We start from the raw sequence: 55,176 nt of genomic DNA on the forward strand, positions 1-55,176 counted from the left end.
TGCCCCGAGACTTCCGGCTCCTGCCCTGAGACGCCCCGTACCTGCCCCGAGACGTCCAGCTCCTGCCCTGAGACATCCAGCTCCCGCACTGAGAGGCCCACGATGGAGATCGTCTTCCGTGCGCTGGTGATGTTCGGCTTCCTCTGGCTGATCACCCGCACGGTCGGCCGCGCGACGCTCGGCGAGCTGAGCACGTTCGAGCTGCTGCTCTACGTCACGATGGGCGACCTGATCCAGCAGGCGGTCACCCAGCAGGACTACTCGGTGACGTCCGGGATCCTCGCGGTCAGCGTGTTCGCGCTGCTCACGATCGGTCTGGGATGGATCCAGCGTCGGTACCGCCGGGCCCGGCCGATCGTGCACGGCGTCCCGTACGTCGTGGTCGAGAACGGTGAACCGGTGCTGGAGACGATGCGGATGGAACGTCTCGCGATCGACGACCTGATCGCGGCCGCCCGCCAGGAGGGGTTCGAGAAGTTCGCCGACATCAAACTTGCGGTCATGGAGACGAACGGCCGGATCTCGTTCTTCGCCCGAGCCGGCAGCGGCAGCGGCAAGAGCGGCGCGGAGGACCAGCCTCCGGTCGGCTGACCCTCCTTTATGTGATGATTCCCGACACAGTGGCCACGCTGACGTGGGCGATACTCGCACCCCGCTGTATGGTTGAGTCGAGCAACTATCAAGGAGGCGGCAATGGCGTCGCAGGAGGCATGTGCCCAGCTGCTCGACCAATTGCCCGCGATCGGGGAGATCAAGCGCCAGTTCCACCGGGTCGCCCCGCCGGTCGGGAGCAACAACGTGGGTGCGGCCGGCGCCATCCCCATGCTGGGGATCCTCGCCACGGACGGTGAGCAGCGGGCCAGCGATCTGGCCGAGCGGCTCCGGGTCGACCTTTCGGTGATCAGCCGCCAGGTCGCGGCGCTGATCGAGGCGGGCATGGTGGCGCGGGCCACCGACCCGGCCGACCGTCGCGTCCATCGGCTCGCGATCACCGACACGGGCCTGCGGACGCTGCGCGCGCACCGCGAGCGGATGGTCGAACTGATTTCCCGGGGGCTCGAGGACTGGTCGGACGACGACGTCGTGACGTTCGCGGGCTCCCTGCGCCGGTTCGCCGACTCCGTCGCCGCCTCCTACCGTCCCGGCCCGCAGATCGCCGTCGTCCCCCAACCCGGAGCGCCGGTCGCGGTGTGAGTGTGCCTGTACCCCGGTGCGGGGTACAGGCAGAGCATGCTCCTCGACGAGTGGTTCCTGTCGGCGGACGAGCGCGGCAACCCGGCTACCCGGCTCGACTCCCGGCACCCCGACGGGTCGGCCTGGACGACCGGGAACGACGTCCGGCCGCTCATCCACGGTGCGGCGTACTTCGCCGACCTGCTCGAAGCGGTGGACGCCGCCCAGAAGGGCGACATCCTCTTCTTCACCGACTGGCGCGGCGACCCCGATCAGCTTCTCGCCGCCGAGCCCGACCGGACCGTCCGCGACGTACTCTCCGACGCGGCCCGGCGCGGCGTCGTCGTCAAGGGTCTGGTCTGGCGCTCCCACCTGGACAAGCTGCAGTTCAGCGCGGAGGAGAACCGGCACCTCGGGGTCGAGATCGAGGAAGCGGGCGGCGAGGTGCTCCTCGACATGCGCGTGCGCACCGGCGGCTCGCACCACCAGAAGTTCGTCGTGATCCGCCACCCCGCCGAGCCACGCAGCGACATCGCCTACGTGGGCGGCATCGACCTCGGGCACAGCCGCCGTGACGACGCCGACCACGCCGGCGACCCGCAGGCCCAGCCGATGCCCGACGTCTACGGCGAGCGGCCGCCGTGGCACGACGTCCAGGTGAGGATCCAGGGACCGGCGGTGGGCGACGTCGACACGGTCTTCCGGGAGCGCTGGGAGGATCCGAGCCCGCTCTCGAACAACCCCGCCCGGGTCGCCCGCGACCGGCTGTCCCACCGCGACATCACGCCGGACCCGCTGCCCGAACAGCCACCGGACCCCGGAACCGCCGGCTCCCACAACGTCCAGATCCTGCGTACGTACCCGCACCGGCGGCGCAACAGTTACCCGTTCGCGCCGGACGGCGAGCGCAGCATCGCGCGCGCCTACCTGAAGGCGCTCAAACGGGCGCGCCGGCTGATCTACCTGGAGGATCAGTACCTCTGGTCGCAAGACGTGGCCGCGTGCTTCGCCGAGGCCCTGAAAGAAAATCCCGACCTGCACCTGATCGCGGTCGTCCCGTCCTATCCCGACCAGACCGGGCTGTCGACGACGGGGGAGAACCTCGGCCGGAACCGGGCGCTGGACAAGCTGCGCGCGGTCGCGCCCGACCGGATCGCGGTCTACGGGCCGGAGAACCGCGAGGGCACCCCGGTCTACGTGCACGCGAAAGTCTGCGTGATCGACGACATCTGGGCCGTGGTCGGCTCCGACAACCTCAACCGCCGGTCCTGGACCTACGACTCCGAGCTCTCCTGCGCGGTGATCGACGACGAGCGTGACCCGCGCGCACCCGTCGATCCGGCCGGTCTGGGTGACGGCGCGCGGGCCTACGCCCGCAACCTGCGGTTGTCGCTGGCCTCCGAGCACCTGGAGCTCACCGGCCACGATCTGGACGCTCTGGCCGACCCGGAAACGGCCTACGAGACGTTCGCGAACTCGGCCAGGGCACTGGACGAGTGGCACCGGAACGGAAAGCAGGGAACCCGGCCGAGCGGGCGGCTGCGGCCGTACGCTCCGGCGAAGCTGGCGAAGTTCGCCGGAGTGTGGGCGGACCCGCTCTACCAGTACCTCCTCGACCCCGACGGCCGTCCGCGCCGCCTGCGCCGCGCGGACGATTTCTGACCGCTGGGGGCGGCCCGGTAGCCTGGCGCGGTGCGCTGGCTGGCTTTCGGCACTTATGACGTGCATCGGCACCCCCGGGTGGCGGTGCTGATCGACGGGCTGCGCGAGTCCGGTGACGAGGTCGTGGAGGTCAACGACCCGCTGCCGTTGGACACCGCCGGTCGGGTGCAGATGCTCAGGCAGCCGTGGCGGCTGCCGGTGCTCGCCTGGCAGCTGGGCCGGTGCTGGTCCCGGCTGATCGCCGGTGCCCGGCGAGCCCGTAAGAACGGCCAGGTGGACGCCGTCCTGGTCGGCTATCTCGGGCATTTCGACGTCCGGCTGGCGCGGTTCCTGTTCCGCAAGACGCCGATCGTGCTCGACCATCTCGTCTCGGCCGCGGGCACCGCGACCGACCGGGGCCTCGCCGGGTCGGGCGGGGCGAAGCAGAAGCTGCTGCGCTGGATCGACCGCAAGGCGCTCGACAGCGCCGACGTCGTGGTCGTCGACACGCCCGAGCACCGGGAAGCGCTGCCCGCCGACGTGGTGACCAGGGCGGTCGTCACCCCGGTCGGCGCGACCAGGGCCTGGTTCGTCGCGCAGACGCCCGACCGGCCGGCCACCGACCCGCTGCGGGTCGTGTTCGTCGGGCTGTTCACGCCACTGCACGGCACCGCCTACCTCGGTGACGCGCTGGCGATGCTGGCCGACGAGCCCGGTATCGCGGTGACGATGGTGGGCAAGGGCCAGGACCACGCCGACTGCCGGGAACGGGCCGCGGCGAACAGCCACGTCGAGTGGATCGAGTGGGTCGCCGGGCCGGAACTGCCGGAGCTGGTCGCGTCCCACGACGTCAGCCTCGGCATTTTCGGTACCACCGCGAAGGCGCAGAACGTCGTCCCGACGAAGGTCTACCAGGGTGCCGCCGCGGGCTGCGCGGTCGTCACGTCCGACACCCCGCCGCAGCGCGAGATGGTCGGCGACGCCGCGCTCTACGTCCCGGCCGGCGACGCGGGGGCCCTGGCCGAGACGCTGCGGAACCTGGCCGCTGATCGGGGCGAGCTGAAGCAGGCCAAGGTCACCGCTCGGCAGCACGCCGAAGAGCACTTCTACCCGGCCCGAGTCGTGGCGGCGCTGCGCGACCGAGTAAACACCCCAGTTTCGACGCGAGGTTGACCGACATGTCTTCACCGATCACCCCTCCGCTGACCGCACGGGCCAACCTGCGCTGGGCGGTGGTCCGGCCGACGCTGGAGCGTCTGGCGCCGACGAGCATCCTCGAGCTCGGCTGCGGCCAGGGCGCGGTCGGGGCCCGCCTGGCGCAGTACGCGACCTACACCGGCGTCGAGCCCGACGAGTCGTCGTGGCAGACCGCCTCTTCGCGGATCTCGGGCACCGTGCTGCACGGCGACCACCACAAGGTGCCCGAGGGCGCCGAGTACGGCCTGGTGTGCGCGTTCGAGGTGCTGGAGCACATCGCGGACGACCGCGGCACGCTCGCCGAGTGGGTCCAGTTCATCCAGCCCGGCGGCAAGCTCATGGTGTCGGTGCCGGCCGACCAGCACCGATTCGGTCCGTCCGACGAGCTGGTCGGGCACTACCGGCGCTACAGCGCGGACGACCTCGAGGCGCTGCTGACGTCGGTGGGCTGCACCGACGTGGCGATCCGCCGGTACGGCTGGCCGGTCGGGTACGCGCTGGAGGCGGTCAGCAACCGGGTCTCGGCGAAGAAGCTCGCGGAGCCTGCTGCGCCGGTGTCGGAAGTGATCGAGGAGCGCGGTGCGACCTCCGGACGATTCCTGCAGCCGAAGAAGGCCGCCGGCCAGGTGCTGAAGCTCGGCATGGCTCCGTTCACGCTGATCCAGGAGCTGGCCCCGTCGAAGGGCATCGGCCTCCTCGCGGTGGCGACCGGCCCGAAGGGCTGAGCAACGAATTCGGGGCTACCGGCGGTGCCGGTAGCCCCGAATTCGTGTCGTCACGACTTCGCCTTGACCCGCCGCGACAACGCGAGGAAGCCGGACGCCAGCGTGATGTCGATCACGGTCAACGCGACCCGCGAGAGCACCACCACGACCGCCGCCTGTGGCCCGCTCACCACGGTCGCGAACGTGGCCAGCAACACCCCGTCACGGACGCCGAGGCCGGCCGGCAGCGGAATCGCCAGCAAGCCGAGCGCGTAAGCCAGCGCGTACCCACCGATCGCGGCCAGCAGCGACGATCCGATCGGCGCGCCGAGGCCCACCAGCAGGATCGCCGCGTGGACGCCGAAGCAGACCGACACCAGCACCTGCCACCCGGCGGCCTTGCTGATCCCCGGCAGCGACGGCAGCTTCGGCAGCTTCGGCTGGCGGATCAGCTTGAACCCGAAGTTGGCCAGCGGACCGAGCACCCGCGGGTGCAGGAACGCCAGCAGGAACGGGATGGCCAGCATCCCCCACCAGTACTTGCCGAGCACGTCCGGTGCCGCGAGCGGCAGCGTCACGACCGCGACCGGCAGCCCCACCGCCGCGGTGAGCAGCAGCGCCAGCACGCCGACCGCGAATCCGACCCGGCGGGGGACCTTGTACTGCCGTCCGAGCTCCATCTGGGTGGCGATCGACCACACCGAGCCGGGCAGGTACTTGCCGAGCTGGCTGATGAAGAAGATCCGGGCGGCCGCCCAGGCCGGGATCGGTGCCCCGAGGTCGGAGAGCAGCGTCCGCCAGACCTGGGCCGCGCAGAACATCGCCAGCGCGACCGGCGGCAGCGACACGACCGCGACCCACGGGTTCAGCTCGCGCAGCGCCTCGGTGAACCGGCCCCAGTTCTTGGCCAGCGCGTACCCGGCGAACGCCACCATCAGGACGAGCAGCAGCACCTTCGCGGCCGTGAGAAGGATCGCGCGGGCCCGGCGGGCCGGTTTCGCCGGGGTGCCGGGGGCGTGGTCCGGCGGATGCCCGCCCGACGCGACCTCCGCCGACTCCACCGCAGCGAGTTCACCGGCGCCCGCGGCGTCTGCGGCACCACTGGCGGCACCAGGACCAGGATCGGCGCTCCCGGCCGCAGCCTCGCCCACGGCCGCGCGCGGGTCGTCGTCCGCAGAAGACCGGAAAGCCGACGACGCGTCGTTCACCGGCTTACCTGTGGTGATCGGCGCGTCGTTCGGCAAAGCAGTGGAACCACCCGGATTGGGCAACTCAGTCGGCCCGGGACCGGACGATCAGGTCTGCGAGCAACGCCACCGACGCGATCAGCAGGCCGGTGACGATCAGCAGCAGCGAGTTCGTCGTGATGCGGAAGAAGTAGATGACGACGTCGACGATCGCCTTCACGAACCCGACCCCGAGCAAGATCAGCGCCAGCGGCATCAGGACCTTGATCGGGTTGAAGTACATCACCATCCGCAGCACCTGCAGGATGTACCGATAGGCGTCGCGGACGAAGTGGAACTTCGACGTGCCCGCGCGCTTCGCGTAGTCGATCGGCAGGTAGTCGACCGTGTGCTGGTTGCTCAGGAACGAGAGCGTGATCGTCGTCACGCAGCTGAAGCCGGGGGGCAGCAGGCGCAGGTAGGGCAGCGAGACGTCGCGGCGGAACGCGCGGAGGCCCGAGTTGAGGTCGGGGATCTTCGTGCCGGCCAGCGTCTCGGCGACCTTCCGGATGACCCACTTGGCCGGCACCCGCAGGAACTTGTGCGTCCCCTGCTCGGTGGTGCGGGCGCCGACGACCTGGTCGGTCTCGGGGTGGTCGATCAGGTACTGGATGAACTCGGGGATGCGCTCGTTCGGGTACGTCATGTCGGAGTCGGTCCACACCACGATGCGCCCGTAGGCCTCGGCGCTGCCGATCCGCCGCGCGGTGCCCGAGCCGCCGTTGCGCTGGAACGGCATCAGCCGCATGCGCGGGAACCGGGGCAGCGCCTCCTGCAGGACCTCGAGCGTGTTGTCGGTCGACTTGTCGTCGATCACGAGCAACTCGTAGCGGAAGCCGCTCGCGTCCATCGCCTGGGTGATGCGCTCGAGCTCGAGCAGGACGTGTGGGCCCTCGTTGTAGCAGGGCAGCACGATCGTCGCGTCGAGCGTGTTCGGCCCGTGGTCGAGCTCGTTGAGCGCGCCCTGCGGCTGTGCCGGGTCACCACCGCTGACGCTGGCGTGACGGGCGTGCGGGGTAGCGGCCTCGGTGAGAGTGGTCGTCGGGTCGGCGTTCATGGCCTCTCGCGGGGGTTCGATGCGGCTGCCGGGCGTCGCGGCTCCGGACGAGCGTCAGGGTAGTCCGAGCGAGCGACAGCTTAGCCCGAGACCGTGTGCCGCCAGAAAAACGCTGGAGAAAACGGCCGTTAGGTGGATCAGGCGGCGTGCTTGCGGGCGAGCGGACGCCGGAGCCCGGTACCGCCGCAGGACGGGCAGTCGACCTCTTCGTCGCAGTCGGGCCGCTCGTCGCGCAGGTCGGACGGGACCTCGTCGCAGCGGGCGAACCAGGCTTCCCACGGTTCCGCACCGACCAGGCCGCCACGGCAGTCGGGGCAACGCTCATCCGAGTGACGCAGGGCTCGCATGTCCACCTCCGGGGCTCAGTGCTTACTTACATCGATGTAAGCACTACCCCCTGACAAAACCTACGACCCCAACACCTGTTCGAGATAGGCGTTGCCGAAGCGGCGGGCCGGGTCGACACGCTCCCGGACGGCGAGGAAATCGGTATACCGCGGGTAGCGACCGGCCAGCGCCGAAGCGTCCAGATAATGCATTTTGCCCCAGTGGGGGCGGCCGTCGAGGCCGACCATGATGTCTTGAACGGCGCGGAAGTAGTCTTCGTACGGGGTCCGGTGGTACTGGTGCACCGCGATGTACGCGGAGTCGCGCCCGTGCGCGGTCGACATCCACAGGTCGTCGGCGGCCGCGACCCGGACCTCGATCGGAAACGAGATCCGCCACCCGCGCTGATCGATGACGTTCTCGATCGACCGGATCGCCTCCCGCAGCGCCGCCCGCGGGATCGACCATTCGGACTCCCGGAAGCGCACCCGGCGCTGGGTCGTGAAGACGGCGGGGGAGTGGTCGGTGTACTCCCGCGCACCCAGTGCCCGGGCCGAGACGGCGGCCAGCGGAGGGATCGCCCGGGGGGCCGCGCGCCCGAGCTCGCACGCCCAGGCGAAGACCGTGTTCGACAGGAACTCGTCGTCCCACCAGGCCCGGCCCCGCGACAACGGCTGGCGCTCGGAATGGCCGGGCAGGCGGTTGTTCTGCTTGTAGAGCGTGCCGGTGGTGTGCGGGAACCAGTAGAACTCGACGTGGTCGTGGGCGCCGCAGTGGTCGTCGAACTCCTCCAGCATCGCGCCGAGCGGCATCGGCCGTTCGACCGCGTGCAGCAGGAAGGCGGGCTCGCACTGCAGCGTCACGGCCGCGATCACGCCGATCGCGCCCAGCCCGAGCCGGGCCGCCTCGAACAGCTCCGGCTCCTCGGACGGGGAGCAGTCGACGACCGAGCCGTCGGCCAGCACGAGCGTGAGGCCGTGCACCTGGGTCGCGAGGCCACCGAACGAGGCTCCGGTGCCGTGCGTTCCGGTCGAGATCGCGCCGGAGATCGACTGCGAGTCGATGTCGCCGAGGTTCGTCATCGCCAGCCGGTAGGGCGCGAGCAGCCTCGGAATGTCTCGCAGCCGGGTGCCGCCGCGCAGCGTGACCAGCCCCGACGCCGCGTCGGCCGAGACCACGCCGGAGAGCGCGTCCAGGCTGATCTGCACGCCGTCGGTGGCGGCGATCGACGTGAACGAGTGCCCGGCGCCGATCGGCTTGACCCGGAGGCCGCGGTCGGCGGCGTCCAGCACCGTGGCGGCCAGGTCGTCCACGCTGGCCGGTGTCGCCACCGCGGCCGGCGTCCAGCGCTGGTTGCGACCCCAGTTGACCCAGCTGGTAGCGGGTGGGGACACGACCGTCATCGGCTACTCCTCAGAACGCTTTGCCTTCGCCCCGGTAGGTCGGAACGACGTCCACCACCCGGTCTCCGTCGACGACGTGCAGCACGTCCACGTGTTCACACAGCTCGCCCGCTTTGGCGTGCCGGAACCACACGCGGTCGCCGAGCTTGAGCGAATCCGCCGCGTCGCCGTGCAGCGGAGTCTGCACCTCGCCGGCCATCTCCGTGGGGGCCATCTCGAGATCCGGGGGAAAAACCGGCGTCGGCAGCCGGTCGGGACCGGGTGGGCCGGACGCTATCCAGCCGCCGCCCGCCGCGGTGACCCAGCCCCTGGCCGGGCGGCGCACGACCGGCACCGCGAACATCGCGGCCGGGCGGGGGGTGAACGAGCGATAGGCGTCGAACAGCGTCGGGCCGTAGAGCCCGGACCCGGCCGCGACCTCGGTGACGGCCGGGTCGGTGGAAGTCTTCTCGACGCTGCCGGTGCCGCCGCCGTTCACGAATCGCAGCGGTGCCGCGCCGACCTGCTGCAGCGCGTTCTGCACCGCGTCGACCACCGCGGCCCGGCGCTCCAGCAACTCGCGCCACGACCGGCGCTGCATCCAGCGGACCGCCAGCCCGCGGAAGAACCGCCCCGGCGGCGCGTCGCCGACCCCGGCGATCTGGGCCTCGTACGACATCACGCCGGTGATCCGGAAGCCCGGCCGGAGCGCGACCCGCCGCGCCAGCACCGCGGCGTCGGCCGGTGTATGCACCGGAGACCGCCGTACACCGATGTGCACACGGGACCCCAGTTTCAGCGAGGAGTCGAGGTCGAGGCAGACCTGGATCGTGGCCCGGCGGCCGGGCGGGGCGACCTCGTCGATCAGGTCGAGCTGGTCGACCGAGTCGATCATCAGCGTGACCCGGCTCGCGAGGTTCTCGTCCGCGGCGAGCTGTTTCAGCGCGGCCCGGTTCGCACTCGGGTAGCCGACGACCACGTCGCTGAACGCGCTCGCTCCGTCGCCGCCGGCCAGCCAGAGCGCCTCCGGCAGCGCGTACCCGAGCACGCCGGCGAACCCGTCCAGCGACAGCGCCTCGATCAGCGCGGTGCGGCAGCGCAGCGACTTGCTGGCGATCCGGAGCGGCGTCCCGGCGGCGCGCCGGGTGAGCGCGACCGCGTTCGCGCGGAACGCGCTCCGGTCGAGGACCGCGAACGGTGGCTCGAGGTGCGCGGTCGCCGCTTCGAGCCGGGCGAAAACCGCCTCCGGCGCGAGGTGGTTCGCGAGGGGGTGCCGGTTCTCGCCGTCACCGTCTTCCGTCCTTTTTTCTACGCCGCCCGGCGAACCACCGTGGGCGAGGGCCCGACCGGGTGCCGGACGGGAGGGCAGAGGCTCTGTTTCGGCGGCGGACGAGGCCGGCTGCAGGGGCATCGTCGGCGAGTCGTCCGGCGCGCCTTCGGAGCCAGGGAAACCCGCGTGGCCAGGTGAATTGCCGGGCCGTGCCATCCGGCGCCTCCAGTCGTCGTTTCCCCAGGTCCGGATCGGGCCGGTCCTGAGCGTAAGTCCGGCCATGCACCTCTGATGCGACTTCACAAGGAATACTCGGACCGTGACCACAGTCCGACAGACGGCGCAGATCCCCGGAAAGCCGTCACGGCCGCTCAGCGGTCGTGCTGGATCCCGTCCGGGCACGAGACGGGCGCCGGGTAACGGCCCGGGACGTGAGCCCGACGGGTGGCTTCCCGAGCACTCGTCCGCTGAGCCGTTGCGCAGGATGCCCAGCCAGCAGCGAAGTCGCCAGCGCGTCGAACGCATCCTCGACGCGGCCGGTGAACTGGTGGCCGAACGCGGCTACGAAGCGACGACAACGAGCCTCATCGCCCGCCGCGCCCGGGTCTCACCGGGGTCCTTCTACCAGTTCTTCGCCGACAAGCGGGCGGCCGTGAAGGCGCTCTCGGCCCGGAACATGGCGGTCTTCGCCGCGCGGCTCGACGCGATCCTGCTCGAGGGCGGTTACGAGAACTGGTGGGCGACCGTCGACAGCGCGTTCGACGTGTACGTGGAGCTGTGCCGTCACCACCCCGGCTTCCGCGCCGTGCGCTTCGGCGACATCGTCGACACGTACCTGCTCGACCCGACCCAGGACAACGACTCGGTACTGGCCGGCCAGGTCGCCGGGCTGCTGCACACCCGGTTCGGCGTCGTCGACACGCCGGCGCTGCGGCTCGCGCTGTTGACCACGACGAAGGTCGCGGACGCGCTGATCAAGTTCGCGTTCGGCCGGGACCCGCAGGGTGACGAGGAAGTGCTCAGCCAGGGCCGGCGGATGCTGCGGATCCACCTCGAGGGGTACGTGCAGGTGCCCGAGGCCTCCGCGCCGTAGCCGCGGGGAGCACGGGCCGCGGGGAGCACGGGCGCTCCCCGCGGCGGCCGGTCGTCAGCGAGGCAGTTCCCGGGACTCGCCGACGGCGAGGTCCCACAGGTCCTCCCGCGGACGCCCGGCTTCGGCCCAGGCCAGCAGCGCCCGCTCGCGCGGCTCGGTGAGCGGCTCGCCGGTGAGCACGAACGTGCCCCAGTGCATCGTCGCCATCCGGGCCGCGCGCAGGTCGCCGCACGCGCGGACGGCCTCCTCCGGATCCAGGTGGACCGGCTGCATGAACCACCGCGGGTGGTAGGCGCCGATCGGCAGCAGCGCGAGGTCGATGCCGGAGAAGCGGCCACCGATCTCGTTGAACCAGTGCCCGTAGCCGGTGTCACCCGCGAAGTACACGCGCTGGCCGGCGTCGTCGGTGAGGACCCAGCCGCCCCAGAGCGTCTTGCAGGTGTCGGTCAGCGACCGGCGGCTCCAGTGGTGGGCCGGGACGAAGTCGAACGTCACCCCGGCCAGCGTCACCGACTCCCACCAGTCGAACTCGCTGACCTCGGTGAAGCCGCGGCGGGTGAACCACTCGCCGAGCGCCGCGGGTACCAGGATCGGGGTGTCGCGGGGAAGCCGCCGGATCGTCTGCGCGTCCAGGTGGTCGTAGTGGTTGTGGCTGATCACGACCGCGTCGATCGGGGGCAGGTCGGACCAGGCGATGCCGGGCGGGGTGACTCGCTTGCTGACGCCGGGCATCGCGTCGGACCAGATCGGGTCGGTCAGCACGGTGAGCCCACCGATCTGGATGACGTAACCGGCGTGCCCGACCCAGGTGACGATCAACTGCTCCTGGGCGGTGGCCCGGACGAAACCGGAGCGGTCGACCGGGATGTGGGCGGCGTCGGCCCGGTCGACTTTCGGACGGCCGTTGCGCAACAGCTGGAACTGTTCGCGTGGCCCGGGAAGTGGGCTGGTCAGACGGTCGGCGAAGGATTCGGGCCAGGTCCGCTCGCCGCGACGGCGACGATCGGCGTTCAAACGGGTTCGACGAGCACGGGCAAGCCGCTCAGCGTCCAACATGAGCCACCCCTCTGCGCGAAAAGCTGATTCCCAGGCTAACCGCGCCCCGCGAGTGGCTCAGGGCATAAATTCTCCGGTTGTGAACGCGGTTAGGGTTCTGCGGCTGTTCGGCCTGTACGTCGTCATCACGCTCGTCGTGGTGGCCTGCCTCGTGTCCGGGACCGTCTACTTCACGTTCCACAAGTCGCTGCCCGACTACACCGGCACGATCCGGGTCCCGGGGCTCGACTCGTCGGTGCGCGTCTACCGCGACACGTACGGCGTTCCGCAGGTCTACGCGGACAACGCCGACGACCTGTTCCGGGCCGAGGGTTACCTGCACGCCACCGACCGGTTCTGGGAGATGGACTTCCGGCGTCACGTCACCGCGGGCCGGCTCTCCGAGCTGTTCGGGAAGTCGCAGGTCGACACCGACAAGTACATCCGGACGATGGGCTGGCGACGGGTCGCGGCGCAGGAGCTCCCGCTGCTGTCCCCGCAGACGCGCAGCTGGCTCGAGTCGTACGCGGCCGGGGTCAACGCCTGGATCGACGAACACCGGGGATCGTCGGCGGGCGTCGAGTACGCGGTGCTGAAGCTGCAGAACTCCGGGTACCGGATCGAGAAGTGGTCGCCGGTCGACAGCCTGGCCTGGCTCAAGGCGATGGCGTGGGACCTGCGCAGCAACATGTCCGAGGAGCTCGAACGGGCCCGGCTGCTCGCCGCCGGTTTCAGCTGGGAACAGATCAACCAGCTCTTCCCGGCCTACCCGTACCAGACGCATGCGCCGATCCTGAAGGCGGGCGCGATCGTCGACGGGAAGTTCACGCCGACCGCACCGGCGCCGACGTCACCGAGCCGCACGTCCGGCGCGTCCCGCCCCGGGACCGCGGGCGGTGGCGGCTCACCCGAGACGGCCGACCAGGCCGCCGTGCGGGCCGCGGTGACCGTCCTGGGCGGCTCGCTCGGTTCGCTGGGCGAGGGCCTGAACCGCATCCCGCAGCTGCTCGGCATCGGCGACGGCCTGGGCTCGAACTCGTGGGTCGTCTCCGGCAGCCACACCACGACCGGCAAGCCGCTGCTGGCCAACGACCCGCACCTGGGGCCGGTCATGCCGTCGATCTGGTACCAGGTCGGCCTGCACTGCACCACGACGAGCGCGGCCTGCCCGATCGACGTCGCCGGGTTCGGGTTCTCCGGAGTGCCGGGCATCGTGATCGGGCACAACGCGCGGGTCGCCTGGGGTTTCACGAACCTCGGGCCGGACGTCGCCGACCTCTACCTCGAACGGGTGCAGGGTTCGACCTACGAGCGCGACGGCGACCAGGTCCCGCTGGCCGTCCGCAAGGAGACGATCAAGGTCGCCGGCGGGGACGACGTCCAGTTGACGATCCGCAGCACGGTGCACGGCCCGCTGCTGTCCGACCAGGACTCCGACCTGCGCGAGGTCGGCGCGAAACCCGGCGTGGACGCGGCCGGGGTGCCGACGCAGAAGGCGACACCGGCGAATCCCGCCTACGCGGTCGCGCTGAGCTGGACCGCGCTGACGCCGGGCCGGACCGCCGACGCGCTGTTCGGGCTGAACACCGCGCAGAACTTCGACCAGTTCCGGGCGGCCGCGCGGAACTTCGCGGTGCCGGCGCAGAACATGATCTACGCGGACGTCGACGGCAACATCGGCTACCAGGCGCCGGGCACGATCCCGGTGCGCGGGAGCGGTGACGGGCTGTTCCCGGTGCCGGGCTGGAACCCCAGTTACGACTGGGCCGGCACGGTGCCGTTCGAGCAGATGCCGTACGTCTACAACCCGCCCGGCGGATACGTCGTCACCGCGAACCAGGCGCCGGTCGTCGAGGGCGCCGGGCCGATGCTCGGCTACGACTGGGACTACGGCTACCGCAGCTCCCGGATCGAGGCCCGGCTGCAGGCGAAGTTCGCGACCGGCAAAGTCGACGCCGCGGACCTGAGCCAGATCCAGCTGGACACCCAGAGTGGCATCGCCAAGGTGCTGGTGCCGCTGCTGACGTCGATCAGCGGTGCGCCACCGGCCGCGCGGCTGCTGGCGAACTGGGACTACACGCAGCCGGCGGGATCGGCCCCGGCGGCGTACTTCAACGCGGTCTGGCGTGCCGTCCTGAAGCGGACGTTCGACGAACTGCCGGACGATCTGCCCGCCGACGGTGGCAGCCGCTGGTTCGCGGTGGTGAGCTCGCTGCTGACGACGCCGGACTCGCCGTGGTGGGACGAGAAGGGGACCTCGGTCACCGAGAAGCGGGACGACGTCCTGCGGCTGGCGCTCACCGACGCGTCGGAGGAGCTGACCGACCGGCTCGGCGACGACCCGTCGAAGTGGCGCTGGGGTGACCTGCACACGCTCACGATCCGGAACCAGTCGTTCGGGGAATCCGGTATCGGGCTCATCGAGGCGATCTTCAACCGCGGGCCGTACCCGCTGGCCGGAGGGAGCAGCCTGGTCGACGCGACCGGGTCGTACGCGCCGGACGGGTACGAGGTCGACTGGGTGCCGTCGATGCGGATGGTGGTGGACCTCGCCGACCTCGACCGGTCACGCTGGGTGAACCTGACCGGGGAGTCCGGGCACCCGTTCTCCGACCACTACGCGGATCAGGTTGAACTTTGGCAGAACGGTGGGACAACGCCGATGAGGTGGCGCCCGGAAACGATCCGGTCCGAGGCTCGCTATGTCCAGAATCTGACGCCCTGAGCGGGATCCGGGAGTGTCGCGGGCCGGTTAGGGTTGGGGTCAGGAACATCCGCGCCGCGGGTTCGCGGCGGGCACGGGAGGACGGCGAGCATGGTGTCGGACGATGACCGCGAGGTCCCGATGATCGACGACACGGACCTCATCGTTCTGCCTGATCAGACGGCCGACGACGTCGACGCCGACTGGCGCGACGCCGCCGCCCGCAAGCTGCGTGACCTGGAGTTGCTGGAAGACCGCCCGCCCCACTGGGACGCGTGATTGCACGGCCCGCCCAGAACGGCGCTGCTGCGCGAGCGCGCCTCCTTGTGACGGGCCCCTGAATGTCACGGCGTCGGTGCGCTCGAGCGGCAGCGCCGTTCTGAGCGGGCTCCACGTCAGAACTGGGTTTGTTGCACCTCGGAACTGGGTTTACTCAGCCTCGTTTACTCAGCCTCGCCGGCGGAGTTCGTCGCGGATCTCGGTGAGGAGCACGACCTCCTCGGACGGCGGGGCCGGGTCGGGCTCCTGGCCGCGGCGGCGGAGCTCGGCCATCCGGTTCATCGGCGCCACCACGACGTAGTACAGCGCGGCGGCGGTCACCAGGAACACGATCAGCGCGGTGAGGAACGCTCCGTAGTCGAACGTCGCCTCGCGGATCGAGAACGTGCCGCTCACCTTCTTGCCGCCGCTCACCAGCTGGATCAGCGGCTTCAGGAACGAGTTGCCGAACTGGGTGACCAGCGTGGTGAAGGCGGCGCCGATCACGACGCCGATCGCGAGGTCGATGACGTTGCCGCGCCGGATGAAGTCGCGGAATCCACTGAACATGTGGGCTGTCCTCGGGGTTCTCGGGGTGGTCAGCTGGGCGACCGCACTGTAGCCGAGACCCTGCTACCCGATATGCCGAGACCCGAAGACCCCCGGACCCGCGCCGGGCGGGACGTCGCCCGGTCGAACGCCGGCGGCCGGAGGACGGGCGTACTGCTAGACCGCGGCCTTGGTCGACGACGACCCGGACGACGACCCTGAGGACGAGGACCCCGAAGACGAGGACGACGAAGACGAGGACGACGAAGACGAGGACGAAGACCCGGAGGACGAGCTCGAGGAAGACGACGAGTCGGACGACTTCGAGCCGCCGGACGACGAGCTGTCGGACTTGCCGGACGAGGAGCCCGACTCCGACCCGGCCGGGGTCTTGGCCGGCTCCGAGCCGGACGAGCCCGACCGCGAGTCGGTGCGGTAGAAGCCCGACCCCTTGAACACGACTCCCACGGACGAGAACAGCTTGCGGAGCTCACCCTCACAGTTCGGGCACACGGTCAGCGGAGCGTCGGAGAACGACTGGACCGCGTCGAGCCGGTGGCCGCAGGCCGTGCACTTGTACTGGTAGGTCGGCACGGCCGCCTCCTCCGCTGGAACTTCATTTGGCACTAAGGCTTGACGCTCAGGCCTGGCACTCAGGCCGAACGAGTGCTAAGTGTGCGATATTCCGGCGCCGGGCGCTAGTTGACCACCATTGTCGCTCTGCTCACAGGAGCGCGAGCCAGCCACCCCGGGGCGTCACCACGTCGCTGACCGGCCGGTCGTGGGGCTCGGTCGGTACCGAGTCGAGCAATTCGTCGTCGTAGACGAGCGCGATCAGGGCTGTGTTCCGCGTCACACACTCGAGTGCGCGGTCGTAGTACCCGGCTCCCCGCCCGAGCCGCGACCCGTCCCGGCCGACCGCGAGGGCGGGCACGACGATCGCGTCGACCGTCGTCAGGGCCTCCGGGCCGAGAACCGCCTCGGACGGCGGCTCCCAGAGACCGTGCGGCCCGCGGACGAGTTCCTGGCGGTGCTCGTACCCGCCCCAGTCGAGCGTGCGATCCGGACGGCTGATCGGCAGCAGGACGCCGAGCCCGGCCTCCCGCAGCGCGTCGGGCAGACCGACCCGAGGTGCGCCGAACAGGTCGGGCGGGCCGGGGATGACGCCCGGCTCGGAACCGACCGGAACGTATGCCGCGACCGACCACACCCCGCGGTCGTTGAGCCCGGCGAGAAGATGCGCCACCAGGCGGCGGCTCTCGGTGGCCATCTCGGCCGCGGAGAGCCGCGCGAGACGCTCCGTGCGGGCGTTCCGCCGGGTGACGCGAAGCGCCGCCTTCGCCGCCGTCGGGCTCATCGCTGCTCCTCTCGCGGCCCAGAGACTCGCGGCCCAGAGACCTGGGAGGTCGATGTGACCCTACGCAGACGCTTGGCGGCGTCGCTGCTCGCGGTCGTGCTCGGGCCGTTGCTGCTGGGCGCGGTGGCGGTGGGCGTCGGAGCGAGCCGGCTCGCCGAGGAGCGGGCCACCGAGCGGCTGGACGCGGCCGCAGCCGTCGTCGGTACCGCGGTGCAGAGCGTGTGCCAGCGGGCCCGGGCGGCGTCCGAGGCACTGGCGGCGACGATCTCGCGGGGCGACCGGCCGCTGTCGGCAGCGAACTTCGTCGTCACGCGGGGGCTGGCCGACGCGGCCCGGGTGCGGAACACGAACGGCACGGTCGTCGCCGAGGCCGGTCCGCGCGGCTCCGGCTGGGGCGACTGCACCCGGGGAACCGCGCCCGCGGGAGGGTCCACGGTCATCGCCGCGAGCGTCCCGCTGCACCGGTCCGACGGCGCCTCCGCCGGTCAGGTCAGCGCCGCGCTCACGGTGTCGGCCGAGGACCTCTCCGGGCTGGTCCCGATCCCGGACGTCGACGTCACCACCCGCGCCGCCGATACGCCGGCCACCCGAGCCGCGGCAGCGGGCCGCACCCGGATCGACCTCGGTGCGCACGCGCTGCGCCTCCGCGTGCTCGCCCCGGCACCCGGCCGTCCGATCGAGACCGTCCTGTCCACACCGGCCCCCGACACCACCGCGCTCTACGGCGCACTCATGCTCGTCGTCCTCACCGCGGCGGGTGCGTCCCTGGTCGCGGCCAACGTGCTGGCCCGTGCGCTCACCAAGCCACTGCAGGAGGTCGCGACCGCCGCCGAGTCGGTCGCCGACGGGGATCTGGACGCCCGCGTGCCGGTGCGGGCGTGCGACGAGATCGGACACCTGGCCGGCACGTTCAACCGGATGACCCGCAGCATGCAGGCCTACGTCGCCGCGCTCACCGCGGGCCGGGACCAGCTCCGCAGAACCCTGGCGCTGCTCGGCGACACGATGTCCAGCACGAACGACGTCGACCGGATCCTCGACGTCGTGCTGGAGAGCGTGGTCGCGACGACCGCGGCCGAGGGCGGGATCGTCCTGCTCACCGCGGACACGCAGCTGGTCGGGCGCCGGGCACTCGGGCTGGCCGCCCGCGGCGTCCGGCCGGACGGCGTCCGCCTGAAAATAGGGGACGGGCTGCTCGGCGGAGTGGCCGCCACGACCGAAGGTCGTCTGGGCCGGGTGAGCGCGGACGTGCACCTGAGCACCGGGGAACCGGACTGCCGCACGTTCATCGCGGTACCGATCGTGGGGCCGCCGCACCCACCGGCGCTGCCCGGCGGTCGGCTGCTCGGCGTGCTGGCGCTCTACGACCGGCTCGGGGGCGACGATTTCGACGACGGGGACCTGCTCACCGTGCGTTCGTTCGCCGGGCAGGCGGCGGTCGCGCTCGAGAACGCACTGCTGCACCGGGTGGCCCCGGTGACGGTCAGCCACAATCCCTGGCGAATCTCCCTGCCGGCCACCCGCCCGTCGTTCCATCGTTAACCTCGGCCGACACCCGTCAGCCGACGGAGACGTGCCCGGGTTTGTTGGCTAGTCTCCCGTCATGGTCGAGACTTCTGCCGCCAACAAGCCCCGATCCACACGCAAGGCCGTGATTCCGGCCGCCGGGCAGGGAACACGGTTCCTCCCGGCGACCAAGGCGGTGCCGAAAGAGCTGCTGCCGGTCGTCGACAAGCCCGCCCTGGAGTACATCGTCGAGGAGTCCGCCGCGGCCGGGCTCGACGACGTCCTGCTCGTCACCGGGCGGGGCAAGAGCGCGATGGTCGACCACTTCGACCGCCGTCCCGACCTGGAGCAGTCGCTCGAGGAAAAGGGCAAGACGAAGGAGCTCAACGCGGTCCGCCGGTCGTCCGAGATCGCGTCGATCAGCACCTGCCGCCAGGGTGAGCCGAAGGGCCTCGGGCACGCGGTGCTCTGCGGGGCGACCCACGTCGGCAACGAGCCGTTCGCGGTCATGCTCGGCGACGACCTGATCGACGCGCGTGACCCGATCCTGCCGACGATGCTCGACATCCAGGCCGAGCACGGCGGCATCGTGCTCGCACTGCTCGAGGTGCCGCGTGAGCACATCAACCGCTACGGGATCGTCGCGGTCGAGTCGACCGGCCGGACCGGCGACGGCGCCCACCTCGGCGACATCGTGCGCGTGGCCAGCATGGTCGAGAAGCCCGAGCCGGACGACGCGCCGAGCAACCTGGCGATCATCGGCCGCTACGTGCTCCCGCCGGAGATCTTCGACGCGATCCGCGAGACGAAGCCCGGCGCGGGTGGCGAGATCCAGCTGACCGACGCGATGGCCTCCCTGCTCGCCGACGGCACCCCGGTGCACGGCGTCGTGTTCCAGGGCCGCCGCTACGACACCGGCGCGAAGATCGACTACCTCAAGGCCACCGTCCTGCTCGGCGTCGACCACGAGGACCTGGGCTCGGAGTTCAAGGAGTGGCTCGTGGACTACGTGCGGAACGACCTGGCGTGACCATCTCGGGGGGGATGACCGCGGAGTTGCTGGGGGCGGGGCCCCAGCGGTTCGTCGATGCGGCGCTGGCCGATCTGGAGCCACTGCGTCCGCTGCCGATGGCGTTGCTGGAATCGCTCGGCGTCCTCCTCGCGGAGGATGTCGTCGCGCCCTCGTCGGTGCCCGCGTTCGACGTCGCCGCCGTCGACGGCTACGCCGTCCGGTCGCACGACACTCTGGGCGACGCGCAGTGGTCCGACGACCCGTTCACGCATCCGGGTGACGTCCGGCTGCACGTGATCGGCGACCTCACGGCGGGGTCCTGGGAGCCCGCCACGGTGTCGGCCGGTGCCAGCTACACGGTGACCGTCGGCACCCCGGTTCCCTCCGGTGCGGACGCGATCGTGCCCGGCGAGGCCACGGACGGCGGGCTGGCCAGCGTCCGCATAGGAAGGGTGCCGAGCCCGGGCGAGGGGATCCGGCGACGGGGCAGCACGGTCGCGGCGGGTGCCGTGCTGGCGCCGGCCGGCACCCGGGTGACCGCGGCCACGATCGCGTTGCTGGCGTCGGTCGGAATCGATTCGGTGCTGGTCTCGCCACCGCCGCGGGTGCTGGTGGCAGCCACCGGGGACGAGGTGGTCGATCCGTCGCGGCCGGGTGCGCAGCCGTCGGTGCCGGGGCGGGTCGTCGACGTGGACTCGCTGGGGCTGGCCGCGGCGGCCCGGGAGGCCGGTGCGCACGCGCACCGCGTCGGCATCGTCCCGGACGAGGACGAGGCGCTCCGGGCGCTGGTCGAGAACCACGCGCACCGCACCGACCTGCTGGTGACCACCGGCGGTACCGGCGGTGGTCACACCGACGTGCTGCGGCGGCTCTTCGGTCACGACGACGTGGTCCACTTCGAGACGTTGCCGATGCAACCGCCGCTGGTCGTCGGGTACGGACGGGTGGGTCCGACGCGGTTGCCGGTGCTGTGCCTGCCGGGGGACCCGGCCGGGGCGTTGCTGGGGTTCGAACTCCTGCTGCGGCCGATGCTGCGGCGGCTCGCCGGCGCGGAGACGCTGTTCCGGGACGCCGTGCTGGTCCGGCTGACGTCGCCGCTGACGTCGCCGCCGGGTGTGCGGGAGTTCCGGCCCGCCCGGGTCGACGACGACCTCGCGGCGGAACCGCTCGGCGGGGGTGACGCATTTCTCACCGGGTACGCGACGGCGAACGCGTTGCTGGCGATCCCGGAGGCAGCGGCGGATGTCCCGGTGGGGACGGAGGTACCCGCGCTGCTGTTGGTGAACTCCGGCTGAACCGAAAGTCGCGCGGATCCTCGACCGCCCGTGCGCGCGGGTGTCGGAGGTGTCTAAGCTCGCGGAACCAGTTACCGCCGCGAGGACGCCGATGACCGCATTGCCCGGCTGGCCGGCCACCCTGGCGGAGGGCCCGGTAGGCCTCCGCCCCCACCGGATCCGTGACGCGCGTGCGTGGTCGGACGTGCGCCTGGCCAACGAGGAATGGCTGGCCCGCTGGGAGCCGACCTCGATGCGGCCGTGGGCCGACCGCCACCGGGTCAGCGACTACTACGAGCTGTACAGATCTCTGCGCCGCGGTGTCCGGCTCGGCCAGATCATGCCGTTCGTGGTGACGTACGAGGACGCGTTCGTCGGGCAGCTGACGCTGGGGAACATCGTCCGGGGCGCGTTCTGCTCCGCGTATGCCGGTTACTGGGTCGACAGCCGGGTCGCCGGCCGGGGTGTCATCCCGACCGCGCTGGCGATGGCGGTGGACTTCGCGTTCGCGCACGCGGCGCTGCACCGGATCGAGGTCAACATCCGGCCGGAGAACACGTCGAGCCGTCGGGTGGTGGAGAAACTCGGGTTCCGGCAGGAGGGTTTCCACCCTCGGTACCTGCACATCGACGGTGGCTGGCGAGACCACGTCGGCTACGCGCTGACGGTGGAAGACGTGGCGCCGGCGGGGTTGCTGGCGCGTTGGCGGAGCGCGCGCGTGTCCTGATTTGCCGGGACATCTGTCCCGGTCGGCCAACTGAAACTCCGATGGTGCCCTCCCCCCGGCAGGGGGTTCGGTGACTCCTGTTGCTCTGGTTGCTGTTCTGGTCAAGAACCAGACACGCCCGTTGAGTTCCCGAATGTCCTGGACTTTGCTCGTAGCCTCAGAACTACGCACGTGTAATTCACCCGGATCTGGGGAGGGAGGGCTTATGCCGTCGTCTGTCCTGCTCGCGTTGGTCGTTGCTGCTGGGGTATTGATCCTGATGCCGGCTCTGGCCCACCGCTACGACACCGCACTGCGGGGTCAGGCGGAGCTTCGTGCTTCGTCGATGCGGGTTCTCCCTCGGGAGCGGCGTCGTCGCACGGTTCCGTCCGGCGGCCCGCTGCGCCCGCCGACGTCGCTGATCGTTCCGGCGGCGGTGCGGACTGCCCAAGGAGTGTCGGCCGGTGGCCGCGATCTGGCCGCCGTACGGGCGTCGCTCGTGCGGGAAGCGCTGGCGGGTTCGGCGGGTCCCGGGGCGCGGGTGCGAGTTCGGCGCCCGGCGAACGGGAACCGGCCCACCAGCGCGATTCCGGTGAGCGCGGCGCCGGTGTCGGCACCGGCGGTGGGCAACCGTCCGGCGTCGGGACCGGCAGGCAGCCGGCCGGTGGTTGCGAACCGGCCGGCGTCTGCGCCGGTGGTCGCGAATCGGCCGGTCAGCGTGGTGCCGGTGCCGCGGACGTCGTCGGCGGTGATTCCGGCGGCGGCGGTCCGGCGGGCCGCCGAGATGCAGCGGGCCCGGCGTCGCCGGCTGGTGCTGATCCTGGCGTCGCTCGTCCTCGGCCAGGCCGTGGCGGGCGTCTTCCTCGGTGTGGCGTTCTGGCTCGGCGCGCTGGCGTCGGCGCTCGCCGCCGCCGGTCTGCTCGGCCGGCTGCGGGCCCTCGCCGCCGAGCGGCAGAAGCGTGAGGCTCAGGAACGGCACGCGCAGGCGCTGGTAGCGCGTGCGCGTGCCCACCGGGCCGAAGCGTTCGTCCGGCGGGCGCTGCGTCAGGTGCCCGCGGGTGCCGACCGCGAGGCCTGGCTCGGCTCCGCAGCGGTGGGCGCGGCGGCCGGTTGGCTGTCGCTGCCCCGGGGCGAGCGCGAACGCCCGGCCCGCGACGTCGTCCGAGTGCTGGCCGCCGCCGGGCGCGAGGTGTACCTGGCCGCCGACGGCACCTGGGCGGTCCGCCCGGTCGTGGTCGCGACCCGCGACAGCGTCCGTCGTGACGTGGTCGCGCGCCGTCAGGCCCGGACGGCGGGCGCGGACGTCCGCCTGCCGAAGGTCGTCAACGGCTGACGCGGCCCGGGCTTGGGCCTGCGTTCTTGGCTGGCTGATGTTCTTGGGGTCGGGGTTGCGTTCTTGGCTGGGGTCCGCGTTTTCGGGCTTGGGTCCTGGGCTTGGGTTCGGCCGGGCCTGGCCGAGTTGGGCCGAGTCGGGCCAGGTCGGTCGGGTCGGGTCGGGTCGGTCGGGTCGGTCGGGTCGGGCCCGGGTCCTCGGGCCCGGGTCCTCGGGCCCGGGTCCTCGGGCCCGGGTCCTCGGGCCCGGGTCCTCGGGCCCGGGTCCTCGGGCTTGGGCTCTCGGGCTTGGGCCGGGGGTCCTAGCGCTTGGGTCTGGATCCTCGGGCCCGGTCCGGGTCCTCGGCCTTGACCCGGGATCTTGGGTACGGGTCGTTGGGCACGGGTCCGGATCCGGGTCCGCGGGGCCGGGTCTGGATCCTCGGGCCTGGGTCCGCGTGCGGAGGCATTCTCGGAGTGCTGGTAAGGTATTCACGGGCTTGGGGATGTAGCGCAGCCCGGTAGCGCACCTCGTTCGCATCGAGGGGGTCAGGGGTTCGAATCCCCTCATCTCCACCAAGTCTTAGCAGGTCAGAGGCCGGTTTCCTTCTCGAAGGAGGCCGGCTTTTTGATGCTCGACCGTTATTTGACCGTGGACCAGGACGCTTGGGTCGGCAGTCGGCGGCACCGATCGTGAGCAAGGTCTCGGTCGATCATCAGACCGTATGGATCGCGATGAGGTCTTCGAGACCGGTGAGGTCGTCAGCATTGCGGGTGTACACGGCTGCCCCCTGTGCGTGTGCGGTCGCGGCGATGAGCAGGTCCATCACCCGAGCGCGCGGCTGGCGGCCGACCTCTACGACTCGCGCAGCCAGTCGGGCGTAGCTGTCAGCTGTGGCTTCGTCGACGGGAAGCGGATCAAATCGGCGTTGAATGGCGCTCAGCCTCGCCAAGCGCAGCGCCCTCGTCTCGGCTGACTTCGCGATCAGGACCCCGAATTGGAGTTCCGCGACGCTGGCGACGCTGATGGCCAGTTCGCCGGGAATCGGGGTGACGTCCGTCGCGATGAGGACGCTGGTATCGAGAATGCCGCGGCTCATCGTTCGATCCACGGGTCGGTGATGGAGTCGTCCATGAGATCCCGGTCGCCTGCCCAGTTCGGGTCTGTGGGCTGATCGAACACACCAGAGAGGTCGTCCCACTCGCGCCAGGCGCGAGGGCTGACCGGGCCGAGGACAGCGGCCGGCCGGCCGGCGACGGTGATCGTCACGCGTTCGCCGGCTTCAGCTCGACGGACCAGTTCGCTGGCGTTCTGGCGCATTTCGCGCAATCCGACTTCGTGCATACTTCGAAGGTAGCACATGTGCTACTCGGCGGTTGGTGCCAGTCAGGAGGTGCGGATCGCGGTGCGGGTGGCGAAGCTCTAGGCTGCGCCGGTGCCCGTTTCCCGGAAACGCAAGCAGGCGAAGCAGAAGAAGACGCAGCAGCGCAGGCAGAGTCAGGGACTCCCTCGATCGGCCGCCGCGCTCGGCGTCGATTCGACGGACTTCCTGGCCGATCTGACGCGACATCGGGAACAGTTAGACCTGCGTCGAGGCACTCGTGCGAAGTCGGCCGCTGGTCCTCTGCTGGCCGAACTGACCGAGCTCGCCGCTACGGCGACCGAGAGCGAGTTGGAGGACGAGCTCTGCGTACGGATGGGTCGGACGCTCACCGACCTGGCCGCCGCCGACGGTCTGGAGACACACGTCGGCCCGAACATCTTTCTTGAAGTCTTCGTCGACACAGCGTTGGGTGCGATCGATGACGCCGGACCGGCGTGGCAGGCGCCGTGGCGGGTAGCGGCCGTCGTGGCCGGAACCGTTCCCGAGCCGTTCGCAGCGATGATGGCCGACGCTCTCGGTGATCTGCGCGCGCGGATCAACGCTGCCGTTCTTCCGCTCTTGCCGAGTGGTCCTGTGCTGGCCGGGCGGCCGGTGTGGACCCGGGATCTCTACGGGAGCCGGTTCGGGGTCGCAGCACCTTTCCGGATCGGTGACGGGCCTGAGCGGTGGTATCTCTGGGATATCGACACCTGTTCTGGCACAGCCCACACCGTTCACGGCCGCTACCACGAGACCCTCGACGCGGCGCTTGCCGACTGGCTGAGCGGCGTCGGCGAGCCGGCTGCCGACGGAGTTACGTTCGGCCCGATCGACGATCGCGAATTGTTGGATCGGCTGATGCCGCGCGAAGAGGGCTTCATGCGGATAGGCGGCGAGACCACCGAGCAATTTGCCGAATATCATCGGTCCAAGCGCCTCGCCGAGGTCGTGCTCGCCGAGACTCCCGTGCGCCCGACCGACCGACGGGATAGCGCGTTGTCGAAAGAGGCCGCCGGTCGCTTCGCCGACTGGTATCTAGCGCAGGCGGATCTCCCTCCCCAGCCGACCGCCTTCGATGAGCTGGTCGGCGAATTGGCCGACTCCTGGCTGATTCTCGACCGTGACGCTCCGTATCAAGCGTGCTCTCCGCATCGGATCACCCAAGTCGCCGCACACGTCCGAGGCTTTTACCAGGACGACTTCGCTGCGGAGCTGACCGCGCTCCTTCCCGCGTGGGTGTCGTGGCTCATCGAGCAGGGCGACCTACCCGTCCACCTCGCAGAGCGCAGCCGAGCAGTCGCCCTCAACCCACCCGTGGTCGCCGACGGATCAGCGCACCTGACACGAGTGACCGAGTGAGACGCCTGCCTTCCCGACAAGTACGTGGCGCTTCTGGACGAGATGATCGCCGAGGCAACCGTCGATGCGTATGGCGAGGATGAGCAACTCGTCGGTTTCTACACGCTCCTGGACGAGCATGTGGCTGTGCCGTTCCAAACGGTTGTGCTCGGGGTCGACGTGACGGTCGAGCGCATCGACCTACCTGACAGAGGAGGAATCATGGCGATCTGCTCTCGTGGCGGGGATCGACAGACGATCGATGTGCTCGACCTGCCGCTCCCTGACCCCCCACCGGCCGGGGCGGACTGGATCGAGGCATATCGCCGATGGTCCCGCTGAATCGCATCCGCCCACCCCTGGGCGTCCGCGTCGTGGCGGGATGGGGCGCGCATCGCGGTTGCCGTACGGCGGGGCGGGTGTGGATCGCGGCCCTCAAGGAGTTCACTCAGGCGCTGACCATGTTGGGAGCGAGGGGCCGTGGGTTCAAATCCCGCCACTCCGACCGAGTTTTGGCTGGTCAGCGCGTTGTGGTGCGCTGGCCAGCAGGGTCAGCGGGTCGTCTTGTTAGCAATTTGTTAGCCCTGCTGCGGCACATAGCCTGTGTCCTACACGTTCACCTTGACGCCGTACTTGTCGCAGACCTTGTGGTTGGTCCAGTACAGCGACTACGAACAGCGCCCCGGTGACGGCACCCCCCGAGTGAGCCCAGCCCGCCCGGCCCGATCATCGCCAGGTACTGGATCGAGACGAACCGGCCGAAGGACTCCGGCGCGATACGTCCGATCGAAAGCCCGTACATCACCCCTGAAAGCCCCGCGTACATGGAGCTGACCAGGAAGATCGCAGCCTTGTAGCGCTGGACGTTCACACCCATGACCGACGCGGCAGGGCCTGCCGCTGGAGTGGCTCCTGCACAGCTTCCGGCTCTGCGGCCGGGCCATCTGGCAGGGCCTGGTGGCCGAGGCGACCCGGTCCGGCGGTGACGACGTCCGCCGGTTGCTGGCCGAGGCGGTCGGCGTCTGGGACGCGTTGGACCGGGTCTCGACCATCGTCGCCCGGGCCTACCGGGACGAGCAGACCCGGCTCCAGCGCACGACCCAGCGCCGCCGCGAGATCGTGCTCTCGGCCCCGCTTGAGCCGCGGCCGCCGACGGCCTGATCCGGTCACCGACCGATTGCCGCACGCGCTGGTGGCCGGCGTGCCCGACGTCTCCGACGTGCTGATCCGGCACACGCTGGGTGGGCTGCTGGGGCTACGCCCGGCCGAGCGGCGAGATCTACCTGGCCACGCTGGAGGCCCTGGTGGACGCGGGCGGCTCGTTCTCGGCCGTCGCCCGCCGCCTCTACTGCCACCGCAACACCGTCCTCAAGCGAGCCCACCGGATCGAGGCGTTGACCGGCCGCCGGCTGACCGACATGCGCTCGATGGTCGAGCTCTACCTCGCCGTCCTGGTCGTGCGGATCTCCACCGAGTAGCTCAGGGGGTCGGCGGCGGGCCGGCCACCCGGAGCTGGTAAGCCTCGGCCGCGGCGACGATCGAGCCGATGTCGAACGGAGCCGGGACGTTCTCCCCGGCCAGCACCGGCGCGCTGTTCTCGGCGAACCAGTTCTCGATCCCGGCCGGGGCGAAGGTCACGGCGAACCGGGCCGACGCCGAGCGGACGAGGTATGCGTGCGGGACGCTACGGGGCCCGAAGGCCACCTCGCCCGGGGTCAGGTCGTAGCGATGGTCGCCGACGAAGAAGCTGATCTCGCCGTCGAGCACGGTCCAGACCTCGTCCTCGCCGTCGTGGACGTGCAGCGGCGGGGCGTGGTTCTCCGGGTCGGTGAACTCCATGACGGTGATGGCGCCGTTGGTGGCGGTGCCGGGGATGAGGATGCGGGCCTGGCCGCCGAGGAACCAGAACGGCTCCGCGGCCGGCGTCGGGGTCGCGGTCGGGGTGAAGGTGGTCATGGCTTCCTCCTAGGGCGGGTGCTCACAGCGACTGCTTCTTCAGCCAATCGAGCGACGCCTGGGCGACGTCACGCCAGCCGTGGTCGATCGTCAGCGAGTGCGCGCGGTCGGGGAATTCGAGGATGTCGGTGACCGCGTCGGAGTGTCGGTACTGCTTGAGCGTCGCGCGGGTGACCGCCTCGGGCACGGTGTGGTCCTTGCCCCCCGTGATCAGCAGGAGCGGACCGCGCAGCTCGTTCCCGGTGTTCACGGCGGCCGGCGAGTGCGGGTCGAAGTTCGCGGTCGCGGCCTCGAAGAGCGGCTTGCCCGGCGCTGGGATCGCCCACTTCTCGAACAGCTCCAGCGACTCCTCCGGCGGAATCGCGTTGCCGAAAGCGAACCGGAACTGCTCGGCCGTGAGCGAGACGGCCTTGTGCCGGTTGGCCGGGTTCCGGAAGACCGGCAGAGTGGACCGCAGCGCCGAGAGCGGCAGCGGGAGCACCCCCTTGATCTGGGCCGCGTCGATGGCGACGGCGGCCCGGGCGAGGTCCTGTCCGAGCAGCCTCTGGGCGATCATCCCGCCGAAAGAATGTCCGATCAGGATGGGGCTGGCAGGAAGGCCGGCGATGATTCCGGCGTAGTGCGCGACGACGTCGTCGATGCCGTGGTCGGCGATGCTCTCCGGGTTGGCGCGGGCCTCGGCCACGGTGTCGGGGTCGCCGGGCCAGCCCGGGGCCGAGACGTCGTAGCCGGCTGCGCCGAACAGGTCGGCCCAGTCGGCCCAGGAGCTGGCGTGCAGCCACAGGCCGTGGATGAGAAGAACGGGGGTCGAGGTGGTCACGGGCCCAGCTCATCACCGCGGGGGCCCGGTTCGCGCCGGGGAAAGACCCCAGTCCTCAGCCGCCCACTTCGGACTGGGGTCGCAGGACCTGGGCCAGCTGGCGCCGGGAGGTGATGCCGAGCTTCCGGAAGATCTTGTTCAGGTGGTACTCGACCGTTGACGCCGTGACGAAGAGCCGGGTCGCGATCTCGGCGTTGGTGGCCCCGCCGATGGCCAGCCGGGCGACCTGGAGCTCCTGAGGGGTCAGGCCGCCCTCGGCCGGGGCGGTGCGTTTCCGGGCCGACTCGCCGGTGGCCAGGAGCTCGGCTCGGGCCCGCTCGGCGAACCCGTTCGCGCCCATGTCGGCGAACAGGTCGTGAGCGGTCCGGAGGTGGTCGCGGGCGTCGGCGCGGCGGCCCCGACGGCGTAACCACTCGCCGTAGACCAGCCGGCTGCGGGCCAGCTCGGTCCGCACCGACGTCCGCCCGAACAGGTCGATCGACTCCTCGTAGTACTGCTCGGCGTCGTCCTCCCCGGCCAGGAGGGCCGCGGCCCGGGCCAGCAGCCCGAGCGCCCAGGGGGTACCACTGGCGGGGGCTCGCTCGGCCAGCCGTTCAAAAGCAGCCATGGCCTGCGGGCGGTCATCGGCCCGGACCGCCGCCTCGACCAGATCGGCGAGCATCCGGTTGCCTTCACCCGGCGGGTCGCCCGCGAACAGCCGCCGCCCGCATTCGAGCGCCTGGGGATACCGGGCCAGCCCCAGTTCCAGCAGGAGCAGCGCATACGTCGCGTTGTTTCTCCACGGCGCCGTAACCGAGCTGTTCCCCCCAGAGCTTCATGGCCGAGTCCACCGCCGCCCGGGTCTCGTCCTCGCGGCCCTGCCAGGCCAGCAGCACCACGCGGCGCTCGTCGTGAATAGGCGGGCTCCCGAACGCGGCGCTGATCTCGTCCGCCTCGCTGCGGTGGGTCTCGGCCTCGGCGAACCGGCCGGCCGCGGCCTCCCACGCCATCTCGGTGTAGAGGGTGGGTCCCAGCTCCTGGAGCGCACCTTGGCCGCGGTGGAACGCGTCCATTCGGGTCAGGACGGCGGCGACGCCCTCGTCGTCCCACAGGTCGAAGGCGGCCCACGAACCTACTGACGTGATGGGGCCGACCGCCGAGAGATCCTCGGTGCGCAGGGCGGCGACCGCGTTCCGCAACAACGGCACCGCACGGCCGAACTCGCCGGCGATCCGGACTGCGAGCGCGTCGAGGAGGACGTCGGTGAGGGTTCCTTCGCCCCGGGGCGCGTCCATTCCGGCCCGGGCGATGTCCTGCACCGCCACCCCGACGGTGTGTCGGCCGGCGAGGAGCCCGGCGGTGAGCGCCTCCCACAGCATCGCCCGGGTGGTGCGGTCGTCCAGCGGCCCGAAGGTGGCCAGTGCGTCGAGCAGGATCTTGGGTGCGCGGGCGGCGACCCCGGCGGTGTACCACTCGATCCCGGCCCGGATCCGCTGCTCGGCCGCGCGCAGGGCCGGCACGGTGAGCCCGGGCCCGGCCTGGTCGAGCCGGCGGGCGGCCGCCGCGGTGTCGCCGACCTGCAGGTAGGGCGCGGTGGCGGCGAGGCACCGCACGGCCCGCCGCTGCGGGTCGGAAGTCAGGTCCGCGGCCCGGGAGAGGAAGGCGGCCTGCGTGGCGTACCCGCCGCGGTTGCGGGCCCGCTCGGACGCCTGCTCCAGCGCGTCGGCCACCGCGTCGTCCAGACCGACCACCGATTCGGCCCGGTGCCAGGCCCGGTTGTCGGGGTCGTGATCGGGGTGGGTGGCCTCGGCCAGGGCCCCGTGGACGACCCGGCGCTCGGCCGGGGCCGCCGACGAGTACACGGCCGCGCGGATCAGCGGGTGGCGGAACGCGTGGCCTTGGAGGATTCCGGCCTCGACGGCCGGGTCCAGGGCGGTCGGGGCCAACTCGAGTCGGTCCGCGGCCCGCCACAGCAGCGCTTGGTCCTCGGCCGGGGCCGCCGCGACCAGCAGCAACAGCAGTCGCGTGCCGGCCGGCAACTGCGCCGCCTGGCCGGCGAAGTGGGCCTCCAGGCGCCGCCCGATCGGCAGGTGCCGGGGGAGGACGGCGCCCCCGGCCCGCTGCTCGGCCGAGAGCGCGGCCGTGGCCTCGATCAGCGCCAGCGGATTGCCCTGGGTCTCCCGGACCAGCCGTTCCAGCACCCGCGGCTCCAGCCGCCCCGGCGCCCGCGAGGCCACCAGGGCGTGCGCTTCCTCCGCGTTCAGGCCGGCGATGGTGTGCGTCCGCAGTCCCTGCAGGACGGTGAGGGTCCTGGCTTCCTCACGGACGCCGACCAGCAGCCCGATGCTGTCCGCCTCCAGACGTCGTCCGAGGAAGGCCAGAGCGGCCAGCGATTCCTGGTCGAGCCACTGGGCGTCGTCGACCAGGCAGATCAGCGGCAGGTCGGTGGCGACGTCGGCCAGCAGGGTCAGCGCGGCCAGGCCGACCAGGAAGAGGTCCGGGGCCGTGCCGCTGATCAGGCCGAACGCCGTCGCCAGGGCGGTCCGCTGGGGCCCGGGGAGGCGTTCGAGGCGATCCATGAACGGCCTGAGCAGCCGCTGCAGCCCGGCGAAGCCCAGGTGGGTCTCGGACTCCGAGCCAGCGGTACGCGTGAGCCGCACTCCTCGCGCGCCGGCCGCGAACTCGTCGAGCAGCCGCGTCTTCCCGATCCCGGCCTCGCCGACCAGCACGAGCGCGCCGCTCCGGCCGTCTTGCACCACTGCCTGGAACGTCTCCAGCAGCTGACGTTCCTCCAGCCGCCCTTGCATGGTTCGACCCTAGGGGACGCCGGCCGCCCCGGCCCGTCTGATCGACTGATCGTTGCGCGAGCCTTCTGAGATCGACTCGTCGAGCTAGCTCCTACTCTCGCGCTCGACGCCGGTCACGAACAGCGCATGGACGGACACGGGACGGCGCGACGCCCGGCAGCTCAAGCACCGGGGCGCCGGCGACGTTCGCCCCGTGCCCTGCCCGCCGGGGCTGAGCGAGATCCTGCACTGGCACCTCGCCGAGTTCGGGACGACGCCCGATGGACGGCTGTTCCGCGCCGTCCGCGGAAATGGGCTGGTCTCGGACTCGGTGTACGGCCGGATCTGGCAAAGGCCCGGAAGGCGGCGCTTAAGCCCGTGGAGGTCGTCTCTCCGCTGGCGGGCCGACCGTACGACCTCCGTCACACTGCGGTGTCCACCTGGCTCAACGCCGGCGTACCGGCGACGCAGGTAGCCGAGTGGGCCGGGCACAGCGTCCACGTGCTGCTCCGGATCTACGCGAAGTGCATCGTCGGCCAAGACGAGATCTCCCGGCGCCGGATCGACGAAGCCCTCCGCGGCGGGATGAAGCGGACCCGCCCGAGAATGAGGCCGCCGCGGGCTAGCGCGAAACCGTCCCGCGCATGTCCCGCGCACACCCGCAGACGGCCGCCCGTTACTGCCTATCACTGCATACGGAAAGACTCTGCCCCGGATCTCTGGGGCAGGGTCTGACCTGCAACTTCGCAGGCTTCCGGCTGCGTGTGGCGGGTGAAGGATTCGAACCTCGTAGGCTGAGCCGACGGATTTACAGACCGCCTCGGTCGCGGTGATCCCCAGTTTCTGCGCGACCGCCCGCATCGCGGTGAACGCGGTCTCGTAGTCCGGGCGGACCTCCGCGACCATCCGGACTGCACGCTCACGTAACTCCTGCGGGTAACGCGACGGACTCGGCATGACTCGATCTCCTCACAGATATCGAGTCTCCAGACATGGCGTGAGGGTTCAGACCGCGCCGTGTGCTGTGGATGCTGCTTCGATGCGTCGGGCTAGTTCGATGTCGTGTTCGGCGACTCGGCCACCGAGGTCGCTGGAGCTGATCGACACGTGGAGCGTCCGGTAGCCGAGGGTCGCGTCGGAGTGATGCCCGAGGTCGTCCTGGATGGCCGCGATGTGCACGACGAACGCTGCCCCAGGGACATGTGCGATGCGGTAGGTGCGCTCGATCTTGCGGCCGCCACCAGGGTCCTGCGTCCCAGCCGCTCAATCGGCACCGGAAACTCACCCCTCGCCGCTAGAGCAAACGCGTGCGACCGCCCGATCTGCAGTATCGATGCCGCCGTCTCCAGGCTTGTCGTCAGACCGAGCGCCCTGCGTCCGTGCTGGTGGTGCCCGGCCGGTGACCTTCGTCGACCTCTACCTGGTCACCCCGTTACGCAGCGTCTCATGATTTATGCCCAGCTGGCCGATCTGGCCCGCATGTCCAGCGAGCTCCAGACTCTCGTCGGCCGGTTCCGCGTCTGACCCACGCGGCGTTCAACGAGCTGTACCGTAGGAGAGCTGATCTGAGTCCAACTGCTCCGGGCCGGCACCACAACTCCATACCGACTTACTCAACTGCCGCAGATGGATTGTTGGGCAGTTCCTGGTCCGGACGTGGAGCGGCCCGGAGCGCGGTTTCGCGTTCCGGGCCGGGGTGCTGGGTGGTTCAGTTGCAGTAGTTGTAGTCCCAGCAGTCGTTGTAGTGCTTGCGGTGGTGGCGGCGACGGGGGCGGCAGTCGTAGTCGTACGAGTTGTCGTTGCAGTCGTACGAGTAGTCGTAGTCGTAGCAGCCGCTCATGTCGTCCAGCCTCCTGAAGTTGTTCGGCGGGGTGTGTCCCCGTCCTGGAACTAGGTTCTCGCTGAACGCGCGCTGCCTCGTTCGGGGTGATGACGCCGCGAACGTTCGGTTCACAACACTCGCTCTCGCCGCCGTGCGGCGCGTTCCGAGAACGAAGCCTGCGAGACGGCGCGTGTCGCCTGCCGACGCTGGTGATCGGTTGGACGGCGCGCGAGGCGCGGGTGGTACGAGACGCTCGGTCTGCGGTCGTGGCCGGCCCCGGACCGGAATGAGCCGCTGCAGGGCCGCGGACGCCTGGGCCTCCGCATGTGGCCTCAAGGCGGCGGCGCACCGGTCGAGGCGAACAACCGCGTCCGGCCAGTTCGCGCTGATACCTCGAGGCCCGTGTATTGACCTCAGGCGTGCGTTCCTCCAATCAGGAGTATCACGGTCCGTAGGATGAGCACCTCTTGGTGGGTGACTCCCGGGGGTGGGGTTTGTCGCGACGGAGCCGGGCAAGGAAGACCGCACGGCGGTCGTCCGATGGGCGGCCCCGGGGCGCTCCGAAGAAGCCGGCGAGTGCGCAGAAGAAGACCGCGCCCAGTCGCCGGTGGTTACGGGAACCGATGGTCTGGGTGGCCGGCGTTGCGGCAACGGTGGTCAGCGCAGTGACCCTGGCCGCAGCGACATGGGTGGGGCCGCAGCTCTTCGACGGTGCAGCGGCCAAGGATCGGCTGCGTGAGGCCACCCGCGGCGACTCGGATCTGCGCTACACCGTGACGTACCTGGACGGCGGCTACGACCTGGTTCTTCCGCCGGACGCGACGTTGACCGCCGGGCAGAAGGCCGTTTTGGGGCACTGGGGTAGTGGAGATCAGCTGTCCGGGCTGGAGGCGCTGACGGCCCAGTTGCGCGCCGCCGGGGCTGCGGACCCGAATGTGCTCACGGTCCGGGTCACGCTCGAGGGACGGCGCAACCAGCCCGTCAAGATCGACGCGATCGAGGCGGTCAACGTGCAGCGGCGCAACCCTTACTCGGGGATCTTCCTGTCCATCCCTCCCCAAGGCCCCGGCAACACGATCAAGATGATGCTCAACCTCGACGAGGTCCGGCCGGTGGTCCGGGCCGCGATTCCGGTGCCGAGCGGCGACCCGCCGCGGACCACTGAGCGGGACGGTGTCCGGCCGGGGTCGCCCTACTTCGCGGACAAGACGCTGACGATCGACGACGCCGAGGAAGACGCTCTCGTCGTCCAATCGATCGCCGCGCGATGGGCGACGTCGTTCGACCTTCGGATCACCTATCGGCTGGGTGATCAGACCAGGTCGTTGCTCGTCGACAACGACGGGCACCCGTTCGCGGTGACCCCACTGAATTGCATCGATCACAGCGTCTCGGACCGGGGACAGTTGGTTTCCGAGGGGCACGTGTCGTATCAGCAGGTGTGGGAGCTGAAGAACGACTTCACGGGCGCTGCTCCCGTTGCCGATCCGCACCATTACCCGATCGGCTTTCCCTACTGCTGACCGAAGGCGGCCGCCGCTCCGTTGACGGCGAGCGCCCCCGAGCCGGCTCCGCGCCGGCGACCCGCTCCACGCCGCCACCGCGCCGCTCGCGCCCCTCGGCCAGCGGTGCCCTCGGCCAGCGGTGCCCTCGGCAGGTGGTGCCGTCTCGGCGTGCCCTCTCAGCCGGTGGTGCGCCCACCGGCTGGTGGGCGCCCTCGGCCGGTGCGTCCTCAGCCGGTGCGTCCTCAGCCGGTGGTGCCCTCTCAGCCGGTGCGCCTCGGCCGGTGGGGCAGCGCCGCGGGTGCGGTACGGGTGGCCGCGGCCGGTTCGGGGCCGTCTCGGCGTCCACCAAGTGGTCCTGCCCGGCCGATCCGGCCGCAGGAGAGCCGGCGGATCCGGCCGCAGGAGAGCCCGGCCGATCCGGCCGCAGGCGAGCCCGCCCGTCGTCCGGAGCGGGGGCCGGGCGCTCCCGCGCCGCGGCAGGCTCGGCGAGGTCGAGTGCCGAGTCCGTCTGCACCGCGACCGGCACCGACCGTTGGACCGTCCTCGGCCTCCCCGCCGGGCCGGTCGGCCCTGCGCCAGAAGCCGAAGACGGATCCGGACGCTCCCGGAACGCTGCCGGGACGCCCTCGAGGTGCGGCGCCCGGGCGCCGGGCGCTCCTGGAGCCACCGGCGTCCCACGCCCGGGCGGTAGGCACCGCCCGGATCCGTCGCCGCGTACGAACGAGAGCGAAAAACCGCGAAGACCCACCGCGAAAACCATTGTCAACGCGTTTACTCCTCATTTGACGATTCAGCTGACCGACGGGAGCTGAGGAGCAGGACGTTCGGAGCCCTCCCCGTCTGGAGTCCTCGACGCCAGGGGCGCCGTCACCGCGGTGATCGCCGGCAGCCGAGGCAGGAGCGTGATGCCGGAAATCGAGTGTTCGCGGCTATCGCGAAAAGCCTGGTGGCGGCGGTGGGTGACCGAGTCGGCAGGCTGGTCGGTGATCGCCACCCGGCGGATGATGTCCGCGGTGGCCGCCGCGTCGTGCGCTGCCGGGGGTGTGATCGGCATCCTCGGCGCAGTGCTCTCGCCGCACGACGTCGGGCCTCGACCGCTCCTGGGCGCGGTGCTGGCGCTGACGGCCGCGGTGCTCTTCGCCACGTGCGGGACGCGTTGCCCGCGGGGCGTCTTCTACGTTCTCGCCCTGCTGTCCACGGTCGAGATCGGTTATCGGGTGTGGCTGCAGCAGGGTGGGTCCCAGACGACCGCGGTGGCAGCGCTGGTACTGGTGGTGACGGTCTACCTGTTCGCGTTCTTCGATCCGGTGGCGGCCGTGCTGGGCGAGGCACTCGTGGCCGGAATGTTGATCGTCGCGAAAGTGTGGTGGGACGCCTATCCGTGGACGTCGATGGTGGTCCTCCTCGGTTTGAATCTTCTACTGGCCGCGGTCGTCGGATGGCTCGTGCGGGCCGCGGCCGACGCGGATCTGGACAGCCTGACCGGTCTTCTCAACCATCGAGGGCTCAGCCGGGCGCTGCAGAACGCGCTCAGCCAGGCGCAGGAACAGGAGAAGTCGGTCACGATGATCGTGGCTGATCTGGACGACTTCACCGAGATCAACCGTCGCTACGGCCGGGTCGAAGCCGATCGCCTTCTGCGTGCGTTCGGCCGGGCCTGGCGCGAGCAGGTCGGTTCGGCGCCGCTCGCGCGGACCCGCGGCGACGAGTTCGTGGCCGTACTCACCGAGGCTCCCGCCGGGGCCGCCCTCATGCCCACCGACGCGGTCGGGACCGCCCTCACGGTCGAGGCGGCCGGCCAGCTGGTGGACGCGATCCGCGCCGATCCGCGTGCGGGGAGACCACGGTTCTGCGCCGGCATCGTGACCTCCGGACCGGAGGACACTCCTCGGCGGCTGTTCAACCGCGCGGACACCGCGCTGTGCGACGCCCAACGGGCCGGATCGAACCGGACCGTCGTCGCGCCGGACACCGGCGCCGATCTCCGGGCGATGAAAACCGGGCTCGCCGCCGGGGAGTTCCGTGTGGTCTACCAGCCGATCGTCGATCTCGGCACCGGCCGGCTGGCCGGTGCGGAAGCGCTGCTCCGATGGACCCGTCCCGGAGTCGGGCCCGTTCCTCCGGAACACTTCATCACGGTCGCCGAAGAGACGAACTTCATCACCACACTGGGACGGTGGACGCTGACGCAAGCGTGCGTGGAAGCGGCCACCTGGACGCTCGCCGTCCCGACAAAAATCACCGTCAACGTCTCCGGCCCCGAACTGCAACGTCCCGAATACGGCGACGACGTCCTGCAGGTCCTCGCCGACACCGGTTTGTCGGCCGGCCGGCTGGTTCTGGAAGTCACCGAGAGCACTCTGCACGCCGACTCCCACACCGCGCTCGAGACGCTCGAACGCCTGCGCGGACACGGCATACGGGTCGCCATCGACGACTTCGGGACCGGGTACTCCTCGCTGAGCCGACTGCAGCACCTCCCGGCCGACATCCTGAAAATCGACCAGTCGTTCGTCGCGCCGCTCCGCGCCTCGGACACCAGCGCGCCGCTGATCGCGGCTATTGCCGCGCTCGCGCACGCGATCGGCCTCCGCACCGTCGCCGAAGGGGTCGAGGAACATCACCAAGCCGCGCTCCTCGCTCACCACGAGTGCGACGAGGCTCAAGGCTGGCTGTACGGCCGGCCCGGCCATCCCGACCCGATCCGCGGGGCGCTCGCGTCCCAGGCCCGCGCCCTGCCGCCGACCACCGCCCTGACGCCCAGCACCTCAGAGGGCGCGTGATTCGCACCGTTCGTGACAACCACAGGCTCCGGACGAGGGCGTCACGCTCTGCGTACCGGCCGGGGCGCAGCAGACGTCACCGCGCCACGCCTCCCGTCCTTCCTTGACCGCAACGACGGCGATCACCAGCGCCGCGGCCGGGTCCGCCCACCACCAGCCGAACAACGAGTTCACCGCCAGCCCCACCAGCAAGACCGCGGAAAGGTAGGTGCAGAGCAGCGTCTGCCGGGAGTCCGCGACCGCTGACGCCGAGCCCAACTCGCGCCCGGCCCGGCGCTGCGCGGCCGAGAGCACCGGCATGATCGCCAGCGACAACGCGGCGAGTACCAGCCCGACCGTCGAATGCTCCGCCCGGTCTCCGCCGACCAGCGCGCGGACGGACTCGACGGCGACGTAGGCGGCCAGCGCGAAGAACGAGACCGCGATGATCCGCAGCGCCACCTTCTCCCGGGCTTCGGGGTCGCGGGCCGAGAACTGCCAGGCCACCGCGGCGGCGGACGACACCTCGATGACCGAGTCCAGACCGAAGCCGATCAAGGCGGTCGAGGAGGCGACGCTTCCCGCGGCGATCGCGACGATCGCCTCGATCACGTTGTAGGTGATCGTCGCGGCCACGAGCAGTCGCACCCGGCGGCCGAGCACGGCGCGGCGGGGTGACGACGGGCCCAGACCGATCAGCGGCAGCGGGGAGCCCATCAGCAGCACCCGTTCTCGTCCGAGTCGGGGCACGCCGCCGGGTCCACCGCCAGTACCAGGCCGAGCAGGTCCCCGAGTGCGTGGGCGAGCCTCCGATCGGTCAGTTCGTAGCGGGTCCGCCGCCCTTCCGGAGCCGCGACCACCAAGCCGCAGCCCCGCAAGCAGGCCAGATGGTTGGACAGGTTCTGCCGGGACGTCCCGGCCAGCTCCGCCAGATCCGCCGGATAGCTCGGCCCGTCGCGCAAGGCCAGCAGTACCCGAGCCCGCACCGGATCCGACAGCGCGTGCCCGAACCGGGCCAGCACCTCGCCGTAGGTCACCGTCTCCACGACGCCGACGGTACAGCCAACGCTGTATTCAGCGCTAGCTGTACCGATCGCGGTCGGATCCCAGGGCGAGCCGCCGTCCGGGCGGTGGTGGACGCGTCGTAACGTCTGGCCTGATTGAGCCGGACCGCGTGCTTCCTCGGCCCTGGAAAGGATCGGCATGACCGATCAGGTACAGCCGTCTCCGCCCGACTCGGTCGCGACCGCGGAGTCGCACGAGTCCCACGGCTCGGGCGGCCGGGGCGCGTTGCGGCTCGGCGCGGTCATCGCCGCCCTCGGCATCGTGTTCGGCGACATCGGCACCAGCCCGATCTACACGATCCAGACCGTCTTCAGCCCGAGCGATCCGCATCCGGTCCCGGTCAGCGTCGACAACGTGTTCGGCGTCGTCTCGGTGGTGTTCTGGTCCGTGATGATCATCGTCACGGTGACGTACGTGCTGCTCGCCACGCGCATCGACAACGACGGCGAGGGCGGGATCATGGCGCTGATCACGCTGCTGCGCCAGTTCGGCGGGCGGTCGGGCACCCGGACCGTCGTGTTCCTGTCCGGGCTGGGCATCTTCGGCGCCGCGCTGTTCTTCGGCGACAGCATGATCACGCCGGCGATCTCGGTGCTGTCCGCGGTCGAGGGCCTGAAACTCGTCTCGCCGTCGATGGACGAGTTCGTCGTGCCGATCACCGCGGTCATCATCGTCGGGCTGTTCCTGGTGCAACGACGGGGCACCGCGACGGTCGGCCGGCTGTTCGGCCCGGTGATGATCCTGTGGTTCGTCACGATCGGTGGCCTGGGCATCGGCGGCATCGTCCACCACCCGGCCATCCTCAAGGCGATCTCACCGACCTACGCGATCGGGTTCCTGGCCGGCCACTTCGAGGTCGCGTTCTTCGCGCTGGCCGCGATCGTGCTCTCGGTGACCGGCGCCGAGGCGCTCTACGCCGACATGGGCCACTTCGGTCGTCAGGCGATCAGCCGCGGGTGGCTGTTCCTGGTGTTCCCCGCGTGCGCGTTGAGCTACTTCGGGCAGGGCGCGCTGGTGCTCCAGGACACCGCGAACCTCAGCGGTCCGTTCTTCCTGCTCGCGCCGTCGTGGGCCCGGCTGCCGCTGATCGTGCTGGCCACCGCGGCGACCGTGATCGCCGCCCAGGCCGTGATCACCGGCGCGTACTCGGTCGCCGCGCAGGCCGCGGAACTCGGTTACCTGCCGCGGCTGCGGATCGCCCACACGTCGGCCTCGACGATGGGCCAGATCTACGTCCCGTGGATCAACTGGCTGCTGCTGATCTCGGTGCTCACGCTGGTTTTCGCGTTCCGCAGTTCGGCCGCACTGGCGTTCGCGTTCGGCATGGCGGTGACCGGAACGATCACGATCACCACGCTGATGTTCTTCTACGTCGCCCACCAGCGGTGGAAAACGCCCACGTGGGTGCTGGCCGGCGGGGCGGCCCTCCTGCTGAGCGTCGACCTGCTGTTCGTCGCGGCCAACCTGACCAAGCTGGTGCACGGCGCCTGGCTGCCGCTGCTCATCGGCCTGACCACGTTCACGATCATGACGACCTGGCAACGGGGACGCTCCATCGTCACGGCCGGTCGCACCGAGGAAGAAGGCCCGCTCGGCGAGTTCATCGAGCACATGCGTGACAACGACCCGCCGACCACGCGGGTACCCGGCACCGCGGTCTTCCTCAACCGGGGCAAGCAGACCGCGCCGCTGGCGCTGCGCGCCAACGTCGAGCACAACCACGTCCGCCACGAGCACGTCTTGATCGTCTCGATCGAGACGCAGCCGATTCCCCGCGTCCCGCCGGACGAACGGATCGTCGTCGACGACCTCGGCTACGCCGACGACGGGATCAGCTTCGTGCGGGCCCGCTTCGGTTACATGGACATTCCCGACGTGTTGGATGCTCTCCGCCAGATCCCTCCGGACGCGGTGGAGCGACCGTTCGACCTGGACTCGGCGTCGTACTTCCTCTCCAAGATCGAACTACGGGTCGGGGACGCTCCGACGATGGCCCGCTGGCGCAAGCGGCTGTTCATCGCGACGTCGTACATCACCGCGGACGCGGCCGAGCACTTCAGCCTGCCGAGGGACCGGACCGTGATCATGGGTTCCCACATCGAGGTCTAGGCAGCCAGGCCGGGACGGAACGCCGGTAGGCGTCGTACTCGGCTCCGAACTGTTCGCGCAGCGTCGGCTCCTCGTAGCCGTGCACGAACGCGGCCGTCGTCGCGGCGATCACGGCCGCGTAGACGTACAGCACCGGGCGTCCGAGGAGTAGCGCCTGGCCGACGATCGCGGCGTCGACCGCGAGGTACATCGGGTTGCGCACGTAGCGGTAGAGCCCGCCGACGACGAGGTGGGCGGTCGGAGCCGCGGGGGCAGGGGTGCCGAAGCCTTCGCGGACGAAGCGGGTGAACGCGTGCAGCAGGACCGCAGCCGCGGCTGCGGTGAGAACCGCCCCGACCGCCCGGAGGGCCGTGGCCGTCGGGCCCGGGTGCCACGTGGTGAGGGCGTAGGGGACCAGGCCGGCGACCGTGCCCGGAGCGAGGGCGAAGAACAGCGCGCTGCCCGCGGCGGCATACCGTTTACGCATCGTGGAGCTCCAGGATCGCGTCGGCGGCGGCGCCCGGCCCGTCGACCTGGTCGTAGAGGCGCTGGATCCGCTGGGCGGCGGCGCGGTAGCGCGGGTCCTCGAGCATCGTTCGTGCGGTGCCGCGGATGTTTCCGGTGGCGGCGATGCTCCGGGCGGCGTTCAGTCGCTGGACGAGTGCCACGTTGAGTTCCTGCTCCGGCTGGAGCGGGAGGGCGAGTAGCGGCGCGCCGCAGGCCATCGCGGTCTGCACGCTGCCCTGGCCGCCCGCGGTGATCACCAGATCGGCGTCGGGCATGATCCGGTGGCTCGGCAGGACTCCGGCGACCAGGAAATTCGCCGCGCCCGTCACGTCCGCGAAAATGTTCTGAGGGTGCACGGTCGCTGCCACCAGCACCCTCACCGCGAGCGGAGCGAGCGCTTCGAGCACCGCCCGGACGAGGTCCGGTGGGCTGGACGTGATGGCGACGTAGATCAGCGGGCGGGGCTGGGCGAGGAAGCGCCGCACCTCGGCCGGGATCGGATGGTCGAGGTGCGCGAAGAGCGGACCGGTGCAGCGCAGCCGGGTTTCCGGACGGTAGGGGCTGCCGGGCGCCGGGACCCAATCGTCGATCGCGGAGTCGGGCAGGCCGAGGACCTCGGGGATCTCCGGGACCAGCGTGAGGTCGCCGAGCAGCAGGGAGGCCAGGCCGGGCATCGGCGGCAGGCCGTTCTCGGCGGCGACGCGGTTGAAGCCGGCGCAGTAGTAGGGAAGGCCGGGCAGGAGATCCTGGCGCTCCCTCGGCAGCGGCGCGAGACCGTGCTCGAAGATCGGCGGGACGAAGCTGCCGGCGTGCTCGGTCACCAGCTCCACCTGCGCGAGCCGGGTCGACAGCAGAGTGCTGAGCGTGAAGCCGGTGACGGTGACCCGCACGTCGTTCCGCGTGAAGTACCGGGCTTCGGCCGCGACGGAGGCACGGAGTTCGTCGTCGGAGTACATGCTCTGGTCGGGGGAGCCGAGCCCGATGCCGTCGCGGACGAACGTGGCGCAGCGCTCGGCGGTCATCGGCGGGTCGATGCGGTCGAAGTCGTCGCCGAGCAGGCTCTCGTAGGTGCCGCCGTGGGTGGCCAGCCGGACGGGGGCGCCGCGGTCGCGGAGCGCGCGGTGGAGCTCGAGCATGCGGGTCGTCTCGGAGAGGTAGCCGCAGTGGGGCAGTAGGCAGATCATGAGCTGTTCCTCCTAGGCTCAGTTAGGTAATATATTGCCTATGCCTGCTGAGGAACAGTCTCTGGTCGGATCCGGACTCCCGCCGCCGGTCCGCGCGTTCCGCGCGCTGCTGCTCGTCGCACAACGTCTGCGGTATCTGATGGACGCCCGCCTGCGGGCGGACGGCGTCACGACGCAGCAGGCCGCGCTGCTGACCGTGGTGGGGGCGCTGGGGTCGCCGACGCTGGGGGAGGCCGCGAAGGCGCTCGGGAGCACGCACCAGAACGTGGCGCAGCTGGTGGCCGCCCTGGAGAGGAAGGGGTGGCTGGTATCGGCGCCGGATCCGGCCGACCGTCGCCGGAGGTTGCTGTCGGCGACGGAGAAGAGCGCGGCGTACTGGGCCGGCCGGGACGCAGAAGACTTCGACGCCGTGGCGGAGTGGTTCTCGATGCTGTCCGAACAGGAGGTCGAGACCCTGGCCGACCTGGCCGTGCGAGTAGCGGCAGGCCTGGATTCTGCTGTGGATTAGCTGATAATGGTCCGGGGGATTGGGGGGCTCATGACCGCTGCGCCCGAGGCCGCGACGATCAGACCAGCTGTGGAGGACGATCTGGATCGTCTCCGTGAGCTGCACACGCTGGCGCGGGCGTTACCTCCCACGGACGCCGGTATCCCGTCGGTCGAGTCCGTGGACGGAGTGACGGTGGCCGCCGTGGACGGTCGGGCGGTGGCGTTCCTGGTCGCGGAGCACTCGCCGGGGACGCACATCGTGCTGACGACGATCGTGGTCGACCCCGAACACGACGGGCACGGCCACGAGGCCGCCCTGGTCGGAGACGTCCTGCGGGCCGCGGACGGGACCGACGTGGCTGAGCGGTCCGCCATCTCGATGCAGGTCGCGTTCGACGCCTCGGATTTGCTCCAGGCGCTGTTCGATCAGGGGTTCGTCGGCCGGCGGGCGTTGGAGGATCTGTTCGGCCGGGGCCGGCACGGCCTCTACTGCGTGTACAAGAGCCGGTACGAGTACCTCCATCCGGATGAGCGCTATTTGCTGGCGCTGACGTCGTGGCAGGCGATCCACAGCCTGATCAGCCAGGAGCACTACGCGGTCACCGGGGCCTACGTGACCGGTGGGCGCCGGGTGTTGGAGGTATCTCGTTTCGAGAGCGAGGACGCCGCGGCGCTGCAGTCCGACGAATCGATGGCCGGGATCACTTTCGCGGCCGGGATCTTAGCGGCGATCACGTTCGTCCTGGGCTTCTCGTTCACCTCCAACAAATTCCCGGACGACATCAAAGTGCTCCTGCTCGGCGCCGCGCTGACCGCCACCCTGGCATTGATCATCTACGCGAACACCTCGGGTGAACTGGCGCGGATTCGTTCGAATGCCTTCGTGCGAAACATGAGGTGGGGCAACGTTCTGTCCGAGTACGGCGGTGTGCTGCCGTTCGTAGTGGCGCTCGAAGTGACCTACGCGAGGATTACCCAGTCGTGGCTGGCCGCATTGATCACCGGAGTCCTGACGTCGCTGGCGCTCCTGCTCTATTTTCGTTCGGACTTCTGCCTGGCCCGCCGGTTCGAATCGTCCTTCTGGAGCCATTTTTTGACCGGGCTGATCGTCATCGCGCCCGCTGCCGGTTCGGTCGTCGTCCGGAACTCACCGATCAGCTGGCCGTGGACGGTGGCGTTCTCGGGCACGCTGATCGCCGCCGCGACCATATTCCTGGCGTCCCGAAAACCAGAAGGCGCGGGCGGCCGGACGGGAGTGCGGCGGTGGCAGATTCGCCGTTAGCCGGCAGCGTAGGCGAGGAGCAGACGGTCTTCGTCCTCCCCGAAATGGCCCGAGAGTCTCGCGATCTCGGAGTATCCGAGGTGGTGATACAGGCGGAGCGCAACGATGTTCCCGGGGTCGACCGTGAGTAAGAATCCCCCTGCTCGCTTGGACGCGCCGAATGCCTCGGCGCGCGCGGTGAGATGGCTCCCGACGCCCCGGCGCCGGTGTCGGGCCATGACTCCGAGCGACACGATCCACCACTGATCCTCGTCGCGCTGGCTGGCCGTCGTGATCACGTAGCCGACGACCGCGCCGCTGGCGACGTGCTCAGCGACGAGGAACCCGTCGCCCTGGATGTCCACGGCCTGCCGGAAGACGAAGTTCGGATACAGATCGTGGCCGGCGAAGGCGTCGGCTTCGACCGCCCCGACCGCCGGTACGTCGTCCGTAGTGCAGGGGCGGATCGTGTACTCGGGTGGCATCGGCGGAAGGAATCGAACCGATTGCTCGTCGTGTCCCACTCGGTTCCTCGTTTCCTCGAGCCTGTGCGACCGCACGTTCCGTGCCCCGAATCATGCTAAGAGTTGATTGCTGCGTTTCGCTCGTCATGTCGCCGAGTTCTGGATGGGGCCCCTGTGACATCTGAGGAAATTGAGCGACCTGTGGGTAATCGAGGCGCCGCGCCTTTGACGTTGCGGAACTCGGAAGCGCGGTGGGACGAGTTCGCGCCGATCGCCTACTGGGATCTCAACTATCGTCATATGCGCCACGACGATCGGCGAATACTGCACATCATCCGCGATCATTTCATGGCGACGGCAGATCTCCGCCGGTTCGGATTGCGCCGAGCCGCGGCGGTCGACGTCGGTACCGGATCGAACCTCTATCCGGCGTTCGCCATGACGCCGTTCGCCGACCGAATATTTCTTTATGATCTCAGCACGGCCAACGTGGGCTGGCTGACGAAACAGCGGCGCCAGTTCGACGAGAGCTGGCTTCCGTTCTGGCACGAACTGGCGGCGAAAGGACCGTACCGTCGGGTGCGCAGTCCTCGGCGCGAGTTCGCTCGGAAGGTTCATATCGAGCGAAAGAATGTGTTCCAGCTCGACGAGGGCGGCTTCGACCTCGGCACGATGTTCTTCGTGGCGGAGTCCCTCTCGACCGAGGAGGACGAGTTCGTCGCCGCGATGCACGCGTTCATCGGGTCGCTCCGGCCCGGGGCGCCGTTCGCGACGGCGCACATGGAGAACTCGAGCGGCTACGAGGTGGACGGCGTCTGGTTCCCGGCCTATGCCGTGAAGGCCGAGCAGATCCGGCGCACCCTGGGCGAGGTCGCGAGCGACGTTTACGTGGAGCAGATTCCGTACAACGTCGATGGAGCGCTACGGGAGGGCTACGACGGGATGATCGTCGCTACCGGCCGGGCGAGATAGCGCGTGGCGCGCGTAGGCCTGTGCGGCCTCGGCGACCTGAGCGTCCGACAGGGCCGTCAGATTCTTCTCGGTCGGCTCCACGTAGGAGTGCCAACTCATGAGCAGTCGCGGCAGCTTCAGCCCGCGATGATCGGTGTGTTTCTCCACCATGGTGTAGTGCCGCTTCTGGTAGAGGTGCAGCGCGGCGCCGTTCTCCGGGTCGACCGTGAGCATGACCTCGCGACAGCGGTTCTCGGCGAAATATGTCTCCGCCGCGGCCATCAGCCGGGAGCCGACCCCGTGGTCCTGATGGTCCTTGTGGACGGCCAGGGACATGACCCAGCCGACCTTCCTGTCGTTCGCGTCACGAAACGCGGCGAGGTACCCGACGACCTCAAGGGTGCCGTCTTCGCGGCGGTGCTCGGCCACGAAGAAGCCGTCACCCAAGATCTCGAGGGCGCGGAAGAGCCGTGGCGGGTAGGGCTCGTCGCCGAACGCGCTGAGCTCGACCTCGAACAGGCGGTCGACGTCTTCCACGCGGAAGCGCCGGACGCGATACTTCGGCGGACGCGTCGTGGCCGGACCCTGCGGGGTGTCGCTCAGGCACACGGGGAAGGCCTTCGCGGCGGCAGCCGTCGCTGTTTCCGTCAGCTGCTTCAACACGTGCTCGGATCCGGTGATCGGGAGGACCGCGTCGAGCAGAACGGTCGGCCTCGTGTGATCGTCCTTTCGGACTACCACGACATACCCGACTACTTTGCCATTCAGTACGGCGACCTGAAATCCGGGCCCGACCATGTCGAAGAACTGCGCGAAGACGAACCGCGGAAGCACCGCATTGCCGTGAACCTGCGACTCGACCCGGAAGACCGCCGGCAGATCCTTGGTGCGAAACGGGCGGACCGATAGGCTGGCGAGTGACGGAGGATCGCTCTGTGCTCCCCCGCCGGTAAGCTGGCCCCCGGGGTGGGTGCGCGTCTTCACGTCGTTCCCTCGCTGTAGAAGTAACGTGACATTACCAGACCGGGGAATCGCCTCAGGGACTCCCGGTCCGGGTGTCGTCTAGCGGGTCTGTTGGGGCTGTGAACTGCAAAAATCACGACACACGACCGGTAGTCGTCTGGGCGTGATTCTGCTCCCACCGGGCCGCCGCTGACAAGACTGAGTCCACCTGTTGGGGGACGGCAACGAGACCGATATCTGCGTTTCCTGCTCGCAACAAACACGCGGAGCACCTCCTGTTCACAGCCGGCCGGTGGCGGCGTGCCGGAGATCGGTCGTACAGCCTGAGGACGACCGTTAACGGCAGGCAGTTCAGCCGATGCTGGTGTTCCCTGCGCGGGCCGGGGCCCGTGTGACGGATGATACGCCCCTTAAATGCATCTAAGAAACATATATCCGTTTGCACGTTTAGTAAACACCGGTCGGTCCCTGACGGCCACGGACCATCGTGTTCGACGCCCGCACCCTCAATCTCCACTAGCGACAGCGGCGAATTGCGGGCTGTAGTAACTTCTTATTGATCGCATCTGGCGAGGCCGAGTCGTCGCCGGTTCATCCTCGGCGCACGCCAGATGGTCTCGGCGGGAGGGCGAGCGGGGGTCCGATGAGATTGCAGCCACGGCGGGAGATGCTCGAAATTTGGCGAGCGGTCGCGCGCCACAACGGGGCTGAGGGCGAATGGGTATGGGAAGGCCGTTTCGGCCGAAACTCTATTTCCGACGCTGAGCAGCTCCTTTGCATTATGTATCCGGCCTCGCTGGTGAAGAGCTTCCAGCTCGACCGACCGGCCAATACCGAGAAGGCGATGCTGAACGCCCTCGGAAGAATGGGTGACCGGTCGGATCTACCGCGCAGGCTCCTGGATCTGCTGACCGAGTACATGCAGACCTATACCGACAAGGAGTCCGGAGCGCCTGACTTTTCCGGCGGATCCTATTTCCGGTCGGCTGAGTCCGGTGTGAAGCCGACCGACGAGCAGCTCCGGTTGCACGTCGTCGACTCCTACTCGATCTCCGTGACGCTGACGCTCGCGACGCTCGGCTTCCTGCGGATCTTCCGCGACCAGATCACCCGGGCCGACCTCAAGGCCAAGGTCGAGGAACTGGAGGCGCTGGCCAGCCGTCGGCTCAGCGCCGCCATGGTCGGTCTGCTGCGCAGCTTCACGGTGAACGTCTACGGAGACGACTCGCTGCCCTGGAAGACGCTCATGCGTACGGTCGGCCGTCGCGGTCAGTCCAGCGAACGCCTGGTGGCCGACCTGCAAGACCGGTTGCAGGAAGTCCGGTCCGGCCTCCGCGACCTGAGTATCGGCTCGGGTCAGGTGGTCGACGACCTCAGCGACCCGTCGCTGTTGTTCGAATGCGGCTGGACCTGGGGGACGCTGGCGGGTGCGCCGGAGATCAAGACGACCGAGGAGGTCGGCAGGCAGGGGGAGGGGCAAGCGGAGGATCGTCCGCTGTTGTACTTCACCACCAACGCACTGGCCGGAATCGTCGACCTCACGTCCGAGCGGACCCGGGTACTCCGTCTCCTGAACGAAGAGCAGCAGCGCCTGGCGCAGGCGCTGCAACTTCGGTACGACCTCACCCGCTCGTACTGGGCGACGGTCGCGAGTTCGGAGACGACGACGGGTGTCCGCCTCGCGGAAGACCGGTGGCCCCTCGAAGACATCCCGTGGCGCACGAGTGACGGCGAGGAGTCCGACTACTTCAGTCTGCTCGTCACGTCGCTCGTCACTCACGACCTCAGCCGGCGCGGTGCGCCCGACAGCGACCTCCGCCGCGTCTTCTCGGTCCTGCAGGAGCTGAGCAGCCGCGGACGCGTCACCCGGCGGCCGTTGACCAACGACGTGGCGATCGAATTGCACACGCCGGGGGTCCCGCTCCGCCTCGGTGGCAGCAAGACCCCGGCCGGGCCTCAGCTGAACTGGGTCGTCTCCGACTTCGCCGTCATGCTGCTCAAGCGCGTGGCGACGCTCGCGGGCCTGGCGCGCAGCCCCGAGCTGCGGAGTCAGCTCACCGCGCTGATCGACCAGGTGTGGGACCACTTGGCGGAACGGCGAATGGACGACGGTCGGCCGGGCTCGCTCTGGGACCAGGCTCCGGCGACGTGGGACATGCCGGAGGGCGCTACCGAGGGCACGAAGGCAGATCGGCCTTCCTGGTACCACACCGAAAGGGTGATGGAGTGCCTCGTCATGCTGTCCGACCTGATCCTGAAGAAGCCGACGAGGAGCGACCTGCTGGCCCAGCAAGCACGCGACCGCATCACCGAGGCCGAGCAGTTGGTCGATCGTCAGCTCTTCGCCGGCGCGATGGAGGCCGGCCCGGCCGTGCGCGGACGCCTGCAGGAACTGCGTAGCAAGCTCCAGCGGGCCCAGAGTGCCCTCGCCGAGATGCCGGCCACTGCGGACTCCCTGGCGAGCGAGGTCCTGCGAGGGCTGGACGAGCTGGAAGCCGCGCAAGAGAACGCGGCGGAGTGAGGCACCGTGATCGTTTTCGCGACCTCGGACAAGGGCGGCACCGGCCGTTCCGTCACGGTGAGCAACCTCGCCTATCGCCGTGCGTTGCAGGGTGACGACGTCTGCTACCTGGACTTCGATTTCGGTTCGCCGACCTCCGGCGCGATCTTCCACATCAACGATGCGGCGCGCGGCATCCCGAAGCTGCGTAACGCCACCGAGGGCCGGGGGCTGCACTCCTATGTGCAGGGCGAGATCAGCGATCCGGCGCGGCTGGACGTCTGGCGCACTACCGAGCGCCTGGAGATGCGCGGCAACCCGACCAGCGGCGGCCGGCTGGTGCTGCTGCCCGGCAACCATGGTGGTGGCGAGTTTCCCCGGGTGGAGGGGGACGTCAAGCGGGTCGCGGGGCTGTTCCGGACGCTGGATCAGGAATTCGCGCTCTGCATCGTCGACCTGAGCGCCGGGCGGTCGTACGCGACCGACCTGGTGCTGGAGGCGATCCGGTCTCCGCTGCTCAAGGGCGTCGAATTCCGGTGGCTCGTCTTCCACCGGTGGACGAAGCAGCACATCATCGCCGCCTCCGGATTGGTGTTCGGCGAGAACGGAATTCTCGGCAAGGGTACGAAGAGCATCCCCGACTCGGGCGCGCTCGTTCGCTTCGTCCGGACGGCGGTCGTGGACCCGGACTCGAGCCAGTTGTCCGGCCTTCGTCCGGCGCAGGTCGCCTGGTTGCGGCGGTGTAACCGAGAGTTGCAGGAACTCGCCGGAAAGCACGGTCTGGGCCACACGATGATGCTCGGCGAGATCCCGCTGGAGCCGATGCTGCAATGGCGCGAGCAGTTGGTGCTCGACGACGACGTCTACACGCGTCAGGTGGCGAACCGCGACACTCTCGAGGCGTTCGAGAGCCTCGCCGACCGGCTGTTCGACAAGAAGCGTTGGGAGACGCTGTGACCTCCGTCGGCGCCGAGTACAGCGAAGCCACCGCCCGCAGGCGGACGCAGTCGCTTCCGTTCTCCCATCTGTCGATCGAGTTGGGCCACCTCTACCGCGAGGACTTCGACCCCGAGGGCAGCAAGCTCCGTGAGCATTTCGCGCTGGTCGCGCAGTGGGTCGCGGGCGCGAAGCAACGATACGCACCGACGGGGAAGCGTCGCCCCCGCATCAGTACGTGCTTTTTGATCGACGACTATTTCGCACCGTTCAGCGCTCCGAAGGTCGTCGTCCCGGCGATCGTCGAGGCGGCCGCCGAAGCCGGGCTGACGATCGACTACCTCGCCCGCGAAGCCTCGTGTGCGCGGGCGAACGAAATCGACCTGGCTCAGCTGGTGCTGGCCCAGCTGGTGCCCGAACCCCCGGTAGACACCGACGGATCGCGGCCGCCGGTACTCGAATCGGGCTGGTTGAGCAATGGCCGTCGTGCGCAGGAGGGCATCGCGCAGGCGATGGGAGGCCGTCGGGAATGGACCCCGGCCGACCAGACGTCGGCGCGACGTCACTCGATCTTCGTCGATGTGGAGCTCTGGCAGGACAAGGGCGGGAAGCGTGTCTGGTCCTGCCCGTTCCTGGCCGCGGTGTGGCAACTCGTACGACTTGGAATGGTGCGTCACAACGGGTCACCGGTCATGGTTCCGGAGGAGGCGGCGCGGCTGGATACGGCGGAGAGCTGGGAGGACCTGCCGTCGATTGTCCAGCTCAATCCGGACGCGGATCCGTTCTGTGCTTACCAAACGTGTTCGGTTCTTTCCAACCGCTTTCTTCCGGTAGAACTCGCGGTACAGGTGATTCTTAGCCAGATAGTTGTGGATGATGCGGTGGAGGAGGCGATTACTCAGCGAAGTGCCGCCGAGGGATTCCGGCTTCCCCCCGAAATTGTTCGGCGAATCAACTACGTTCTGGATGGGAACGTTGCCGGCGATCCGTGACCCGGCTCGAACTCCGACCGGGGGCCGTAGTGTTGATTCTGGGCGAGGTGCACACTGGGCTGCTTCGACATTCCACCGCCGTATCACAGGCGGTAGCGGAGCGAATCCTTGCGCTCCGTCTCGGAGCAGAGGTCCGGTCGTCTAAACGTCCAGTCCCGTACACGGTGTCGCCCGATCTCTTCGACGGCGTCGATTGCCGTCTGCCCACCAGCAATGGCGGTCAGCCGCGTGGCATCGGCACCGTCGCCTCGTATGCGTCGATAACCGGCGGTCAAATCGTTCAGGCCACGTCGGTGGCCACACTGACCGCGGGAACCGCGGGCCGGCGTCGGCCCTGGGGCCACTACCTCGCGCGCCCCGGGGTGATCGAGACACTCGGCCCGGCGAACTGGGATCACGTGGCGGCCGGTTGGGCGGCGTCCGAACGCTCCGTTCCCAATCTCGCGGCGATTGCCGTCCGGCATCTCGCCGAGGTCCAGGAATCTTCTCTGCTCGATCAGACGGTGACCATCCGGACGCCGGTCACCCGGCTCCGATGGATGCTGGAGTACTCGGAGTCCGGATCCGAGATCGAACTCTCGGTCGAGTCGGGCGAAGATCGGACCATTCGAATGTCGGGCGCCGGGCTCCCCGCTCGCGCCGTCAGCGATCTCTGCGGAGCCGTCGCGATGCACGACTGGCTGCTGACGATAGTGCTGACTGCGATCGACCGGAGCCATCTGGACTCGGGCATCAACTCGAGGGTGCTCGGCCGTCTGCGTCCCGCCATCGATCGGTTCCTGCACCTCTGGATGCCGGCGGCGAGGATCGATGCGGCACTGCGTCCGTACTGGGTGAGTCTCGACGAGGCGGCGGGTCTGACCGAGCAATGGCGAACTCAGGTCGCCCGGATCCGTGACCAGCTCGCGCTGCACACGGTCGGTCTTCTCGAGGAGGCGTCGGACCGCGCTCAGCAGACCTCGGACGCCGGATGACCGAGCAGGGGCGCGTCCGGGCCGCGCTGGCGACCAACAACGCCCGACTCATCCGTCGCATCTTCGTGTCGCTGGGCATCGGCGGCCTCACGTACGGCCTGACGAACCTCACGAGCGGCGAAATCGGCCCGGAGGACCAGGCCGCGTTGATGTCACTGACGCTTTCGGTGTTCCTGGGCGGCATCGTCCTGCTGGTTCAGTACCTGATGGAGTTGGATACCCGGCTCCAGGCGATCGAGCAGCGTCAGATCGAGCACGAGCGAAGCATTCACGACCTGGTGCACGGGGCCTTCGTCCAGATCAGCGACGCCGCTTCACTGTTCGGCCTGCTGGAGCAGACCGCGGCGCGGTCGGATCCGGTCACGCAGATGGTGAAACACGCGATCCTCATCAAGCCGAGTGACTCCGGCCTGGTGTACGAGTTCGCTCAGAACGAGATCACCCGCACCTCGTCGTTCCTGAAGGCGCTCGCGGCGGGCGAAGCCACGTACGAGGGCGAAGATCATGACTGGCTGATCGGATTGACCGACATCAGCCGCTCACATATCGACGCGACGAGCTTCGCGACGGTGGATGCCGGCGGCGAGAGCTTCGGCGATGGCTTCTGGCAGAGCCCGCTCGGCCGGCGCTACCTCCAAGCGCAGCACGACGCGGTGTCGGACCGCGGCGTGATCGTCAGGCGCATCTTCATCTTCGACAAGCCCGACCTGCCGACCGATCGCGAGTTCAACGAGATCTGTTCGGCGCAGGCGGCGGCCGGCATCGACGTCCGTGTACTCGACTACAGCCGGATCACGCAATCCCATCTGGATTTACGTGACTTCATTATCTTCGACAACAGCGTGAGCTACGAGACCGTCGTGTCGGCCAGCCGCGCTATCGCCAATCCTTCGATCTTGAATACGAAACTCGTGCTGGATATCGGTCAGATACGCAAGCGTACGGCGGACTTCGAATACCTGTGGGATCTGGGTGAGCCGCTTCCCCCCGCGACTTTTTCCTGAGAGGAGGCGGATTCTTATCGATAGGGGCACTGGCGTCGCTCGGGTATCGGCGCTACCGATGATAACCGGGTGAGGGCCGTGATCGATTCGAACTTCGTTTTCCTTGCGTTTGCGTTCAACGTCTTGGGTACCAGCGTTTACGTCCGCAAAGCACTACAGGGCCGGGTCAAGCCACATTTGGTCACCTGGACGCTGTGGGCCATCGTTCCCTATATCGCGTTCTTCGCCCAGATCAGCGAGGGAGTCCACCTGCCGGCCTTCATCACCCTGGTCGCTGGACTCAACCCGACGTGCACGCTGATCGTCGCCGTGCGCAGCAAATCCGCGCACTGGAAGACGTCGGTCTTCGACGTCGTGTGTGGAGTCTCCGCCGGGCTCGGTGTGGCGATGTGGTGCGTGTTCTCCGATGCTCGCTATGCCATCGTGTTCGCGATCCTGGCCGACGCGCTCGCGGCCATTCCGACGTTCGCGAAGTCGTTCACGAACCCGGAGAGCGAGAGCTCGTTCCAGTACGCGTGCTTGGCCGCGAGCGCGCTGATCACGCTGGCCTCGCTGGACGTCTGGAGTTTTGCCAGCTACGGCTGGGCGGCCTACCTCGCAGTCCTCGGCATCGGCTTGGCGCTGACGATAAGGATACGCGGGCGCAGGCGGAAGGCACTGAAACCGATGTCGACGGGGAGATTGCGGCGCCGATTCGACGACGAGGTGGCTGTCGACCGCTGGTGAGCTCAATCCGGCTTCGGGAGACGGTTGGTGGCCTCCTGCTGGATCGCCGATACCTGAGTCAGGTATCGCAGGATGGCGTGGAGTTCCTCGTCACTGAACGTGTCGTAGAGCTGATGCAGCGGCCTCAGCAACTCCACGAAATGCGGCCCGATCGAATCCAGCTGTCCCCGCACCGTCTCCACCAGCACGCTGCGCCGGTCGTCCGGATTCGGGATCCGGCGCGCGAAGCCCTTGCGCTCCAGCCGGCTCAGCAGCCCGGTCACCGACGCCGGCGCCAGGCCGGACCGCTCGGCCAAGTCGCCGGCGGTCAGCGGCCCGAAGCGCTCGATCAGGTCGAGCGCCTTTTGCTCGGTCGCGCTCAGGCCGGACAGCTCCGCGAGCGCCGTATGGAACATCACCGCGACGGTGCTCTGCGCCCGGCCGGCCATGTCGAGCTGCGCGATGAGCCCGTCCCGCTCCCCGCCGCCGCCTCCCGGCGCCGCCTGCGGTAGGCGGCCGTCTCCCTGCGCGGCGGACTCGTCGCTGTGCGCCGCTGGCTCGCTCCGGTCGCTTCCCACCCTTGACATCCTAGCTAATACTTAGTTCGTCCGAACGAAATAAATGGGGGACACCATGCGAGCACTGGTCATCGGCGGCGGCATCGCGGGTTCCGCGACCGCGATCGCGCTGCACCGCGCCGGCATCGAGGCGACGATCTATGAGCGACACGCCCACACCGCCGACGACGTCGGGCTGTTCCTGACGTTCGCCGGCAACGGCATGGACGCGTTACGCGTCCTCGGCGCGAACGAGGCGGTCGAAAAGGCAGCGTTCGAGACCCCGCGGATGGAAATGCGCAGCGGCACCGGGCGCGTGCTCGGACAGATGTCCCACGGCTCCGTCGACGCGGTCAGCCGCACGATCCGCCGATCCGACATGTACCAGGCCCTGCGCGACGAGGTGCTCGCCCGGGGCATCTCGATCGAGTACGGCAAGCGTCTGGAGACCATCACCGACGACACCGCCTACTTCGCCGACGGCACCCACGCGACCGGAGACCTCGTCGTCGGCTGCGACGGTCTGCACTCGCCGACCCGGACGATCATCGACCCGGACGCGCCGAAACCCCGGTACACGCCGGTGCTGAACACGGGCGGCTACGCCACCGGCGTCGACACCGGCGCCGAGCCCGGCACGTTCACGATGGTCTTCGGCAAGCGCGCGTTCTTCGGCTACGTCCCCGCTCCGAACGGCGAGGTCTGGTGGTTCGCCAACCCGCCGTACCCGACTCCGCCGACGGCGTCGGAACTCGCCGAGATCAATCAGGGCGACGCCTGGCGACGGCGGCTCCTCGACCTCTTCCGGGACGACGACTCGCCCGCGACCGCGCTGATCGAGTCGAGCACGAACCCGATGACCGGCTGGGCGACGTACGACCTGCCGGTCGTCCCGAACTGGTACCGCGGCCGGGTCGTCCTGGCCGGGGACGCAGCCCACGCGACGTCCCCCTCGTCGGGACAGGGTGCGTCGATGGCGATCGAGGACGGGGTGGTGCTGGCCAAGTGCCTGCGCGACCTCCCGATCGAACGAGCCCTCGAGACCTACACCAGCATCCGCCGGCCGCGCGTCGAGAAGGTCGTCGCGGCCGGTGCCCGGACCAGCAACCTGAAGGCCGCGGGCCCGGTCGGCCGGGTCATCCGCGACGCGATGATGCCGCTGTTCCTCAAGCTCGCGTCCCGCTCGATGAACAACGACTGGATGTACCGGTACCACGTCGACTGGGACGAGCCCGTGATACTGGAAAAGTGATCATCCTCGCCGGCGTTCCCCTCGGTAACCCGGGCGACGCGACCGACCGTCTCAAGCAGGCCCTGGCCACCGCCGACGTCATCGCCGCCGAAGACACGCGGCGCGCGAAAAGGCTGGCCGCGGATCTCGGAGTGACCATCGGTGGCCAAGTCATCCGCTTCGACGACGTC

The 55,176-nt window shown here is 69.7% G+C and carries 56 protein-coding genes and 1 tRNA gene (1 of these 57 only partly in view); 32 read left to right on the forward strand and 25 right to left on the reverse strand.

The window, feature by feature from the left end:
• Nucleotides 1–102: 102 nt before the first annotated feature.
• From ACIBZJ_RS40240 to ACIBZJ_RS40260, 5 genes are all read left to right on the forward strand, one after another.
• Nucleotides 103–591, forward strand: a complete 489-nt coding sequence (locus tag ACIBZJ_RS40240) for a DUF421 domain-containing protein (RefSeq protein WP_395938897.1) — start codon at nucleotides 103–105, stop codon at nucleotides 589–591.
• A 102-nt stretch (nucleotides 592–693) separates the two neighbouring features.
• The gene (locus ACIBZJ_RS40245) at nucleotides 694–1,194 is read left to right on the forward strand and encodes a MarR family winged helix-turn-helix transcriptional regulator (protein ID WP_395938898.1); all 501 of its coding nucleotides are present in this window, start codon (nucleotides 694–696) and stop codon (nucleotides 1,192–1,194) included.
• Nucleotides 1,195–1,230: 36 nt separating this feature from the next.
• Nucleotides 1,231–2,835 carry a phospholipase D family protein gene (locus ACIBZJ_RS40250; RefSeq protein ID WP_395938899.1) on the forward strand — a complete coding sequence of 535 codons (1,605 nt, stop codon included), beginning with the start codon at nucleotides 1,231–1,233 and terminating at the stop codon, nucleotides 2,833–2,835.
• 30 nt (nucleotides 2,836–2,865) lie between these two features.
• A complete protein-coding gene (locus ACIBZJ_RS40255) occupies nucleotides 2,866–3,987 on the forward strand; it encodes a glycosyltransferase (protein ID WP_395938900.1) in 1,122 nt (373 codons plus the stop codon).
• Between the two features lie 5 nt (nucleotides 3,988–3,992).
• Nucleotides 3,993–4,736, forward strand: a complete 744-nt coding sequence (locus tag ACIBZJ_RS40260) for a class I SAM-dependent methyltransferase (RefSeq protein ID WP_395938901.1) — start codon at nucleotides 3,993–3,995, stop codon at nucleotides 4,734–4,736.
• 50 nt (nucleotides 4,737–4,786) lie between these two features.
• Here ACIBZJ_RS40260 and ACIBZJ_RS40265 read toward each other — a convergent pair whose 3' ends face one another.
• The 5 genes from ACIBZJ_RS40265 to ACIBZJ_RS40285 form a co-directional block, all read right to left on the reverse strand.
• Nucleotides 4,787–5,923: a lysylphosphatidylglycerol synthase transmembrane domain-containing protein gene (locus ACIBZJ_RS40265; protein ID WP_395938902.1), complete on the reverse strand. Its 1,137-nt coding sequence runs from the start codon at nucleotides 5,921–5,923 to the stop codon at nucleotides 4,787–4,789.
• Nucleotides 5,924–5,987: 64 nt separating this feature from the next.
• Nucleotides 5,988–6,998, reverse strand: coding sequence for a glycosyltransferase family 2 protein (locus tag ACIBZJ_RS40270; protein ID WP_395938903.1), 1,011 nt, complete (start codon nucleotides 6,996–6,998; stop codon nucleotides 5,988–5,990).
• Between the two features lie 137 nt (nucleotides 6,999–7,135).
• Nucleotides 7,136–7,345 carry a hypothetical protein gene (locus tag ACIBZJ_RS40275; protein ID WP_395938904.1) on the reverse strand — a complete coding sequence of 70 codons (210 nt, stop codon included), beginning with the start codon at nucleotides 7,343–7,345 and terminating at the stop codon, nucleotides 7,136–7,138.
• 60 nt (nucleotides 7,346–7,405) lie between these two features.
• Entirely contained in the window at nucleotides 7,406–8,728 is a 1,323-nt protein-coding gene (locus ACIBZJ_RS40280; protein ID WP_395938905.1) for a D-arabinono-1,4-lactone oxidase, read from the reverse strand.
• A gap of 10 nt (nucleotides 8,729–8,738) precedes the next feature.
• Entirely contained in the window at nucleotides 8,739–10,118 is a 1,380-nt protein-coding gene (locus tag ACIBZJ_RS40285) for an amino acid deaminase/aldolase (RefSeq protein ID WP_395938906.1), read from the reverse strand.
• Between the two features lie 343 nt (nucleotides 10,119–10,461).
• On the opposite strand from ACIBZJ_RS40285, the gene ACIBZJ_RS40290 reads away from it, so the two are divergent.
• Nucleotides 10,462–11,070, forward strand: coding sequence for a TetR family transcriptional regulator (locus ACIBZJ_RS40290; RefSeq protein WP_395938907.1), 609 nt, complete (start codon nucleotides 10,462–10,464; stop codon nucleotides 11,068–11,070).
• A 54-nt stretch (nucleotides 11,071–11,124) separates the two neighbouring features.
• Here ACIBZJ_RS40290 and ACIBZJ_RS40295 read toward each other — a convergent pair whose 3' ends face one another.
• Nucleotides 11,125–12,126, reverse strand: coding sequence for an MBL fold metallo-hydrolase (locus tag ACIBZJ_RS40295; RefSeq protein WP_395938908.1), 1,002 nt, complete (start codon nucleotides 12,124–12,126; stop codon nucleotides 11,125–11,127).
• Between the two features lie 79 nt (nucleotides 12,127–12,205).
• Here ACIBZJ_RS40295 and ACIBZJ_RS40300 point away from each other — a divergent pair, with 79 nt between their 5' ends.
• Nucleotides 12,206–14,830, forward strand: coding sequence for a penicillin acylase family protein (locus ACIBZJ_RS40300; protein WP_395938909.1), 2,625 nt, complete (start codon nucleotides 12,206–12,208; stop codon nucleotides 14,828–14,830).
• Between the two features lie 90 nt (nucleotides 14,831–14,920).
• Nucleotides 14,921–15,088 (forward strand): hypothetical protein, encoded by a 168-nt coding sequence (locus ACIBZJ_RS40305; RefSeq protein WP_395938910.1) that lies wholly within the window; start codon nucleotides 14,921–14,923, stop codon nucleotides 15,086–15,088.
• Nucleotides 15,089–15,256: 168 nt separating this feature from the next.
• On the opposite strand, the gene mscL is transcribed toward ACIBZJ_RS40305, so the two are convergent.
• The 3 genes from mscL to ACIBZJ_RS40320 form a co-directional block, all read right to left on the reverse strand.
• Nucleotides 15,257–15,637, reverse strand: a complete 381-nt coding sequence (mscL, locus tag ACIBZJ_RS40310; protein ID WP_395938911.1) for a large conductance mechanosensitive channel protein MscL — start codon at nucleotides 15,635–15,637, stop codon at nucleotides 15,257–15,259.
• Between the two features lie 156 nt (nucleotides 15,638–15,793).
• Nucleotides 15,794–16,210 carry an FmdB family zinc ribbon protein gene (locus tag ACIBZJ_RS40315; protein ID WP_395938912.1) on the reverse strand — a complete coding sequence of 139 codons (417 nt, stop codon included), beginning with the start codon at nucleotides 16,208–16,210 and terminating at the stop codon, nucleotides 15,794–15,796.
• A gap of 130 nt (nucleotides 16,211–16,340) precedes the next feature.
• Entirely contained in the window at nucleotides 16,341–16,973 is a 633-nt protein-coding gene (locus ACIBZJ_RS40320) for a 5-formyltetrahydrofolate cyclo-ligase (RefSeq protein ID WP_395938913.1), read from the reverse strand.
• Nucleotides 16,974–17,027: 54 nt separating this feature from the next.
• Between ACIBZJ_RS40320 and ACIBZJ_RS40325 the strand changes: the two genes are divergently transcribed.
• The 6 genes from ACIBZJ_RS40325 to ACIBZJ_RS40350 all read left to right on the forward strand — a co-directional run bounded on the left by ACIBZJ_RS40325 (nucleotide 17,028) and on the right by ACIBZJ_RS40350 (nucleotide 23,361).
• Nucleotides 17,028–18,515, forward strand: coding sequence for a HAMP domain-containing protein (locus ACIBZJ_RS40325; protein ID WP_395938914.1), 1,488 nt, complete (start codon nucleotides 17,028–17,030; stop codon nucleotides 18,513–18,515).
• 61 nt (nucleotides 18,516–18,576) lie between these two features.
• The gene (locus tag ACIBZJ_RS40330; protein ID WP_395938915.1) at nucleotides 18,577–19,509 is read left to right on the forward strand and encodes a UTP--glucose-1-phosphate uridylyltransferase; all 933 of its coding nucleotides are present in this window, start codon (nucleotides 18,577–18,579) and stop codon (nucleotides 19,507–19,509) included.
• Entirely contained in the window at nucleotides 19,506–20,786 is a 1,281-nt protein-coding gene (glp, locus tag ACIBZJ_RS40335; protein WP_395938916.1) for a gephyrin-like molybdotransferase Glp, read from the forward strand. The genes ACIBZJ_RS40330 and glp overlap by 4 nt, the downstream gene beginning before the upstream one ends.
• Before the next feature lie 91 nt (nucleotides 20,787–20,877).
• A complete protein-coding gene (locus ACIBZJ_RS40340; protein WP_395938917.1) occupies nucleotides 20,878–21,492 on the forward strand; it encodes a GNAT family N-acetyltransferase in 615 nt (204 codons plus the stop codon).
• 205 nt (nucleotides 21,493–21,697) lie between these two features.
• The gene (locus ACIBZJ_RS40345) at nucleotides 21,698–22,804 is read left to right on the forward strand and encodes a hypothetical protein (RefSeq protein WP_395938918.1); all 1,107 of its coding nucleotides are present in this window, start codon (nucleotides 21,698–21,700) and stop codon (nucleotides 22,802–22,804) included.
• A gap of 480 nt (nucleotides 22,805–23,284) precedes the next feature.
• Nucleotides 23,285–23,361 (forward strand) — tRNA-Ala (locus ACIBZJ_RS40350).
• Nucleotides 23,362–23,498: 137 nt separating this feature from the next.
• Here the strand turns inward: ACIBZJ_RS40350 and ACIBZJ_RS40355 are convergent.
• Both ACIBZJ_RS40355 and ACIBZJ_RS40360 read right to left on the reverse strand, forming a co-directional pair.
• The gene (locus ACIBZJ_RS40355; RefSeq protein ID WP_395938919.1) at nucleotides 23,499–23,882 is read right to left on the reverse strand and encodes a PIN domain-containing protein; all 384 of its coding nucleotides are present in this window, start codon (nucleotides 23,880–23,882) and stop codon (nucleotides 23,499–23,501) included.
• Entirely contained in the window at nucleotides 23,879–24,127 is a 249-nt protein-coding gene (locus ACIBZJ_RS40360; protein WP_395938920.1) for a type II toxin-antitoxin system Phd/YefM family antitoxin, read from the reverse strand. Before ACIBZJ_RS40360 ends, ACIBZJ_RS40355 begins: the two co-directional genes overlap by 4 nt.
• 91 nt (nucleotides 24,128–24,218) lie before the next feature.
• Here ACIBZJ_RS40360 and ACIBZJ_RS40365 point away from each other — a divergent pair, with 91 nt between their 5' ends.
• Both ACIBZJ_RS40365 and ACIBZJ_RS40370 read left to right on the forward strand, forming a co-directional pair.
• Nucleotides 24,219–25,505 carry a hypothetical protein gene (locus tag ACIBZJ_RS40365; protein WP_395938921.1) on the forward strand — a complete coding sequence of 429 codons (1,287 nt, stop codon included), beginning with the start codon at nucleotides 24,219–24,221 and terminating at the stop codon, nucleotides 25,503–25,505.
• A 24-nt stretch (nucleotides 25,506–25,529) separates the two neighbouring features.
• Entirely contained in the window at nucleotides 25,530–25,826 is a 297-nt protein-coding gene (locus tag ACIBZJ_RS40370; RefSeq protein WP_395938922.1) for a calcium-binding protein, read from the forward strand.
• Between the two features lie 274 nt (nucleotides 25,827–26,100).
• On the opposite strand, the gene ACIBZJ_RS40375 is transcribed toward ACIBZJ_RS40370, so the two are convergent.
• On the reverse strand, nucleotides 26,101–26,361 hold the full coding sequence (locus tag ACIBZJ_RS40375; protein WP_395938923.1) for a hypothetical protein: 261 nt from the start codon (nucleotides 26,359–26,361) through the stop codon (nucleotides 26,101–26,103).
• A gap of 80 nt (nucleotides 26,362–26,441) precedes the next feature.
• On the opposite strand from ACIBZJ_RS40375, the gene ACIBZJ_RS40380 reads away from it, so the two are divergent.
• Both ACIBZJ_RS40380 and ACIBZJ_RS40385 read left to right on the forward strand, forming a co-directional pair.
• Nucleotides 26,442–26,645, forward strand: coding sequence for a hypothetical protein (locus ACIBZJ_RS40380; protein WP_395938924.1), 204 nt, complete (start codon nucleotides 26,442–26,444; stop codon nucleotides 26,643–26,645).
• An 80-nt stretch (nucleotides 26,646–26,725) separates the two neighbouring features.
• On the forward strand, nucleotides 26,726–26,962 hold the full coding sequence (locus tag ACIBZJ_RS40385; RefSeq protein WP_395938925.1) for a helix-turn-helix domain-containing protein: 237 nt from the start codon (nucleotides 26,726–26,728) through the stop codon (nucleotides 26,960–26,962).
• Between the two features lies 1 nt (nucleotide 26,963).
• Here ACIBZJ_RS40385 and ACIBZJ_RS40390 read toward each other — a convergent pair whose 3' ends face one another.
• The 6 genes from ACIBZJ_RS40390 to ACIBZJ_RS40415 all read right to left on the reverse strand — a co-directional run bounded on the left by ACIBZJ_RS40390 (nucleotide 26,964) and on the right by ACIBZJ_RS40415 (nucleotide 32,865).
• On the reverse strand, nucleotides 26,964–27,440 hold the full coding sequence (locus tag ACIBZJ_RS40390) for a cupin domain-containing protein (protein WP_395938926.1): 477 nt from the start codon (nucleotides 27,438–27,440) through the stop codon (nucleotides 26,964–26,966).
• Between the two features lie 22 nt (nucleotides 27,441–27,462).
• Nucleotides 27,463–28,260, reverse strand: a complete 798-nt coding sequence (locus ACIBZJ_RS40395; protein ID WP_395938927.1) for an alpha/beta hydrolase — start codon at nucleotides 28,258–28,260, stop codon at nucleotides 27,463–27,465.
• Nucleotides 28,261–28,315: 55 nt separating this feature from the next.
• A complete protein-coding gene (locus ACIBZJ_RS40400; RefSeq protein ID WP_395938928.1) occupies nucleotides 28,316–28,921 on the reverse strand; it encodes a LuxR C-terminal-related transcriptional regulator in 606 nt (201 codons plus the stop codon).
• A gap of 10 nt (nucleotides 28,922–28,931) precedes the next feature.
• Complete coding sequence (locus ACIBZJ_RS40405) at nucleotides 28,932–31,046, reverse strand: AAA family ATPase (RefSeq protein WP_395938929.1); 2,115 nt, start codon at nucleotides 31,044–31,046, stop codon at nucleotides 28,932–28,934.
• Between the two features lie 984 nt (nucleotides 31,047–32,030).
• Nucleotides 32,031–32,204: a 4a-hydroxytetrahydrobiopterin dehydratase gene (locus ACIBZJ_RS40410; RefSeq protein ID WP_395938930.1), complete on the reverse strand. Its 174-nt coding sequence runs from the start codon at nucleotides 32,202–32,204 to the stop codon at nucleotides 32,031–32,033.
• A gap of 529 nt (nucleotides 32,205–32,733) precedes the next feature.
• Nucleotides 32,734–32,865 carry a hypothetical protein gene (locus ACIBZJ_RS40415; RefSeq protein ID WP_395933060.1) on the reverse strand — a complete coding sequence of 44 codons (132 nt, stop codon included), beginning with the start codon at nucleotides 32,863–32,865 and terminating at the stop codon, nucleotides 32,734–32,736.
• A 647-nt stretch (nucleotides 32,866–33,512) separates the two neighbouring features.
• Between ACIBZJ_RS40415 and ACIBZJ_RS40420 the strand changes: the two genes are divergently transcribed.
• The gene (locus ACIBZJ_RS40420; RefSeq protein WP_395938931.1) at nucleotides 33,513–34,370 is read left to right on the forward strand and encodes a hypothetical protein; all 858 of its coding nucleotides are present in this window, start codon (nucleotides 33,513–33,515) and stop codon (nucleotides 34,368–34,370) included.
• A 941-nt stretch (nucleotides 34,371–35,311) separates the two neighbouring features.
• The gene (locus ACIBZJ_RS40425) at nucleotides 35,312–37,135 is read left to right on the forward strand and encodes an EAL domain-containing protein (RefSeq protein ID WP_395938932.1); all 1,824 of its coding nucleotides are present in this window, start codon (nucleotides 35,312–35,314) and stop codon (nucleotides 37,133–37,135) included.
• Here the strand turns inward: ACIBZJ_RS40425 and ACIBZJ_RS40430 are convergent.
• Together ACIBZJ_RS40430 and ACIBZJ_RS40435 are read right to left on the reverse strand one after the other, a co-directional pair.
• A complete protein-coding gene (locus ACIBZJ_RS40430; RefSeq protein WP_395938968.1) occupies nucleotides 37,121–37,831 on the reverse strand; it encodes a cation transporter in 711 nt (236 codons plus the stop codon). The genes ACIBZJ_RS40425 and ACIBZJ_RS40430 overlap by 15 nt on opposite strands.
• Entirely contained in the window at nucleotides 37,831–38,160 is a 330-nt protein-coding gene (locus ACIBZJ_RS40435) for an ArsR/SmtB family transcription factor (RefSeq protein WP_395938933.1), read from the reverse strand. The genes ACIBZJ_RS40430 and ACIBZJ_RS40435 overlap by 1 nt, the downstream gene beginning before the upstream one ends.
• Nucleotides 38,161–38,317: 157 nt before the next feature.
• Here ACIBZJ_RS40435 and ACIBZJ_RS40440 point away from each other — a divergent pair, with 157 nt between their 5' ends.
• A complete protein-coding gene (locus ACIBZJ_RS40440) occupies nucleotides 38,318–40,288 on the forward strand; it encodes a potassium transporter Kup (protein ID WP_395938934.1) in 1,971 nt (656 codons plus the stop codon).
• Here ACIBZJ_RS40440 and ACIBZJ_RS40445 read toward each other — a convergent pair.
• Nucleotides 40,263–40,754 (reverse strand): methyltransferase family protein, encoded by a 492-nt coding sequence (locus ACIBZJ_RS40445; RefSeq protein ID WP_395938935.1) that lies wholly within the window; start codon nucleotides 40,752–40,754, stop codon nucleotides 40,263–40,265. The two genes, ACIBZJ_RS40440 and ACIBZJ_RS40445, sit on opposite strands and share 26 nt — an antisense overlap.
• The gene (locus ACIBZJ_RS40450; RefSeq protein WP_395938936.1) at nucleotides 40,747–41,958 is read right to left on the reverse strand and encodes a glycosyltransferase; all 1,212 of its coding nucleotides are present in this window, start codon (nucleotides 41,956–41,958) and stop codon (nucleotides 40,747–40,749) included. The genes ACIBZJ_RS40445 and ACIBZJ_RS40450 overlap by 8 nt, the downstream gene beginning before the upstream one ends.
• A 40-nt stretch (nucleotides 41,959–41,998) precedes the next feature.
• Here ACIBZJ_RS40450 and ACIBZJ_RS40455 point away from each other — a divergent pair, with 40 nt between their 5' ends.
• Nucleotides 41,999–42,466 carry a MarR family winged helix-turn-helix transcriptional regulator gene (locus ACIBZJ_RS40455; RefSeq protein ID WP_395938937.1) on the forward strand — a complete coding sequence of 156 codons (468 nt, stop codon included), beginning with the start codon at nucleotides 41,999–42,001 and terminating at the stop codon, nucleotides 42,464–42,466.
• Nucleotides 42,467–42,496: 30 nt separating this feature from the next.
• On the forward strand, nucleotides 42,497–43,729 hold the full coding sequence (locus tag ACIBZJ_RS40460; RefSeq protein ID WP_395938938.1) for a hypothetical protein: 1,233 nt from the start codon (nucleotides 42,497–42,499) through the stop codon (nucleotides 43,727–43,729).
• Here ACIBZJ_RS40460 and ACIBZJ_RS40465 read toward each other — a convergent pair.
• On the reverse strand, nucleotides 43,726–44,193 hold the full coding sequence (locus ACIBZJ_RS40465; protein ID WP_395938939.1) for a GNAT family N-acetyltransferase: 468 nt from the start codon (nucleotides 44,191–44,193) through the stop codon (nucleotides 43,726–43,728). The genes ACIBZJ_RS40460 and ACIBZJ_RS40465 overlap by 4 nt on opposite strands.
• 153 nt (nucleotides 44,194–44,346) lie before the next feature.
• On the opposite strand from ACIBZJ_RS40465, the gene ACIBZJ_RS40470 reads away from it, so the two are divergent.
• Nucleotides 44,347–45,144, forward strand: a complete 798-nt coding sequence (locus ACIBZJ_RS40470; protein ID WP_395938940.1) for an SCO2525 family SAM-dependent methyltransferase — start codon at nucleotides 44,347–44,349, stop codon at nucleotides 45,142–45,144.
• Here ACIBZJ_RS40470 and ACIBZJ_RS40475 read toward each other — a convergent pair.
• Nucleotides 45,094–46,107: a GNAT family N-acetyltransferase gene (locus ACIBZJ_RS40475; protein WP_395938941.1), complete on the reverse strand. Its 1,014-nt coding sequence runs from the start codon at nucleotides 46,105–46,107 to the stop codon at nucleotides 45,094–45,096. The genes ACIBZJ_RS40470 and ACIBZJ_RS40475 overlap by 51 nt on opposite strands.
• Before the next feature lie 622 nt (nucleotides 46,108–46,729).
• Between ACIBZJ_RS40475 and ACIBZJ_RS40480 the strand changes: the two genes are divergently transcribed.
• The 6 genes from ACIBZJ_RS40480 to ACIBZJ_RS40505 all read left to right on the forward strand — a co-directional run bounded on the left by ACIBZJ_RS40480 (nucleotide 46,730) and on the right by ACIBZJ_RS40505 (nucleotide 53,218).
• Complete coding sequence (locus ACIBZJ_RS40480) at nucleotides 46,730–48,607, forward strand: SCO2524 family protein (protein WP_395938942.1); 1,878 nt, start codon at nucleotides 46,730–46,732, stop codon at nucleotides 48,605–48,607.
• A 6-nt stretch (nucleotides 48,608–48,613) separates the two neighbouring features.
• The gene (locus ACIBZJ_RS40485; RefSeq protein ID WP_395938943.1) at nucleotides 48,614–49,543 is read left to right on the forward strand and encodes an SCO2523 family variant P-loop protein; all 930 of its coding nucleotides are present in this window, start codon (nucleotides 48,614–48,616) and stop codon (nucleotides 49,541–49,543) included.
• Nucleotides 49,540–50,514: an SCO2522 family protein gene (locus ACIBZJ_RS40490; RefSeq protein ID WP_395938944.1), complete on the forward strand. Its 975-nt coding sequence runs from the start codon at nucleotides 49,540–49,542 to the stop codon at nucleotides 50,512–50,514. The genes ACIBZJ_RS40485 and ACIBZJ_RS40490 overlap by 4 nt, the downstream gene beginning before the upstream one ends.
• Entirely contained in the window at nucleotides 50,511–51,488 is a 978-nt protein-coding gene (locus ACIBZJ_RS40495) for an SCO2521 family protein (protein WP_395938945.1), read from the forward strand. Before ACIBZJ_RS40490 ends, ACIBZJ_RS40495 begins: the two co-directional genes overlap by 4 nt.
• Nucleotides 51,485–52,492, forward strand: coding sequence for a DUF6879 family protein (locus tag ACIBZJ_RS40500; protein WP_395938946.1), 1,008 nt, complete (start codon nucleotides 51,485–51,487; stop codon nucleotides 52,490–52,492). Before ACIBZJ_RS40495 ends, ACIBZJ_RS40500 begins: the two co-directional genes overlap by 4 nt.
• Nucleotides 52,493–52,570: 78 nt before the next feature.
• A complete protein-coding gene (locus ACIBZJ_RS40505; protein ID WP_395938947.1) occupies nucleotides 52,571–53,218 on the forward strand; it encodes a hypothetical protein in 648 nt (215 codons plus the stop codon).
• A 2-nt stretch (nucleotides 53,219–53,220) separates the two neighbouring features.
• Here the strand turns inward: ACIBZJ_RS40505 and ACIBZJ_RS40510 are convergent, their stop codons facing one another.
• Nucleotides 53,221–53,775 (reverse strand): MarR family winged helix-turn-helix transcriptional regulator, encoded by a 555-nt coding sequence (locus tag ACIBZJ_RS40510; RefSeq protein WP_395938948.1) that lies wholly within the window; start codon nucleotides 53,773–53,775, stop codon nucleotides 53,221–53,223.
• 55 nt (nucleotides 53,776–53,830) lie between these two features.
• Between ACIBZJ_RS40510 and ACIBZJ_RS40515 the strand changes: the two genes are divergently transcribed.
• Nucleotides 53,831–55,006, forward strand: coding sequence for an FAD-dependent oxidoreductase (locus ACIBZJ_RS40515; RefSeq protein WP_395938949.1), 1,176 nt, complete (start codon nucleotides 53,831–53,833; stop codon nucleotides 55,004–55,006).
• Nucleotides 55,003–55,176 carry the 5' end (the start) of a 16S rRNA (cytidine(1402)-2'-O)-methyltransferase gene (rsmI, locus tag ACIBZJ_RS40520; protein WP_395938950.1) on the forward strand. It continues 666 nt past the right edge of the window, so 174 of the gene's 840 nt are visible here — the first part of the coding sequence; it begins with the start codon at nucleotides 55,003–55,005; its stop codon lies off the right edge, out of view. Before ACIBZJ_RS40515 ends, rsmI begins: the two co-directional genes overlap by 4 nt.

The organism is Cryptosporangium sp. NPDC051539 (assembly GCF_044454545.1).
Taxonomy (GTDB): Bacteria; Actinomycetota; Actinomycetes; order Mycobacteriales; family Cryptosporangiaceae; genus Cryptosporangium.

Bases quoted from the DNA above. Each gene is read 5' to 3' on its own strand.
- ACIBZJ_RS40360 (WP_395938920.1), bottom strand. From the start codon at position 24,127: ATGCACGAAGTCGGATTGCGCGAAATGCGCCAGAACGCCAGCGAACTG.
- ACIBZJ_RS40465 (WP_395938939.1), bottom strand. From the start codon at position 44,193: ATGCCACCCGAGTACACGATCCGCCCCTGCACTACGGACGACGTACCG.
- ACIBZJ_RS40405 (WP_395938929.1), bottom strand. From the start codon at position 31,046: ATGCAAGGGCGGCTGGAGGAACGTCAGCTGCTGGAGACGTTCCAGGCA.
- mscL (WP_395938911.1), bottom strand. From the start codon at position 15,637: ATGTTCAGTGGATTCCGCGACTTCATCCGGCGCGGCAACGTCATCGAC.
- ACIBZJ_RS40305 (WP_395938910.1), top strand. From the start codon at position 14,921: ATGGTGTCGGACGATGACCGCGAGGTCCCGATGATCGACGACACGGAC.
- ACIBZJ_RS40320 (WP_395938913.1), bottom strand. From the start codon at position 16,973: ATGAGCCCGACGGCGGCGAAGGCGGCGCTTCGCGTCACCCGGCGGAAC.
- ACIBZJ_RS40455 (WP_395938937.1), top strand. From the start codon at position 41,999: ATGCCTGCTGAGGAACAGTCTCTGGTCGGATCCGGACTCCCGCCGCCG.
- ACIBZJ_RS40500 (WP_395938946.1), top strand. From the start codon at position 51,485: ATGACCGAGCAGGGGCGCGTCCGGGCCGCGCTGGCGACCAACAACGCC.
- ACIBZJ_RS40330 (WP_395938915.1), top strand. From the start codon at position 18,577: ATGGTCGAGACTTCTGCCGCCAACAAGCCCCGATCCACACGCAAGGCC.
- ACIBZJ_RS40260 (WP_395938901.1), top strand. From the start codon at position 3,993: ATGTCTTCACCGATCACCCCTCCGCTGACCGCACGGGCCAACCTGCGC.
- ACIBZJ_RS40355 (WP_395938919.1), bottom strand. From the start codon at position 23,882: ATGAGCCGCGGCATTCTCGATACCAGCGTCCTCATCGCGACGGACGTC.
- ACIBZJ_RS40400 (WP_395938928.1), bottom strand. From the start codon at position 28,921: ATGCTCGCCGATCTGGTCGAGGCGGCGGTCCGGGCCGATGACCGCCCG.
- ACIBZJ_RS40375 (WP_395938923.1), bottom strand. From the start codon at position 26,361: ATGGGTGTGAACGTCCAGCGCTACAAGGCTGCGATCTTCCTGGTCAGC.
- ACIBZJ_RS40430 (WP_395938968.1), bottom strand. From the start codon at position 37,831: ATGGGCTCCCCGCTGCCGCTGATCGGTCTGGGCCCGTCGTCACCCCGC.
- ACIBZJ_RS40290 (WP_395938907.1), top strand. From the start codon at position 10,462: ATGCCCAGCCAGCAGCGAAGTCGCCAGCGCGTCGAACGCATCCTCGAC.
- ACIBZJ_RS40515 (WP_395938949.1), top strand. From the start codon at position 53,831: ATGCGAGCACTGGTCATCGGCGGCGGCATCGCGGGTTCCGCGACCGCG.
- ACIBZJ_RS40450 (WP_395938936.1), bottom strand. From the start codon at position 41,958: ATGATCTGCCTACTGCCCCACTGCGGCTACCTCTCCGAGACGACCCGC.
- ACIBZJ_RS40270 (WP_395938903.1), bottom strand. From the start codon at position 6,998: ATGAACGCCGACCCGACGACCACTCTCACCGAGGCCGCTACCCCGCAC.
- ACIBZJ_RS40440 (WP_395938934.1), top strand. From the start codon at position 38,318: ATGACCGATCAGGTACAGCCGTCTCCGCCCGACTCGGTCGCGACCGCG.
- ACIBZJ_RS40340 (WP_395938917.1), top strand. From the start codon at position 20,878: ATGACCGCATTGCCCGGCTGGCCGGCCACCCTGGCGGAGGGCCCGGTA.
- ACIBZJ_RS40280 (WP_395938905.1), bottom strand. From the start codon at position 8,728: ATGACGGTCGTGTCCCCACCCGCTACCAGCTGGGTCAACTGGGGTCGC.
- ACIBZJ_RS40245 (WP_395938898.1), top strand. From the start codon at position 694: ATGGCGTCGCAGGAGGCATGTGCCCAGCTGCTCGACCAATTGCCCGCG.
- ACIBZJ_RS40275 (WP_395938904.1), bottom strand. From the start codon at position 7,345: ATGCGAGCCCTGCGTCACTCGGATGAGCGTTGCCCCGACTGCCGTGGC.
- ACIBZJ_RS40390 (WP_395938926.1), bottom strand. From the start codon at position 27,440: ATGACCACCTTCACCCCGACCGCGACCCCGACGCCGGCCGCGGAGCCG.
- ACIBZJ_RS40345 (WP_395938918.1), top strand. From the start codon at position 21,698: ATGCCGTCGTCTGTCCTGCTCGCGTTGGTCGTTGCTGCTGGGGTATTG.
- ACIBZJ_RS40445 (WP_395938935.1), bottom strand. From the start codon at position 40,754: ATGCGTAAACGGTATGCCGCCGCGGGCAGCGCGCTGTTCTTCGCCCTC.
- ACIBZJ_RS40460 (WP_395938938.1), top strand. From the start codon at position 42,497: ATGACCGCTGCGCCCGAGGCCGCGACGATCAGACCAGCTGTGGAGGAC.
- ACIBZJ_RS40250 (WP_395938899.1), top strand. From the start codon at position 1,231: ATGCTCCTCGACGAGTGGTTCCTGTCGGCGGACGAGCGCGGCAACCCG.
- ACIBZJ_RS40285 (WP_395938906.1), bottom strand. From the start codon at position 10,118: ATGCCCCTGCAGCCGGCCTCGTCCGCCGCCGAAACAGAGCCTCTGCCC.
- ACIBZJ_RS40415 (WP_395933060.1), bottom strand. From the start codon at position 32,865: ATGAGCGGCTGCTACGACTACGACTACTCGTACGACTGCAACGACAAC.
- ACIBZJ_RS40240 (WP_395938897.1), top strand. From the start codon at position 103: ATGGAGATCGTCTTCCGTGCGCTGGTGATGTTCGGCTTCCTCTGGCTG.
- ACIBZJ_RS40480 (WP_395938942.1), top strand. From the start codon at position 46,730: ATGAGATTGCAGCCACGGCGGGAGATGCTCGAAATTTGGCGAGCGGTC.
- ACIBZJ_RS40295 (WP_395938908.1), bottom strand. From the start codon at position 12,126: ATGTTGGACGCTGAGCGGCTTGCCCGTGCTCGTCGAACCCGTTTGAAC.